This is a genomic window from Salipaludibacillus sp. CUR1 (genome assembly GCF_021028955.1).
Lineage (GTDB): Bacteria > Bacillota > Bacilli > Bacillales > Salisediminibacteriaceae > Salipaludibacillus.
The window spans coordinates 57,672-115,342 of the sequence record NZ_JAIWPE010000016.1; the positions used below are offsets into that span (position 1 = coordinate 57,672).

Annotated in this window: 51 protein-coding genes, 2 riboswitches and 1 other annotated feature (2 of these 54 cut by a window edge); of the genes, 14 read left to right on the top strand and 37 right to left on the bottom strand. The window is 42.9% G+C overall.

Features of this window, described 5'->3' with window-relative positions:
- From K8O68_RS03305 to wrbA, 4 genes are all read right to left on the bottom strand, one after another.
- Positions 1 to 206 carry the start of a pseudouridine synthase gene (locus K8O68_RS03305; protein WP_230895514.1) on the bottom strand. It extends 508 nt beyond the left edge of the window, so the window shows 206 of its 714 coding nt (coding positions 1-206); the start codon lies at positions 204 to 206; the stop codon falls past the left edge of the window.
- 19 nt (positions 207 to 225) lie between these two features.
- The gene (rodA, locus tag K8O68_RS03310) at positions 226 to 1,404 is read right to left on the bottom strand and encodes a rod shape-determining protein RodA (RefSeq protein WP_230895515.1); all 1,179 of its coding nucleotides are present in this window, start codon (positions 1,402 to 1,404) and stop codon (positions 226 to 228) included.
- A gap of 27 nt (positions 1,405 to 1,431) precedes the next feature.
- Entirely contained in the window at positions 1,432 to 2,631 is a 1,200-nt protein-coding gene (ftsW, locus tag K8O68_RS03315) for a putative lipid II flippase FtsW (RefSeq protein WP_230895516.1), read from the bottom strand.
- Positions 2,632 to 2,823: 192 nt separating this feature from the next.
- Positions 2,824 to 3,444 (bottom strand): NAD(P)H:quinone oxidoreductase, encoded by a 621-nt coding sequence (gene wrbA / locus K8O68_RS03320; protein WP_230895517.1) that lies wholly within the window; start codon positions 3,442 to 3,444, stop codon positions 2,824 to 2,826.
- A 223-nt stretch (positions 3,445 to 3,667) separates the two neighbouring features.
- On the opposite strand from wrbA, the gene K8O68_RS03325 reads away from it, so the two are divergent.
- A complete protein-coding gene (locus K8O68_RS03325) occupies positions 3,668 to 3,979 on the top strand; it encodes a winged helix-turn-helix transcriptional regulator (protein WP_230895518.1) in 312 nt (103 codons plus the stop codon).
- 52 nt (positions 3,980 to 4,031) lie between these two features.
- On the opposite strand, the gene K8O68_RS03330 is transcribed toward K8O68_RS03325, so the two are convergent.
- The 4 genes from K8O68_RS03330 to K8O68_RS03345 form a co-directional block, all read right to left on the bottom strand.
- Positions 4,032 to 5,648, bottom strand: a complete 1,617-nt coding sequence (locus tag K8O68_RS03330) for a putative polysaccharide biosynthesis protein (RefSeq protein WP_230895519.1) — start codon at positions 5,646 to 5,648, stop codon at positions 4,032 to 4,034.
- A 150-nt stretch (positions 5,649 to 5,798) separates the two neighbouring features.
- Complete coding sequence (locus tag K8O68_RS03335) at positions 5,799 to 6,200, bottom strand: secondary thiamine-phosphate synthase enzyme YjbQ (RefSeq protein WP_230895520.1); 402 nt, start codon at positions 6,198 to 6,200, stop codon at positions 5,799 to 5,801.
- Positions 6,201 to 6,218: 18 nt separating this feature from the next.
- Positions 6,219 to 7,022: a pyrroline-5-carboxylate reductase gene (proC, locus tag K8O68_RS03340; RefSeq protein WP_230895521.1), complete on the bottom strand. Its 804-nt coding sequence runs from the start codon at positions 7,020 to 7,022 to the stop codon at positions 6,219 to 6,221.
- 249 nt (positions 7,023 to 7,271) lie between these two features.
- On the bottom strand, positions 7,272 to 7,964 hold the full coding sequence (locus K8O68_RS03345) for a hypothetical protein (protein ID WP_230895522.1): 693 nt from the start codon (positions 7,962 to 7,964) through the stop codon (positions 7,272 to 7,274).
- A 282-nt stretch (positions 7,965 to 8,246) separates the two neighbouring features.
- Between K8O68_RS03345 and K8O68_RS03350 the strand changes: the two genes are divergently transcribed.
- Positions 8,247 to 9,515 carry a BaiN/RdsA family NAD(P)/FAD-dependent oxidoreductase gene (locus tag K8O68_RS03350; RefSeq protein ID WP_230895523.1) on the top strand — a complete coding sequence of 423 codons (1,269 nt, stop codon included), beginning with the start codon at positions 8,247 to 8,249 and terminating at the stop codon, positions 9,513 to 9,515.
- A gap of 79 nt (positions 9,516 to 9,594) precedes the next feature.
- Here K8O68_RS03350 and leuS read toward each other — a convergent pair whose 3' ends face one another.
- Together leuS and K8O68_RS03360 are read right to left on the bottom strand one after the other, a co-directional pair.
- Positions 9,595 to 12,012, bottom strand: coding sequence for a leucine--tRNA ligase (leuS, locus tag K8O68_RS03355; protein WP_230895524.1), 2,418 nt, complete (start codon positions 12,010 to 12,012; stop codon positions 9,595 to 9,597).
- An 89-nt stretch (positions 12,013 to 12,101) separates the two neighbouring features.
- Positions 12,102 to 12,332: a binding site (T-box leader), on the bottom strand.
- 144 nt (positions 12,333 to 12,476) lie between these two features.
- Positions 12,477 to 13,685, bottom strand: a complete 1,209-nt coding sequence (locus K8O68_RS03360) for an MDR family MFS transporter (RefSeq protein ID WP_230895525.1) — start codon at positions 13,683 to 13,685, stop codon at positions 12,477 to 12,479.
- A 155-nt stretch (positions 13,686 to 13,840) separates the two neighbouring features.
- Between K8O68_RS03360 and ltaE the strand changes: the two genes are divergently transcribed.
- The 3 genes from ltaE to mnmM are packed head-to-tail and all read left to right on the top strand — an operon-like array spanning position 13,841 to position 16,419.
- Positions 13,841 to 14,860 (top strand): low-specificity L-threonine aldolase, encoded by a 1,020-nt coding sequence (gene ltaE / locus K8O68_RS03365; protein WP_230895526.1) that lies wholly within the window; start codon positions 13,841 to 13,843, stop codon positions 14,858 to 14,860.
- An 18-nt stretch (positions 14,861 to 14,878) separates the two neighbouring features.
- Positions 14,879 to 15,850, top strand: a complete 972-nt coding sequence (gene mnmL / locus K8O68_RS03370; protein ID WP_230895527.1) for a tRNA modification radical SAM protein MnmL/YtqA — start codon at positions 14,879 to 14,881, stop codon at positions 15,848 to 15,850.
- A complete protein-coding gene (gene mnmM, locus K8O68_RS03375) occupies positions 15,847 to 16,419 on the top strand; it encodes a tRNA 5-(aminomethyl)-2-thiouridylate-methyltransferase MnmM (RefSeq protein ID WP_230895528.1) in 573 nt (190 codons plus the stop codon). The genes mnmL and mnmM overlap by 4 nt, the downstream gene beginning before the upstream one ends.
- 38 nt (positions 16,420 to 16,457) lie before the next feature.
- On the opposite strand, the gene K8O68_RS03380 is transcribed toward mnmM, so the two are convergent.
- Complete coding sequence (locus tag K8O68_RS03380) at positions 16,458 to 17,522, bottom strand: tetraprenyl-beta-curcumene synthase family protein (RefSeq protein ID WP_230895529.1); 1,065 nt, start codon at positions 17,520 to 17,522, stop codon at positions 16,458 to 16,460.
- A gap of 98 nt (positions 17,523 to 17,620) precedes the next feature.
- Positions 17,621 to 18,415, bottom strand: coding sequence for an alpha/beta hydrolase (locus K8O68_RS03385; RefSeq protein ID WP_230895530.1), 795 nt, complete (start codon positions 18,413 to 18,415; stop codon positions 17,621 to 17,623).
- Positions 18,416 to 18,563: 148 nt separating this feature from the next.
- On the opposite strand from K8O68_RS03385, the gene K8O68_RS03390 reads away from it, so the two are divergent.
- Positions 18,564 to 19,085, top strand: a complete 522-nt coding sequence (locus K8O68_RS03390; RefSeq protein WP_230895531.1) for a gamma carbonic anhydrase — start codon at positions 18,564 to 18,566, stop codon at positions 19,083 to 19,085.
- Positions 19,086 to 19,199: 114 nt separating this feature from the next.
- Here K8O68_RS03390 and metK read toward each other — a convergent pair whose 3' ends face one another.
- Positions 19,200 to 20,411: a methionine adenosyltransferase gene (gene metK / locus K8O68_RS03395; RefSeq protein ID WP_230895532.1), complete on the bottom strand. Its 1,212-nt coding sequence runs from the start codon at positions 20,409 to 20,411 to the stop codon at positions 19,200 to 19,202.
- 254 nt (positions 20,412 to 20,665) lie between these two features.
- A riboswitch (SAM riboswitch) is annotated at positions 20,666 to 20,787 on the bottom strand.
- A gap of 693 nt (positions 20,788 to 21,480) precedes the next feature.
- On the opposite strand from metK, the gene pckA reads away from it, so the two are divergent.
- The 4 genes from pckA (at position 21,481) to K8O68_RS03415 (ending at position 25,851) form a co-directional block, all read left to right on the top strand.
- The gene (gene pckA / locus K8O68_RS03400; protein WP_230895533.1) at positions 21,481 to 23,064 is read left to right on the top strand and encodes a phosphoenolpyruvate carboxykinase (ATP); all 1,584 of its coding nucleotides are present in this window, start codon (positions 21,481 to 21,483) and stop codon (positions 23,062 to 23,064) included.
- A 198-nt stretch (positions 23,065 to 23,262) separates the two neighbouring features.
- Complete coding sequence (locus tag K8O68_RS03405; protein WP_370640476.1) at positions 23,263 to 24,255, top strand: ABC transporter substrate-binding protein; 993 nt, start codon at positions 23,263 to 23,265, stop codon at positions 24,253 to 24,255.
- Positions 24,256 to 24,290: 35 nt separating this feature from the next.
- On the top strand, positions 24,291 to 25,064 hold the full coding sequence (locus tag K8O68_RS03410; RefSeq protein WP_230895534.1) for an ABC transporter ATP-binding protein: 774 nt from the start codon (positions 24,291 to 24,293) through the stop codon (positions 25,062 to 25,064).
- Between the two features lie 4 nt (positions 25,065 to 25,068).
- Entirely contained in the window at positions 25,069 to 25,851 is a 783-nt protein-coding gene (locus K8O68_RS03415; protein WP_230895573.1) for an ABC transporter permease, read from the top strand.
- Positions 25,852 to 25,939: 88 nt separating this feature from the next.
- On the opposite strand, the gene ytkD is transcribed toward K8O68_RS03415, so the two are convergent.
- From ytkD to fdhD, 10 genes are all read right to left on the bottom strand, one after another.
- Positions 25,940 to 26,446 (bottom strand): RNA deprotection pyrophosphohydrolase, encoded by a 507-nt coding sequence (gene ytkD / locus K8O68_RS03420; RefSeq protein ID WP_230895535.1) that lies wholly within the window; start codon positions 26,444 to 26,446, stop codon positions 25,940 to 25,942.
- 309 nt (positions 26,447 to 26,755) lie between these two features.
- Positions 26,756 to 26,968, bottom strand: a complete 213-nt coding sequence (gene tatA / locus K8O68_RS03425; RefSeq protein ID WP_093054836.1) for a twin-arginine translocase TatA/TatE family subunit — start codon at positions 26,966 to 26,968, stop codon at positions 26,756 to 26,758.
- Positions 26,969 to 26,985: 17 nt separating this feature from the next.
- On the bottom strand, positions 26,986 to 28,908 hold the full coding sequence (locus K8O68_RS03430) for a molybdopterin biosynthesis protein (protein WP_230895536.1): 1,923 nt from the start codon (positions 28,906 to 28,908) through the stop codon (positions 26,986 to 26,988).
- 68 nt (positions 28,909 to 28,976) lie between these two features.
- A complete protein-coding gene (locus K8O68_RS03435) occupies positions 28,977 to 30,212 on the bottom strand; it encodes a molybdopterin molybdotransferase MoeA (RefSeq protein WP_230895537.1) in 1,236 nt (411 codons plus the stop codon).
- A 23-nt stretch (positions 30,213 to 30,235) separates the two neighbouring features.
- Complete coding sequence (mobA, locus tag K8O68_RS03440; protein ID WP_230895538.1) at positions 30,236 to 30,847, bottom strand: molybdenum cofactor guanylyltransferase; 612 nt, start codon at positions 30,845 to 30,847, stop codon at positions 30,236 to 30,238.
- A gap of 14 nt (positions 30,848 to 30,861) precedes the next feature.
- Positions 30,862 to 31,653 (bottom strand): formate dehydrogenase accessory protein FdhE, encoded by a 792-nt coding sequence (locus K8O68_RS03445; RefSeq protein ID WP_230895539.1) that lies wholly within the window; start codon positions 31,651 to 31,653, stop codon positions 30,862 to 30,864.
- Between the two features lie 299 nt (positions 31,654 to 31,952).
- On the bottom strand, positions 31,953 to 32,645 hold the full coding sequence (locus K8O68_RS03450; protein WP_230895540.1) for a formate dehydrogenase subunit gamma: 693 nt from the start codon (positions 32,643 to 32,645) through the stop codon (positions 31,953 to 31,955).
- On the bottom strand, positions 32,626 to 33,456 hold the full coding sequence (locus K8O68_RS03455; protein ID WP_230895541.1) for a 4Fe-4S dicluster domain-containing protein: 831 nt from the start codon (positions 33,454 to 33,456) through the stop codon (positions 32,626 to 32,628). Before K8O68_RS03455 ends, K8O68_RS03450 begins: the two co-directional genes overlap by 20 nt.
- Positions 33,453 to 36,440 carry a formate dehydrogenase-N subunit alpha gene (gene fdnG, locus K8O68_RS03460; protein WP_230895542.1) on the bottom strand — a complete coding sequence of 996 codons (2,988 nt, stop codon included), beginning with the start codon at positions 36,438 to 36,440 and terminating at the stop codon, positions 33,453 to 33,455. Before fdnG ends, K8O68_RS03455 begins: the two co-directional genes overlap by 4 nt.
- A 53-nt stretch (positions 36,441 to 36,493) precedes the next feature.
- A complete protein-coding gene (fdhD, locus tag K8O68_RS03465) occupies positions 36,494 to 37,237 on the bottom strand; it encodes a formate dehydrogenase accessory sulfurtransferase FdhD (RefSeq protein ID WP_230895543.1) in 744 nt (247 codons plus the stop codon).
- Positions 37,238 to 37,371: 134 nt separating this feature from the next.
- Here fdhD and K8O68_RS03470 point away from each other — a divergent pair, with 134 nt between their 5' ends.
- Positions 37,372 to 38,256 (top strand): polysaccharide deacetylase family protein, encoded by an 885-nt coding sequence (locus K8O68_RS03470; RefSeq protein ID WP_230895544.1) that lies wholly within the window; start codon positions 37,372 to 37,374, stop codon positions 38,254 to 38,256.
- A 179-nt stretch (positions 38,257 to 38,435) separates the two neighbouring features.
- On the opposite strand, the gene K8O68_RS03475 is transcribed toward K8O68_RS03470, so the two are convergent.
- Positions 38,436 to 38,873: a universal stress protein gene (locus K8O68_RS03475; protein ID WP_230895545.1), complete on the bottom strand. Its 438-nt coding sequence runs from the start codon at positions 38,871 to 38,873 to the stop codon at positions 38,436 to 38,438.
- Positions 38,874 to 39,030: 157 nt separating this feature from the next.
- The gene (locus K8O68_RS03480; RefSeq protein ID WP_230895546.1) at positions 39,031 to 39,273 is read right to left on the bottom strand and encodes a YuzF family protein; all 243 of its coding nucleotides are present in this window, start codon (positions 39,271 to 39,273) and stop codon (positions 39,031 to 39,033) included.
- Positions 39,274 to 39,508: 235 nt separating this feature from the next.
- Between K8O68_RS03480 and K8O68_RS03485 the strand changes: the two genes are divergently transcribed.
- On the top strand, positions 39,509 to 40,279 hold the full coding sequence (locus tag K8O68_RS03485; RefSeq protein ID WP_230895547.1) for a hypothetical protein: 771 nt from the start codon (positions 39,509 to 39,511) through the stop codon (positions 40,277 to 40,279).
- Positions 40,280 to 40,365: 86 nt separating this feature from the next.
- Here K8O68_RS03485 and K8O68_RS03490 read toward each other — a convergent pair whose 3' ends face one another.
- On the bottom strand, positions 40,366 to 41,001 hold the full coding sequence (locus tag K8O68_RS03490; protein WP_230895548.1) for a hypothetical protein: 636 nt from the start codon (positions 40,999 to 41,001) through the stop codon (positions 40,366 to 40,368).
- A gap of 66 nt (positions 41,002 to 41,067) precedes the next feature.
- The gene (locus tag K8O68_RS03495; protein WP_230895549.1) at positions 41,068 to 42,711 is read right to left on the bottom strand and encodes an O-acetylhomoserine aminocarboxypropyltransferase/cysteine synthase family protein; all 1,644 of its coding nucleotides are present in this window, start codon (positions 42,709 to 42,711) and stop codon (positions 41,068 to 41,070) included.
- Positions 42,712 to 42,810: 99 nt separating this feature from the next.
- A riboswitch (SAM riboswitch) is annotated at positions 42,811 to 42,919 on the bottom strand.
- A gap of 263 nt (positions 42,920 to 43,182) precedes the next feature.
- Between K8O68_RS03495 and K8O68_RS03500 the strand changes: the two genes are divergently transcribed.
- Complete coding sequence (locus tag K8O68_RS03500; protein ID WP_230895550.1) at positions 43,183 to 44,070, top strand: YitT family protein; 888 nt, start codon at positions 43,183 to 43,185, stop codon at positions 44,068 to 44,070.
- A 182-nt stretch (positions 44,071 to 44,252) separates the two neighbouring features.
- Positions 44,253 to 45,029, top strand: a complete 777-nt coding sequence (locus K8O68_RS03505) for an HAD family hydrolase (protein ID WP_230895551.1) — start codon at positions 44,253 to 44,255, stop codon at positions 45,027 to 45,029.
- Between the two features lie 36 nt (positions 45,030 to 45,065).
- Here the strand turns inward: K8O68_RS03505 and K8O68_RS03510 are convergent, their stop codons facing one another.
- The 10 genes from K8O68_RS03510 to K8O68_RS03555 all read right to left on the bottom strand — a co-directional run.
- Complete coding sequence (locus tag K8O68_RS03510) at positions 45,066 to 46,928, bottom strand: PTS fructose transporter subunit IIABC (RefSeq protein WP_230895552.1); 1,863 nt, start codon at positions 46,926 to 46,928, stop codon at positions 45,066 to 45,068.
- A 15-nt stretch (positions 46,929 to 46,943) separates the two neighbouring features.
- On the bottom strand, positions 46,944 to 47,855 hold the full coding sequence (gene pfkB / locus K8O68_RS03515; protein ID WP_230895553.1) for a 1-phosphofructokinase: 912 nt from the start codon (positions 47,853 to 47,855) through the stop codon (positions 46,944 to 46,946).
- The gene (locus tag K8O68_RS03520) at positions 47,833 to 48,609 is read right to left on the bottom strand and encodes a DeoR/GlpR family DNA-binding transcription regulator (protein ID WP_230895554.1); all 777 of its coding nucleotides are present in this window, start codon (positions 48,607 to 48,609) and stop codon (positions 47,833 to 47,835) included. The genes pfkB and K8O68_RS03520 overlap by 23 nt, the downstream gene beginning before the upstream one ends.
- 180 nt (positions 48,610 to 48,789) lie before the next feature.
- Complete coding sequence (locus K8O68_RS03525) at positions 48,790 to 49,050, bottom strand: metal-sensitive transcriptional regulator (protein ID WP_230895555.1); 261 nt, start codon at positions 49,048 to 49,050, stop codon at positions 48,790 to 48,792.
- Positions 49,051 to 49,266: 216 nt separating this feature from the next.
- A complete protein-coding gene (locus K8O68_RS03530) occupies positions 49,267 to 49,755 on the bottom strand; it encodes a DsrE/DsrF/DrsH-like family protein (RefSeq protein ID WP_230895556.1) in 489 nt (162 codons plus the stop codon).
- Positions 49,756 to 49,977: 222 nt separating this feature from the next.
- Entirely contained in the window at positions 49,978 to 50,592 is a 615-nt protein-coding gene (locus K8O68_RS03535; RefSeq protein ID WP_230895557.1) for a DedA family protein, read from the bottom strand.
- A gap of 899 nt (positions 50,593 to 51,491) precedes the next feature.
- On the bottom strand, positions 51,492 to 53,768 hold the full coding sequence (locus K8O68_RS03540) for a glycoside hydrolase family 65 protein (RefSeq protein WP_230895558.1): 2,277 nt from the start codon (positions 53,766 to 53,768) through the stop codon (positions 51,492 to 51,494).
- 335 nt (positions 53,769 to 54,103) lie between these two features.
- The gene (locus K8O68_RS03545) at positions 54,104 to 55,303 is read right to left on the bottom strand and encodes a PQQ-dependent sugar dehydrogenase (protein ID WP_230895559.1); all 1,200 of its coding nucleotides are present in this window, start codon (positions 55,301 to 55,303) and stop codon (positions 54,104 to 54,106) included.
- A gap of 106 nt (positions 55,304 to 55,409) precedes the next feature.
- On the bottom strand, positions 55,410 to 56,993 hold the full coding sequence (locus K8O68_RS03550; protein WP_230895560.1) for a Mur ligase family protein: 1,584 nt from the start codon (positions 56,991 to 56,993) through the stop codon (positions 55,410 to 55,412).
- Positions 56,994 to 57,139: 146 nt separating this feature from the next.
- Positions 57,140 to 57,671, bottom strand: partial view of a Fic/DOC family protein gene (locus K8O68_RS03555; protein WP_230895561.1) — the 3' portion only. Its footprint extends 71 nt past the window's final position; only the last 532 of its 603 coding nucleotides appear in the window; its start codon lies beyond the right edge, outside the window — the gene reads right to left on this strand; its stop codon occupies positions 57,140 to 57,142.

Below are 57,671 nucleotides of genomic sequence, written 5' to 3' on the forward strand. Positions count from 1 at the left end.
TGAGGCTTATTCATCATTAAATAAATGAATTGTTTATATTCAAGTCTTTCTCCGAATACTTCAAGCATATCTTTATCAGGATCTACATGAACTTTCCCGTCTTTAACTGTTTCTCCATTTACAGAAAAACCGCCTTTTTTTAAAAGTTTCTTTACTTCTTTCCGCGAACCGTAGCCCATGTTGGCTAATATCTTGTCAGCACGCACCGAGAATCCCTCATTTCTTCTACTCTTCTTCTCCAAACATATAGTGCCTCGTTCTGATATTTACATTCAGAACAATCCCCACGGCCAGCATATTTGTTATTAACGCGCTCCCTCCATAACTGACAAACGGAAGAGCTAATCCTGTAATTGGCACAAGACCAATTGTCATCCCTATATTTTGAAAGATTTGAAAAACGAGTAACCCGATAACTCCGGCAACTAAATAGGTGCCAAAGCTGTTATTGCAAGTAAAGGCAATGATAACCATACGATACAATAACAGAAAGTAGACAACAATTAACACAGTCGCCCCAACAAAACCGAACTCTTCTGCAATCACTGTGAATATAAAGTCGGTATGCAATTCCGGAATTGCCCCGCTTTGTGATTTTACCCCGGCTCCAAATCCGCTTCCGTAAAGCTGTCCTGCCCCGATACCCTGTAAAGCATGATAAAGCTGGTACCCTTCCGCTCCTATATTTGCATTAGGGTCCAGCCAGGCATAAATTCTGCTTAACTGGTGAGGAGCTATAAGATAGTTGGAAAAAAACGCGAAATAGTTGTTATGAAGCCAAACGAGCAATGTTATAAAGCCAAGAGCAAGCGACATAATTAAACCAATCATCCTGAATGTAACCCCTGCCATCAGAATAGCAATAAAAATGATTGCTCCGATGACGAGCGCTGTGCCCAAGTCAGGCTGTATAAGAATAAGGCCAAAAGGCGGAAGTCCTACAGCAAGTATTTTTCCTACAACAATACAGTCAGTTGTAAATGACTTTTCTCTGGGGGTTCTCGTAATCTGATATATTAAATGCGCCAGAGAAATAATGACGAATATTTTTACAAACTCAGAAGGCTGAAAGCGAAATAATCCATCGATTCCGATCCAGCGCTGTGCTCCATTTATCTCTATCCCGAAAAAGTGAACCAGAAGCAAAAGAATCATTCCGAGGATATAAAAAGGAATAGATAAATTTTTAAAAAAATCATAATCAATAACCATGGCCCCCATCATAAGAACAGTACCGATGGCAAACCACAGAAGCTGACGCTGAATAAAATGGCCGGGGCCGACATTATACTGGTCAGCAGTTGCAGCACTGTATATAGCTAACAAACTGATACACATCAGTACGAATAAAAAGAACAGAAGTGTATAATCTAGCTGTTGAAAGGGACTTTTACGTTCTTGCATGTTTCCACCTACTAACACTCTCCTAATTTATCTTACATAAGAGGCAGATGTTTTACCCACATATCCTCTATTTTTTTCTGTTGTTCCCTCACCGTTTTCATAAAGCCGTTCCTGGCGTTCTTTTTCTGTTCTTCTGGATATATTAGCCAGGATGCCCATGGAGATAAAGGTGACCATTAAAGAAGATCCTCCGTAGCTTAGGAACGGAAATGGAATACCAGTAATAGGAAGGAACCCGTTTACTGCTCCGGCATTAAAGACCATCTGTATCCCCAGCTGAAAAACAATGCCAAACGCCAGCAAACTGCCAAAAGCATCCTTGCACCTGGCCCCAATAACTACTCCTCTTCCAATGATGACGAGCATTAACAGAAAGACAAAAGTAATACCTATTAAACCCAGTTCCTCACTGATAATGGCCAGTATAAAATCTGTATGGGCTTCAGGCAGATAAAATAATTTTTGAACGCTCTGGCCTAAGCCTGCCCCGGAAACGCCTCCGTGAGCAATCGCAATGTAAGACTGAACAAGCTGGAATCCTTCCGTCTGTTCCAGTTCAAACGGGTTCCTGTGCCCAAGAAGGCGGTTTAATCTGTAAGGGGCAGATTGGGCGTAATGGTACAGGGCCCATCCTGCCAGCGAGCCGAGCGAAATAATATGAAGAAGCCTTGCACCGGAACAAAAAGCAATCAGACCTGCAACTAAAACAATAGACGTGGCTGTTCCAAGGTCAGGCTGAAGCATAATCAGCACAAAGAAGATCAGTACAACAATCAAAGGCGGCATAACTCCGGTAAAGAATTTATTAATGTACGCCTGTTTCCTTGAATACACATAGGCTAAATAAATAATTGAACCCACTTTTACAAATTCTGACGGCTGAATTCTTAAACCGCCTATATTGATCCAGCGAGTGGCCCCGTTTACCTCGTGGCCGACTCCAGGAACTAAAATTAACAGAAGCAGAAATATAGAACCTAAAACGATCCATTTTGCCAGTTTACGAAAATGGCGGTATGGAAAGAACATAAAAAAAGTGAATAAAACAGCAGAAATCACCAGCCACTGAAGCTGACGATCGAAGAAGTAAGTTATATTATCGTGATGCTGATAACCTTGAACAAAACTCGCACTGTAAACCATCACAAGGCCAAAAAATGCAAGAAGGAGTAAACTTACTATAAGATACCAATCTATGTAAAGCTTTTTACCATTTTTCTCTTCCAAGGAGTTCACCTCCATAGGCCACCCGCAGGCAACCATGCACATATTAATTCTTACATTATAGCAGAAGGGATAGAGCTCTAAAAGAGACTTGTGAACTGACAGAGGAAATTATTTTCAATACATAATAAAAATCTGCTGTAACAATGGTCACAGCAGATTTTTCAGGCTTGTTCTATTTACTTTAATGAATTTTTACCCTCTTAATGCTTTAGCCACGGTGGCCACCCGTTTCCCTAAACGTTTAGCCATTATTAAATCTCTCTCATCAGGCTCGTTGCTTCCATCAGGGCCAGCTACTGTGGAAGCTGAATAAGGGGAACCGCCAACCCCCTCATCTGTCATCATTTCCGGATTTTCTCCATAAGGAAGGCCTACATAGATAAGTCCAAAGTGAAGCAATGGGACTATAGATGTAATCGCTGTTGTTTCCTGTCCGCCATGAATGGTATTAGTACTTGAGAAAATCCCTGTTGCTTTCCCTTCCAAGTCGCCGTTCATCCACAAGGCGCCTGCCGAATCAATAAATTGTTTCATTTGTGCAGGCATAGAGCCGTAACGGGTAGGAATTCCCCATACAATTCCATCGGCCCACTTTAAATCATCGTGGGTGGCAACAGGAATATCTTCCTGCGCTTTTTGTGCTTCTACATAGGCATCCTGTCCGGACATCGCTGCTTTAACTGCTTCAAATTCTTCTACCCGGACAATTTTAACTTCCGCACCTTCTATATCTAAGACACCTTCTGCGACTGTTTTCGCCATTTTATAAATATGGCCGTATGAACTGTAATATGGCACAAGAATTTTTGTCACTTTAACCCACTCCTATAATAATAGATTTAAATTGCTTGAAAAACCGCTTACCCGTAGATAGCATTCCTTGTACAGATAAATAATAAACCTCTTATTTTTTTAAACTTACAATATTTTATTACGTTACTCACTATTTGTAAGTATAATATCGCAGCTGCTTACTAAAGTCAAGTGATTATGGTACAATAATTCAAAGGGGTAACGTCTCCCAGGGAGTGATCATATGGTTAAAATGAACTTGTGCCCTAAATTTGAAACTGCTTTTCAGCTGCTTGGAAAACGGTGGAACGGGCTGATTATCCGTGTTTTGCTGAAGGGCCCTGTAAGGTTTCGTGATATTTCTGCAAATATTCCGGGTATGAGCGATAAAATGCTTGTAGACCGGCTTAAACAGCTTGAAGCGGCCGGGGTGGTCAGACGAAATGTATATCCGGAAACTCCCGTCCGCATCGAATATCAGCTGACTGATAAAGGAAAAGCGCTCGAACCCGCCTTAGATGAAATACAGGCATGGGCCGAACAGTGGATGGATTAAAAAGGTGCTTCGCAATTATAGCGAAGCACCTTTTGTTTGTTTTCATGAGTCATTATTTTTTATTAAGGAAATCAAACCTGTGGCCCAGAATTTGACCGGCCAGCCCGGAACGTACACTGATATTTAAGTAAACTGCTATTCCCGCGACCACGGAGACAGTTAATATGAGTAAAGCGTCCCAACGGCTATTTACGGGGATAATCTGCTGGAAACCGTAATTCAGGAAAGCGACAACAGCCGCCATCCCTGCAGTAAATATGCAAATAAGTAAAAACCGCTTTAACACAAAGGTAAAGTTATATTCAGCAAACTTATGAACAGCCCATAGGTTAACGGCAATTGCAATAAGATAGCCGGTTCCAGTTGCAATAATGGCGCCATGTGCCGCGAACCAGGATATAAGCAGGCTGTTTCCTGATACTTTAAAAGCCAGGCCTGCTAATAAAGCAATAACGGCATATTTTTGTTTATTGATGCCCTGAAGCAGAGCAGATGTCACCGCAAAGATCGAAAAAGCTATAGCGACGGGTGCATAGAACCTTAGAACATCACTTCCTATAGCCACTTCTTCTAAACCAAACAGTGCTCCGTAAGCAGGTTCTGCCAGAACCATTAAACCGGTTGCTGCCGGGACAGTTAAAAACAATATAATTTGAAAAGTCTGTGTAATCGTCCGCTGAAGTCTGTCTTTTTCATCATTAATAAAGGCATTCGTTACAGTAGGAATGATTGTTAGTGACATCGCTGTTGCTAAGGCTACAGGTATAAGAATGAGCTTGTGGGAAGCCTGCGTAAAAGACGCATAATATGTTTCCGTGACAGCTTGACTGATGCCTGTGGCCATCATAGCCGGGTTAAAAGTTATTAAATCTACTGTTTGATATAGAGGAATTGATAACCCTACAAAAGAAATAGGCAGGGCATACGCAAACAGTTCTTTGTACATTTTCGGAAGCGGAATCTGATGATCCACAGTGCTTTCATCAATCTGCTTCTGCAACCCGTCCCATCTTCTTCTCCAGTAGAAGAGCAACACTGCCAAACCGGCAACCGCACCGACAAATGCTCCAAATGTCGCAAAACCTACTGCAATGCCTAATTCTCCGCCAAAGACATTGATAATTAAATACGTTAATAAAAGTATAAAAATAATTCTGATTAACTGTTCCACTACTTGTGAGACAGCCGTGGGGCCCATTGACTGGTGTCCTTGAAAATACCCCCGGATAAGCGCCATGACCGGTACCACGAGCAGTGCCACGCTCACCATACGAATGGTGAAAATGGTGTCAGCCACTGTGTTCCCTTCCATGTTTTCCGGATCAAGCACCTGATGGGCAATCGGACCGGCTAGAAAAAATAAAACTAAAAAAGCAATAAATCCTGTAATCGACATAACAACTAAGCCTGATTTTAAAAGCCGCTGTCCTGTCCTGTAATCGCCCAATGCATTATATTTTGAGACAAACTTTGAAACAGCCAGAGGGACACCAAGCGTAGCAAGGCTCAGCAGGACTGTGTACGGTGTGTATCCGTATGTGTAAAGCGCGAGCCCTTTATGGCCGACAATTGCTGTAAATGGAAAAACATAAATCAAACCGAGCATTTTAGAGAGAAAAATGCTGGCGGTTAATATCATTGTTCCCCGGATTAATTGTTGTTCAGACATTTAGCTTACTCCTACATCATTTTTTTCGCATACTGATAGCATTTTATCACATTTTGTTTCGAGGAGGCTGATTTTAACAGAGAAAAGTAAATGACACAGGAAAAAAGGCTCAGCTTGCCGCTGAACCTGTTTTATCCAATGTCAGAACTGTCAGCCTTCTATTACTTTAATATATACATTCCTTTGTCTTGGACCATCAAACTCACAGAAGTAAATCCCTTGCCATGTTCCAAGGATAAGTTTTCCGTTATCAATAATGACTGCCTGTGAAGCACCGACGGTACTTGCTTTTAAATGAGAGGCAGTGTTTCCTTCTGCATGGCGGTACTGCTCATGATGCCATGGATATACTTCGTCCCAGCGCATAATCATATCCCGCTTAACATCCGGATCGGCATTCTCATTAATTGTGATGCCTCCAGTGGTGTGTGCACAATAAACATACACTACTCCGCTGTTTACACCGCTCTCATCTAAAACTCGCTGCACCTCGTTCGTGATATCCTGCATTTCGTCACGTGAACCGGTCGATAAGGACAATTTTTTCAGCATGCAAATACCTCCAGTTATTTAATCTTTTCCGCCACGGGCATGGTCATTAGTTGCCTTTACAGCCTTTTTAACAAGAGAACCGAAATTTTCTTTTTCAAGAACTTTCAGCCCTTCTGCTGTAGAGCCCCCCGGAGAGGCTACTTGCTGCATTAACGTTTGCGGTGACTCACCTCTTTCAAGCATGGATGCTGATCCTTTAAGCATATGAGTCACCAGCTTCCTTGCCTGGTCAGGGCTGACGTCATAAGATACGGCCGCTTCTTCCAGTGCTTCTGCGAAAGCATACAAAAATGCGGGCGCACTCCCTGTAATTGCTGTTAAATCATGAACTTGTTCTTCGGGCAATTCTTCTGCTTCGCCAATGGCTGATAAAATCTTGTAAAGTATTTTCCTATGATTCTCTTCCACGTAATTACCGCACGCAAACGTAGACATTGACTGGCCGAGCTGAGCGCCGGTATTAGGCATAATCCACGCTGCAGGTGTTCTGTCCGGAAGGCGTACTTCCATATATGAAGGGTCTATTCCGGCCGCCACAGTGATAATAAACTGACCCTCTATCATGCCGGAAAGCTGCCTGAGCAGCTCATTATGCGTATGCGGAGGTGAAGCAAGCAGAATAACATCATGTTTGTTTACTTCTGTTTTCCAATCGCTGCTCACTTCCACGCCGTATGTGTGTTTTAATCTCTCGAGTTTTTCTTTATCAGCCTTATTTGAAACTGTCACTCTGGTAAATCCGTTATTTTCATCCTCTGTCAGGCCGGAAATAATAGCTTCAGCCATCCGTCCAGCACCAATAAAAAGCAATTTAGTCACCATTATTCATCCCCTTTAATCATGTTATTTAACATATCATGTTTAAAGGGGAAAGACAAAGAAAGGGAGGGAGCGGGAGTATGGTTGGTGCTACCCGTGTTGCACTCTTTACCTGCGACGAGCAAGCCTCTGGCGGCGCAGGGCACCCGGCTTTCCGCCCCTCTTCTTTAAGAGGCGTTCCCTAACAATTTAATAAATATAAAAACCGGCTGAAAGTTTACCTTTCAGCCGGCCGGTGATTCTAATATAGGATTAACTGATATCTCTTAATTTGCGCTCAAGTTTTTTCAACTTGAACTCATGTTTGTTAGCTTTTTCGTATTGCTTCAATTTACGCTTAAGACGGCCTTTAGTCCAGATGTAATCAGCTATACCTTTATAGTTTAGATATGAAGCAAAAAAGTCTACATTACCGCTTTCATATTTAAAATCATCTTCTACTACATCAAAGTAACGGTCAAAAGCTTCAAACAGCGAGGCGTTATCCGGTACAAAGTCCCCGTAGACATCGAGGCATAGCCGGTAGTTGTTTTCACGGAGTTTTGCAAGGAATGAAGTCAAGAATAACTCTTCCTTCCCTTCCATCTTAAATCCTTTTCGTTCCAGTAAATCGATAAACACTTTTAATTCATTATGATAAAACGAATAGGCTTTCCGCATTTCTTTGGTCATGCTCAGATTTATGCTAACCGTTCCTTCAGAGCGAGCATGCAGCATGTTTAAAAGTGCCTGGTTGACTTCAGGTTTTAAAAGAAACGTCGGATGAACCGTCCTCAGGTATTTCTCAACCTCCGTATTTAATAATGTTTGCAGTTTTTCTTTTCTTTTCATTTCCATTAATGAAGACTTTCTTTCAAGCTCGGCATATTCGTTAATACGCTGTTGAGTTTGCTCTGCCCAGACGGCACGTTTTGCTTCAAACTTTTCTTTTAAGTTATGAAACATGTGCATCTCCTCCTTTCACGATTTTCTAATAGAATATTTTTTTCCCACATGAAGTGTACCACATTAGATTAGGAAATAAAATAGAGTTTTATTAAAAATATTGAACTATTTGTTACCTTATTAGCTCTCAGTTAGCCTGAAGCTTATAAATGGTTGAAAATGAGTCTATATCGTGATATTTTCTGAAAATTCAACCCGAATTGCCTCCCCTGTTTGGACAAGCAGGCAAAATCCAAGTAAAATTAATAAGAAGTCTTTTCTATAATGAAATGAGGTTATTCCATGACAGACGTAATTGTAATCGGCGGCGGACCAGCAGGGCTTATGGCCTCGGTTGCAGCAGCTGAACACGGCGCAAAAGTGACGCTTATAGATAAAGGTAATAAACTGGGACGTAAACTGGCAATTTCCGGAGGCGGCAGGTGCAATGTAACTAACCGGGCTGACACAGAAACACTGATTAAACATATCCCAGGCAATGGGCGTTTTATGTACAGCCCTTTTGCAGTTTTTAACAATGAAGATATTATCACTTTCTTTGAAGGGCTGGGAATCCAGTTGAAAGAAGAAGATAATGGCAGAATGTTTCCTGTGAATGATAAAGCTGTAGAAGTTGTCCGGGCGCTCTTAAATAGGATCAGAGCTTTAAGAGTTGATATACGGACCAAAACAGAAGTTAAAGATCTTATATTTAATGATAAAGATAAAGAAGTAAAGGGAGTGGAGCTGGCCTCAGGTGAAGTTTTACATGCTGGAAAAGTGATTGTAGCTGCCGGCGGGATGTCCGTCCCTCATACCGGTTCAACTGGCGACGGCTATACATGGGCTGAAAAAGCAGGACACACAATCACGGAGCTTTACCCGACTGAAGTCCCAATCACATGCAGCGACAGTTTTATAAAAAAGAAAGATCTTCAGGGGCTCTCCTTAAGAAACGTCCGGCTGTCTGTAATCGATCCAAAAAAGAGAAAAGTAATAAAAGAGCATGAGGGAGATATGATTTTTACTCATTTTGGCATTTCAGGCCCGATTGGATTGAGGTGCAGCCAATATGTGATTAAAGCAAAAAAGAAACACAGAGTAAACAGTATCCCTCTTAAAATTGACCTCTTCCCTGAAGAAAATGAAGAGCAGCTGTTTCAACGACTGACTAAAATGCTTAAAGAGCAGCAAAAAAAAGCAGTCAAAAATGCCGTGTCCGGCTTTTTGCCTGACAGGCTTATTCCTCTCATGCTCAAATCAGCAGATATAGATCCGCTAACTGTTTACAGTCAAATTTCCGCTGAAAAACTTCGGGCTCTGACTGCTCTTATGAAAGCTTTTCCTGTCACGGCTACAGGCACGTTATCTATAGAAAAAGCGTTTGTAACAGGCGGCGGGGTGAGTGTGAAAGAAATACAGCCAAAACGGATGGAATCAAAACTGATAAAAGGATTGTTTTTTTGCGGAGAAGTGCTGGATCTTCACGGATACACTGGAGGCTATAATATTACTGTTGCCTTTTCAACAGGCTACACAGCGGGCAGGGCTGCCGTCGTTGAAGAAGAATAGATTCTTTTATAACCGGCAGACTGCTCGTAAACCCAAAAAAACGGCTGAAAGAGTATGAACTCTTCAGCCGTTTTTAGCGTCAGGTAGCTACAATATTAACTAATTTTCCAGGAACGGCAATCACTTTTCGCACAGTCTTTCCTTCTATTTCTTCTTTAATTTTATCATTGGCCAATGCTTGCTCTTCCATATCTTCACGGCTTGCATCTTTAGCCGTCATCAGCTTAGTACGCACTTTACCGTTTACCTGTACTGCAATTTCAACTTCGTTCTCTACTAACCATGCCTCGTCATAAACAGGCCACGTGCTGTAAGCAAGAGTATCTCCATGGCCCAGGCGGCTCCATAGCTCTTCACTGAGATGAGGCGCCACCGGTGAAAGCAGCTTCACAAAACCTTCCAGGTGGCTTCGTGACAATTTATTCTGTTTATAAGCTTCATTGACGAAGACCATCATTTGTGAAATACCTGTATTAAATCGCAAATCAGTAAAATCATCGGTTACTTTTTTAACTGTCTGGTGATAGACGCGTGTCATCTCGTCGCTTCCCTGAGCGTCCTCAATTACAGGACTTAATTTCCCTTCATCTGTTATAATTAACCGCCAGACCCGATCAAGGAACCTGCGGGCACCGTCAAGTCCGTTCTCGCTCCAGGCTACGGAAGCATCAAGCGGCCCCATAAACATTTCATATAATCTTAAAGTGTCCGCTCCATGAGAATCAATAATGTCATCCGGGTTGACGACATTGCCTTTTGATTTACTCATTTTTTCATTGTTTTCCCCTAGGATCATCCCCTGGTTATACAGCTTCTGGAAAGGTTCTTTAGTTGGAACTACTCCGATATCATAGAGCACTTTATGCCAGAATCGCGCATATAACAAGTGGAGAACCGCATGCTCAGCCCCTCCGATATAAATATCTACAGGTAGCCATTGGTCTAACTTCTGCGGGTCTGCCAGCTGGTCATTATTTTCAGGATCTATATACCGTAAATAATACCAGCAGCTTCCTGCCCACTGCGGCATGGTATTCGTCTCACGGCGGCCTTTCCTGCCAGTCTCGGGATCTGTGACATAAAGCCAGTCAGTATTATTTGCTAACGGAGACTCTCCAGTTCCTGATGGTTTAAACTCGTCCATTTCAGGAAGAGTCAGGGGCAACTCTTCTTCCGGGACAGGTTCCATCGTTCCGTCTTCCCAATGAATCATTGGAATCGGCTCTCCCCAGTAACGCTGGCGGCTGAACAACCAGTCACGCAGCCTGTAAGTGATTTGACGCTTCCCTTTTTCATTAGCCTCAAGCCACTCACACATTTTTGAAATCGCTTCGTCATTTTCCAGCCCGTTTAAAAAGTCAGAATTAACATGCGCCCCGTCTCCGGTATACGCTTCTTTCGACAGGTCACCGCCTGACACCACTTCCACAATTGGCAGGTCAAACGCTTTTGCGAATTCATAGTCCCGCTCATCGTGCCCCGGCACCGCCATAATGGCTCCCGTTCCATAATTTACAAGGACATAGTCTGCAATCCAGACTGGAACTTTTTCATCAGTGACGGGGTGGACGGCATAGCCTCCAGTAAACACACCTGTTTTTTCTTTTGCAAGTTCAGTTCTTTCCAAATCGCTCTTCGTTCCGACTTTTTCCTGATAGGCTTTGACCTCGTCTGATTTTTCGCTGGACGTCACCACCTCAACAAGAGGGTGCTCAGGAGCCAGTACGAGATAAGTAGATCCAAAAAGAGTGTCCGGCCGCGTTGTAAAAACGGTGATCTGTTCATCTGAGTCCGCAAGTTTAAAATGGACATCAGCCCCTTCTGACCGTCCAATCCAGTTACGCTGCATGTCTTTAATGCTCTCAGGCCAGTCCAGTTCTTCCAGATCTTCAAGAAGGCGGTCAGCATAAGCTGTAATTTTCAGCATCCACTGCTTCATCGGACGGCGTTCCACAGGGTGCCCTCCGCGTTCACTTTTTCCGTCAATCACTTCTTCATTTGCAAGGACGGTGCCGAGTGCCGGACACCAGTTGACCGCTACTTCGTCGACGTAAGCAAGACCTTCTTTATAAAGCTGGAGGAAAATCCATTGCGTCCATTTATAATAGTCTTCATCAGTCGTGTTCACTTCCCTGTCCCAGTCATAAGAAAAACCGAGCGCTTTAATCTGGCGGCGGAAATTATTAATATTCTGTTCAGTAAATTCCCTCGGATGTTTTCCCGTATCTAGTGCATACTGCTCTGCAGGCAGACCGAATGCATCCCACCCCATAGGATGGAGCACATTATACCCCTGCATCCGTTTCATACGCGATACGATATCCGTGGCAGTATAGCCTTCAGGATGCCCGACATGAAGCCCTGCTCCAGATGGATAAGGAAACATATCCAGTGCATAAAATTTCTTTTTTGAAGGATCTTCAGTTGTTTTAAATGTTTTATTATCCTCCCAGAACTGCTGCCATTTCTTTTCGATTTGTTGATGGTTAAAAGCCAATTCAACAACCTCCCTCATAGTTTCTCTATCTGATATTTTTACCACAGTAACGCCTGAAAGCAGAAAAGCCCCTCATCACTAGTTTTATCACTAGGGACGAGAGGCTGATAAACATCCTTCCCGCGGTACCACCCACGTTTAGTGCGCTGAAAAGCTGCACTCACTCAAGGCCGTTAACGCCGGCAATACGGCAAAAGGTACGATCACACTCCCAATTGCAACTCCAAGGCGAGTTCATAAGGCACCGCTGTTAACTCCCACCAGACGTTAACTCTCTGAAAAACGGACTCCTTACTACTAGTCCTTTTCTGCATTTTTAAGAAAATACAATTTTATTAGGCATTATTAGCTATTGTATGCATGCTGATCCGTACTGTCAAGAACGGTTGTCTTCATCATCTCCAAAATAAATGAGTTATATACCGCTCTATACGGGAAAGCCTTTCGATTTGCCGCCGGTTATATTAAGAGACTGACTTTTCTTTAGCCGTCCGCGTGAATTGCAAATGAGGCACCCCCCGGTCGAAAATTTTTGTCATTATAAATGAGATGGAGAACATGGCGGCCAGCACATAAAACAGGACAGCCATACCGAACACATCGGCCATTAGTCCGCCAAAGAACGGGCCTATAAGTCTCCCTCCGGTACCGATGCTGTTTACAATCCCCTGGTAAAAGCCTGCTTTTCCCTGTGGCGCGAGCTGATGGGCTATTGTAGGGACCGCCGGCCACACAAACATTTCCCCGATAGTGAGGATAATCATAGCAGCTACAAATGCAGTGAACACTTCAGCTTGAGCGAGTATAAGATAAGAGACCATAAATATACTTAATCCCACGTAAATCTGGGATTTAAGCGAGTGAACCCAGCGTTGGATAAAAAATTTGATAACCGGCTGAAAAAAGATAATCATACTGCCGTTAATGGTCCACAGCAGACTGTAATAACTTAATGGGATACCGAGATTTTGTGTATGAACCGAGATAGTAGATGCCCACTGAGTATAGGCAATCCAGCAGACTAAGAAACCTGCGCATAAAAGAAGAAGGGCCTGAAAGCGTTTTTGATTTTCAATTTTCTGAGTCTGTTCAAATATATTGGAAGTTGACGCACGGTTACCCTCAGCCTGCAAGTTTTTAAAGAAAAAGAACGCGAGAATGAAAAAGCTTAAATACATCAAGCCATTTCCTAAAAAAACAAGATCAAAGCGGACACTCGCCAAAAGGCCGCCTATGGCTGCCCCGGCGGCTACACCGACATTCTGGGCCACGTACATGGCATTAAATGGCCTTCTGCCGCCTTCCGGCCAGACGGCTCCTGCGAAAGCGTACATACAGGGAACCATCATACCTGCACCAAATCCGAGGCCGATTAAAAGCACTACGTAAGCTGTAAATGAATGGTGAAGAGCGGCTAATGAAAAGGCGCTGGCCATCGTAATAGACACACCTGTTATGATCGTTTTGTACCCTCCGATCCGGTCGAATAATTTACCGCCGATCAAATTGCCGGTTATACCTGCAGCCGCATTTACCATAAGCACACTGCCCGCCACAGTCAGAGACTGTCCCAGTTCCTGGCTTATATATATCGTATTTAACGGCCACAGAAAGGAAGCTCCGGTGACATTTATAGTCATTCCAATGACTAAGATCCATATTGCTTTTGGCATTCCGATCCCCCTCAGTATTTCGTTACTCTAAGTAAATAGTAGTAGATTACTTCAAAATTAGCAATTAACTTTCAATAATTATTCTATGGACTGATTTTTCACGTTTTCCACATGTGATAGGATATAGAAAGCAGAACAACGAGGGGGATTAATAAATGATCGATTTGCGGAGCGATACCGTCACTAAGCCGAGCCAGTTAATGAGAGATATGATGGCAAAAGCTGAAGTTGGCGATGATGTATATAGAGAAGACCCGACAGTCAATGAGCTGGAAAAATATGCGGCTGACCTTACAGGCAAGGAATCAGCCCTGTTTGTCACAAGCGGAACTCAAGGAAACCAGGCGGCTCTTCTTACCCACACCAGGCCGGGGCAGGAAGTCATTATGGACGAAGATGCCCATGTGTTTGTTTATGAAGGTGCTGCTATCTCGGCCTTTGCCGGGCTCCAGTCAAGAATTCTGCCCCATGAGCTTGGCCGGATTTCATTAGAAGTGATGGAAGAAGCCATCAGGCCTGATGATGTGCATTATCCGGAAACAGGACTCATCTGGCTTGAAAATACCCATAACCGAAGCGGTGGAGCTGTGCTGCCATTATCTTATTTAAAATCTGTCAAAGAATTGGCAAATAAACACAAAATCCCTGTCCATATGGATGGTGCCCGTCTTTTCAATGCTTCAGAAGCAAGCGGAGTTTCTGTCAAAGAGATCTCCCAATATACTGATTCTATTCAGTTTTGTTTATCTAAAGGCCTCGGTGCACCTGTGGGTTCCATTCTCGCAGGCAGTCAGGCATTCATTGACATTGCCCGCAAAAAACGTAAAATGCTTGGTGGCGGACTCCGTCAGGCGGGCGTACTTGCTGCGCCGGGACTCTTCGCGCTTAAATCGAATAAACAGCGGCTGAGCGAGGATCATAAGCATGCAAAACGTCTGGCTGATGCAATTAACCGCTTCACGGACTTATCAGTAAACCACAAAGTGGAAACAAATATTATTATCGCGGAAACTTCTATGTCTTCAAGAAGCGCCAGTGAATGGGTACACCTTCTGCATGAAAAAGGGGTGGCGGTCATCCAGTATAAACCGCAGGCTCTGCGCTTTACAACTAATCTTGATGTGTCTTCTGATAATATAGAGAAAGTTATAGACATTTTAAAAGAATGCCAGTGAAAGGTTGATGAACTCATCATGACGAAAGAAAACCCTCTTCTTTTTGGAGAGAAAAGGTATCATACGTGGAATTACCATTTAAAAAACCATTTCGGTGAAAAAATATTTAAAGTTCCGCTGGATGGCGGTTTTGACTGTCCGAACAGGGACGGAAAAGCGGCAAGCGGCGGCTGCACATTTTGCAGCGAACGCGGGTCAGGTGACTTTGCGGGCGACAGACGGGAAGACCTCGTCACCCAGTTTCACACCATTAAAGAAAAGCTGCACCGGAAATGGAAAACCGGCAAGTACATTGGCTATTTCCAGGCATATACTAACACTTATGCGCCAGTAGAGGAATTAAGAGATATGTTTGAATGCATCCTGGAACAGGAGGATGTGGTCGGGCTGGCTATTGCTACACGCCCTGATTGTCTTCCGGAAGATGTGGTAGAGTATCTGGCCGAATTAAACGAGCGGACTTACTTATGGGTGGAACTCGGCTTGCAAAGCGCCCATGACCGGACAGGAGATCTTATAAACAGAGCACACGATTTCCAATGTTATGTCGATGGCGTTAATCGTCTGAGAAAGCACAACATCCGGATCTGCAGCCATATTATAAACGGATTACCGCTGGAAACACCGGAAATGATGCTTGAAACAGCTAAAGAAGTCGCCAAACTGGATGTACAGGGCATAAAAATACATCTTCTCCATCTTCTTAAACGGACACCGATGGTGAAGCAGTACGAAAAAGGACTGGTTGACCTGATGGAAAAAGACACCTATATTAAACTTGTCTGCGATCAGCTCGAAGTCATACCGCCATCCATGATTGTCCACCGGCTCACAGGAGACGGTCCAGCTGAATTAATGATTGGTCCGATGTGGAGCCTGAATAAATGGGAAGTATTAAATGGCATTGATAAAGAAATGAAAGAACGAAACAGCTGGCAGGGAAAATACTATCAGCCGTCAGGGAAACATGAGGAGGTTTCAGCTCCATGAACTTAACAGGCATCCTCCCTTTCGCAAGAGAACTTTTAAAAAAGTCAGTCCCCCTTAACGGGGTGGCAGTGGATGCGACAGCTGGAAACGGCCACGACACCGTTTTCCTTGCAAAGCTTGTAGGAGAAAAAGGAACGGTTTACAGCTTTGATGTTCAAAAAAATGCTGTAGCCGCTACAGAGAACCGGGTAAAAGCCGAACAGGCAGACTGCCAGGTTCAGCTCATCCACAATGGACACGAAAAACTGGAAACGTATTTATCTGACATTCACAGAGGGAACATCGACGGAGCGGTATTTAACCTCGGTTACCTCCCGGGAAGCGACAAAACCGTTGTCACAGCCCCTGATACAACCATCAGTGCTGTCGAGCAGCTTACTAAGCACCTGAAGCCTGGCGGTATAATTGTTTTAGTCGTTTATTACGGACACGAAGAAGGCAAGGTTGAAAAAGACAAACTGCTTCCTTTTGTGCGATCCTTACCCCAGGAGGACTTCCATGTGCTTGAGTACCGCTTTACCAACCAGAGAAATTCTCCGCCTTTTGTTATTGCGGTTGAGAAAAGGTAATTACTTCTGAAAGCCTGGAGCGGCTTTCAGAAGTTTTTTCATGTCCCGCTTCTTCGCCGGTATATCCAGCCGTTCAAATAGAAAAACAGTGTCGGTGCACCACCGCTTCTTATAAGCCGTTTGCCTTTATTCTTCAACTCCCTGTCATTTTTAACCTTGTCGTCGGCCAAATAAATGGCTATAAGACCATTGTTAATAAGCCTGTGAAAACGGTGGTCCGGCAGCTTCCGTAAGCTGCTTTCCGCTTGTTTAAAAAAATGCTCCATCCGTTTAAGCATTTCTTCTTCATTTTTATAATAAAAACAGAAATTCAGATCCCCGCCTTCCCGGTCTTCTTCCTGATCGATAAAATAGTCCATTAAGATATGAAGTCCCTGAACCCACGGAAAATACCCGTTTTTAATCAAGGCAGCCTTTTCAGGTTTCAGGGCTGAATGTGAAGCAGAATAGGCAGTCAGGCAGAATATACCGAGAGTTGAACCTGCACTTGCTGAAAACTCGTACCATGCCATTGGCGGGAGGTCCCGTTTATGTTTTTCAAACCAGCTCGTCAGCCTGGGCATCCGGTCTTCTTTTTTCACATGTTTATGTACCTGGAGGTCACAGTAAAGCCCGGCTAATAAAAGGTTCTCCTCCTGAACAGCTGAATAAGACCGAAAACTCTTAACGCAGTCCTGGCATGTCTGCACAAGTGCCGCCAGATACCCGCCATCGTCCTGGTCGTTTCTAAGTTCGTAGTAATTTTTCCACGAAGCCCCCGGCGTTAAAGCATCCAGCATAGACTGATGAAGCGTTCTGAAATCCTCAGGGTCAAGAGATGTACTGCGGTCGCATAAATTATCCAAATAATCACTGATTGTCTGGTAAGCCACTATAAACCTGACAGCTGTGCGGAAATGACTGCCGGCCAGTAGAGCATATATCGCGCCGCCTTCACAATGGAACGCCTTCGATTCGATACTCATAATCGCCTGTGTCCTTAATTCACTGTTAGGAATCGTTTCTGCTCTTTTTCTCCATTCATCTAAAAATTCATGAACAGCTGGGATAACTTGTTTATAAACGTTGTACATTAATGTCCAGGATGTTTTCGGGATTTTCACAGTAAATTCCTCCGGTTGATTCATTGAGTTCAAGTATGTCAGTTTCTATATCCAAGTGAAAACCTGCCGGGAGACTGCTCCATGGGCAGGCGTTTTTTTTAATTATCAAGATGCATAAATACAAACCCGAGCATGTGCGCTAATACGCGGTTTTTCTCAGGCTCGTTAAGAACTTCATGGTAAAGTCCTTCCCATTCTTTATAATATTTATCACTTAATTTAACTTTGTCAAACCATTCTTTCACGTGATATTTATCTACAATTCTGTCATCGCCTCCCTGCATAAGCAGAAGAGGAACGTCGGGGAACTCTTCTGAACGCTCGCGGGCAATAGCCATCGCCTTTTCCAGTTCGCGGTACCAGCGGATACTGACGTGTTTGACAAGTAAATTGTCGGATTCATCCCGTTTACGCATATAAGGATCCCGGGTCCCTGAGCCCGGTTCAAGGCCGGAAGGAAATTTCAGCCCGGGAGTGACCTTATTCAGCAAATAAGACACCGCTTTTTTGGCTAAAGGCGGAGTAGTAAATAAACCAAAACAAGGTGAAGACAGGATAACCATATCCGGGAGAGATTGTTCTTTCATTTCCATCAGTGCTCTCGTCGTAATCAGTCCTCCCATACTGTGTCCGAGAAGAATGACCGGCAGATTGTAAGACTCCGCTTCCTTAATCCAAGCTGATATTTCAGTTATGTAATTTTCAAATTTAGTAATGTGGCCTCTTGGTCCTTCACTCGTTCCTTGTCCCGGTAAATCTCCGAGAATGACGTGAAAGTTAAAGCTGTTCAGCTTTTCTGCCACCCACTTGTAACGCACATGGTATTCACCTGCGCCATGGATGATTACAAACACTCCTCTTGCCGTATTCTTATCTGCTTCCCGCTTCCACACAGCCAGCACCTCCATTTTTAACTGTATTTTCCTTAATCTTCTCTTTCGTACTCTTTTTCGTCAAGTAATTATAAGTATAAGACTTCCCACGGGAACTGCAAGATTTGGTACACTGAAATTATCATCTGCCAGAATAGGAGTGTCTGCATTGAAAATATATCCGTACAAAGGCCAATGGCCGTCTATTGACTCATCTGCCTACATAGCTGACGGTGCTATAGTCACCGGGGATGTATCTATTCACGAAAAAGCAAGTATCTGGTTTAATACGGTTATTCGCGGAGACGTGGCTCCCACAATTATAGAAAAAGGAGTAAATGTTCAAGATAACAGCACGCTTCACCAAAGCCCTGACCTGCCTTTGCATTTAAAAGAAGGAGTGACGATTGGCCACCAATGTATTCTGCACAGCTGCATCATCCATCAGAATGCCCTGGTCGGAATGGGATCAACCATTCTGGATGGGGCTGAAGTGGGGGAAGAAGCATTTATAGGAGCTGGAAGTCTTGTCCCGCCGGGCAAGAAGATCCCTCCGCGTTCCCTTGCAATGGGCAGACCTGCAAAAGTAGTCAGAGAACTGACAGAAAAAGATATAGCTGAAATGGACCGAATTCGTAAAAGCTATATGGAAAAAGGGCAATACTATAAAAAGATGGCAGAAGAGAATTAGTCTGCAGGCTATCCGTTCAGACACTCAGGCATACAACGAGTGCAGCGGAAACCTAAGTTAATCTGTATAAGAAAAAGCGGGGGAACCTGATGGCTCCCCCTCTTTTTTATTAAATTATTGCCCTGCCAGTTCCAGTGCTTCTCCTTTAAGCGAACCAGCCTTATCTGTCGCTTCCCAAGGAAGATCAATATCTGTGCGTCCGAAATGCCCGTAAGCAGCAGTCTGCTTATAAATCGGACGGCGCAGGTCAAGCATTTTAATGATGCCTGCAGGACGAAGATCAAAGTTTTTACGTACCACCTGGACGAGTACGTCTTCTGAAACTTTTCCTGTGCCGAACGTATCAATAGCTATAGATACAGGCTGGGCTACGCCAATGGCATAAGCCAGCTGCACTTCACACCTCTCAGCCAGTCCTGCCGCTACGATGTTTTTAGCTACATACCTTGCCGCATAAGCTGCTGACCGGTCTACTTTTGTCGCATCCTTACCTGAGAATGCCCCGCCGCCGTGGCGCGCATATCCGCCGTAAGTATCTACAATTATTTTACGTCCGGTTAACCCGGCATCTCCCTGAGGGCCTCCTATTACAAAACGGCCAGTAGGATTGATAAAATATTTAGTATTATCATCTAACAAGTCTGCAGAAACCACCGGCTTAATGACTTTCTCTAAAAGATCCTCTTTAATTTGTTTCGTATCCACATCAGGGTGATGCTGGGTAGAAATAACAATGGTATCAATTCTTACAGGTTGCTGATTCTCATCATATTCTACAGTGACCTGCACTTTACCATCAGGGCGTAAATAGTCAATCGTTTGATCTTTACGCACTTCAGTCAGACGGCGTGCCAATTTGTGTGATAATGAGATCGGCAAAGGCATCAGCTCAGGTGTCTGGTTATCCGCATAACCGAACATCAGCCCCTGATCGCCAGCCCCAATGGCTTCAATTTCTTCCTCCGTCATTTGCCCTTCTCTCGCTTCAAGGGCCTTGTCCACTCCCTGGGCAATATCGGCAGACTGTTCATCAATAGATGTCAGTACTGCACACGTTTCATAGTCAAAACCGTACTTAGCTCTGACATATCCAATGTCTTTTAACGTTTCACGAACCACTTTCGGAATATCTACGTAGGTAGAAGTCGTAATCTCTCCCGCCACGAGCACTAAACCTGTATTTACAGATGTCTCGCAAGCCACACGGGCATTCGGGTCATTTTTAATAATCTCATCCAAAATTGAATCTGATATCTGGTCACAAATTTTATCCGGATGACCTTCTGTGACTGATTCTGAAGTAAATAATCGTGTTCTTCCTGCCACTTTACGTACCTCCTCGGAATTTTACACTTTAAGATGTAAGTGCTGCTAGATTAGACGGTACTCGTTCTCCCGGCAGAATGGTCAAATCTTAATTTTGAACAAACAGGTCAAGAAAATAGCCAGCCTCTGCGCGCTTCTGTTTGAGCTGCCAATTCTCCTGCACTTATTTTTAAGTTCCAGCAGGGAAACCCTTACTGAAATAATAAAAACCTTTTCCTGCTAGAGGAAAAGGTTAAGTTCCATTCGCCTTTCACCTCTTATCGGCCAAGACATAATCATTCGTACGCCTTGCAGGTTAGCACCGTTCACCTTGTAAGGTATGGTGATGGTTGCTGGGCTTCGTCGGGCCTGTCCCTCCGCCTACTCGGGATAAGAGTATCCGTTCTCAGAAAGGATAACTGATTTTCAATTCCTTGTCAACCAGAGATGCTTTTGCTGTTTAGATTGCTCACTATTTCACACATATGACAATCTGATGACGGTTTATGAAAACGCTACCTTAAAAAGGATTAATCTATTAAAATATAAGTAAGAAATATTCATTTTTCCTGTATACATCTTCTAATTGCTGCAACTTTACCCTTCTCTTTACTTACATCAGCTTCAGCTTGCCTTTTTATACGATTTGTTAATCGCCTCCCTCAGATTCTGCTTCAAATCAGCTTAGATCCCACTGTCATTCATACTTGTAAAAACAGTCACATAAAATCCTAATAAGTATAGACTATTTAAATAAATATGTTATACTAATTATCATTAAATCCCATTTAATGCTTCTTTGATTTTATTAATTAATTTCAGGGATAATTTTATAAAACCGCTATTTTCCCGTGGCAGAACGAGCCAGATGAGGCCCCACAGGGCGTGTTTCCCAAGGAGGCCCGCGGCTCTTGCGCAGGACAGGGCGGCTATTATTAAATTAATCAGCCTGTAATTGCAGAACTATAAAGTAAGCGGAACATCACCATTACCAGTTTCTCTCCTTATAAAGGAGTTTGCCGCTGAAGTTCATTTAAGGTATAACCTTATATTTTACATTTTTATTTAAGAAAAGAAAGGGTGGTTGATCATGAGCATGATTCATTTCGAAGCTGAACTGAGCCGTGTGTTACAAGGTGAGAATGTTAATAAGGATTTATCAGTCCCCCATCTGGTTGAAAAAGCCCTTGAACGCGGAGAAGGAATCCTTACATCCACAGGAGCATTCAGGGCAACAACCGGAAATTACACAGGCCGCTCTCCTAAAGACAAATTTATAGTTGAAGAACCGTCGACAGTGGATAAAATTGCCTGGGGTCCGGTTAATAAACCTATCTCTTCGGATATTTTCGAGCGTTTATACGAAAAAGTGTTACACTATTTATCGAATAAAGATGAATTATTTGTCCGTCACGGCCTTGCAGGCGCGGATAAAAATTACCAGCTGCCTATCCGCATCGTAAATGAGTTTGCATGGCATAACCTGTTTGTCCGACAGCTGTTTATTCGTCCTACTGAACAGGAATTACAAGGTCTTTTACCTGAGTTTACGATTGTCTCAGCACCAGGTTTTAAAGCAGATCCTGCCATTGACGGCACGAATTCCGAAGCCTTTGTGATTGTGTCATTTGAGAAACGTACGGTCTTAATCGGAGGCACAGAGTATGCCGGAGAAATGAAAAAATCCATTTTTTCAATTATGAATTATCTGCTTCCCGAGCAGCATATACTGCCTATGCACTGTTCGGCTAATGTAGGCCATGAAGGGGATGTAGCTTTATTTTTCGGCCTGTCGGGCACCGGAAAAACGACACTTTCAGCCGATCCTCACCGGGCTCTCATCGGCGACGACGAACATGCCTGGTCTCCTAATGGCATCTTTAACATTGAAGGCGGGTGCTACGCCAAGTGCATTAACTTAACTGAAGAAAAGGAACCTGAAATTTTCCGTGCCATCCGTTTTGGCTCTGTGCTGGAAAACGTGGTAGTCAATGAGCTGACAAGAGATGCTGATTATGATGCCAACGATTATACTGAAAATACACGGGCTGCTTATCCGCTAAATGCTATCCCTTCAAGTATGGAGCCGAGCATTGCAGGCCACCCGGACACGATTATTTTTCTGACAGCAGATGCTTTCGGTGTGCTGCCGCCAATCAGTAAATTAACTCCTGAACAAGCGATGTACCACTTCTTATCAGGATACACAAGTAAGCTGGCTGGAACTGAAAGAGGAGTCACTTCTCCTCAGGAAGCATTCTCAACCTGCTTCGGTGAGCCGTTCCTTCCGCTGCCTGCTACCGCTTATGCAGAAATGCTTGGTGACAAAATGCTGGAGCATAACACAAATGTGTATTTAGTGAATACCGGCTGGTCCGGAGGCCCTTACGGAGTTGGCAAACGAATGAGCCTGCCATATACCCGTGCCATGGTCAGGGCAGCATTACAAGGAGACTTAAACGCAGCTGAAACCACTGTCGATCCAATTTTCGGTTTGCACATTCCTCTTCACTGCCCAGGTGTTCCTGATGAAATTCTGCAGCCTAAGCATACATGGGCAGACCCTGAAGCATACGACCGGAAATCTAAAGAACTTGCTTATAAATTCAAAGAAAACTTTAAGAAATTCAAAGATATGCCGCGCCATATAAGAGAAGGTGGCCCTACAGTTTAACTGGTAATTGTGCTGATAGTGCTGGTGAGGCTTGATCAAACCCTGAGTGAAGTTCACTCAGGGTTTTTGTGTGGAAAAAAGTCCCCAGTCCTCCCTATTATTTTAAGTTTTTCATCCCTGGCACACATTACCTCTTTTTTTCATAAGTTATCAGAGACATACATCAACTGATACCTAAATGAAAAAGGAGGGACCGCCATGAGACTTAAAGGGCTCTTGCTAATCATGCTTTCCATTCCCCTATTACTGGTTACGGCCTGTAACCAGGGAGATGAGATGACTGAAGTCAAGCTTGCTGAAGTCACCCGGTCAATTTTTTATGCGCCTCAGTATGTGGCTCTGGCAGAAGGTTTTTTTGAAGAAGAAGGACTGGAGGTCGAATTAACGACCACGTGGGGCGGAGATACAACGATGACCGCTCTCCTTTCCGGCGGCGCTGACATCGCCCTTGTCGGAGCTGAGACATCTATTTATGTCTATGCCCAGGGGGCGAATGACCCGGCGATCAACTTTGCTCAACTGACACAGACAGACGGGACATTTCTTGTCTCCCGTGAACCGGTTGAAAACTTTGACTGGGAGGACCTGAAAGGCACCACTTTCCTGGGCCAGCGTAAGGGCGGTATGCCGCAGATGGTGGGAGAGTTTGTGTTAAAACAGCAAGGCATCGAGCCACATGAAGACTTAGAGTTAATTCAAAATATTGATTTTGGAAATATTGCTTCTGCCTTCGCGTCAGGAACTGGCGATTTTGTTCAGTTGTTTGAACCTCAAGCGACACTTTTTGAGCAGGAGGGGATCGGCTATATTATTGATTCCTTTGGCACCCAATCAGGAGAGGTTCCGTATACTGTGTATATGACAAAACAAAGTTTCCTTGAAAATGATGAAGAAACTGTCGAAAAGTTCACAAGGGCTCTGTACCGTGCGCAGCAATGGGTGTTGAACGAAGAACCTGCCGCAGTAGCCGAATCTATCGCCCCATTTTTTGACGATACGCCTGAAGATGTTATTGAGCAGGTCTTTATCCGCTACCGTGACCAGGGGTCATATGCGGAAACACCGCTATTAAAAGAAGAGGCGTGGTACCACCTTCAGGCCATAATGGATGAAGCGGGAGAACTGCCGGCTGAAACTGATTACGAGGACCTCGTTAACAGAACGATAGCCGATCGTATTATAGATGAATAACCTTATTTAGAGTATTCGAAAGGTAGGAACATGACATGGCCTTTCTTCAGCTGAAAGAAGTTGAAAAGACATTCTTCACTTATGATTCTGTTACAACCGCTGTAGAAAAAATTAATTTAACTATAAACAAGGGAGAGTTCATTTCTATTATTGGACCGAGCGGCTGCGGAAAAACAACTCTCCTTTCCCTTATTTCCGGTTTGCTGCATCCGACAGAAGGGCAGATTTTATTAGATGGAAAACAAATTGAGAAACCAACTCCGGAAACAGGTTATATGCTCCAGCAGGATTATTTATTTCCCTGGCTTACTATCGAACAGAATATCACTTTAGGGCTGAAAACGATGGGTAAAACAAAAAGTGAGGAAAAAGAGCTTGCATATGAACTCCTGGATACATTAGGGCTGTCTGATAAGACAAAACACTATCCATCCCAGTTATCAGGAGGTATGAGGCAGCGGGTCGCTTTAGTAAGAATGCTCTCTACCGATCCTAAACTTCTTCTTCTCGATGAACCCTTTTCAGCTCTCGATTACCAGACGAAATTAAAACTGGAAAACCTTGTTTTTTCTACCATTCGGACACATGGAAAAACAGCGATACTCGTGACTCATGATATCGGAGAAGCACTTGCTATGAGTGACCGCGTCATTTTACTCACCCACAGACCGGGGAGCATTCAGCAAGAATTTTCGGTGGCACATCATCTTGCAGAGGAGCTTCCTTTTAATGTGCGTCTCGATTCCCAATTTACTCCCTTGTTCCAGGAAGTATGGAAGGAGATGGAGTCCCTTGAAAAGCAAACATGAGGAGATGCATCGTCAATTTAAAAAACAGACTAAAACCCGGACTCTGCAAATTCGTGCCGTACAGATTTTAATTTTATTAAGTTTTTTTATTGGATGGGAAACCGCTGCTTCTGCAAGGTGGATTGACCCGCTGCTATTCAGCTCTCCTTCAAGAGTGTGGGACCTGTTTCTTGTACGGGTGCAGGATGGAAGTCTGATTATGCATACCTCTGTCACTTTATTTGAAACAATCTTAGGGTTTTTACTTGGCACATTTCTTGGAACTTTTCTGGCAGCGATATTATGGTGGTCGCCTTTTCTTTCCAGAGTATTAGATCCTTATATCGTTATACTGAATTCCATGCCTAAAGTGGCCCTCGGGCCCATTCTGATTGTCGGGCTTGGCCCTGGCTTTACTTCTATTATCGCTATGGGAGCTTTGATCTCTTTAGTCATCACGACAATGGTGGTCTATAATGCTTTCAGGGAAGTAGACGACAATTACGTAAAGGTTATGAAAAGTTTTGGCGCAACAAAAAGGCAGTCATTCTTTGGAGCTATTTTTCCAGCCTCCTACCCAACGATGATTTCCACTCTTAAAGTGAACGTGGGACTTGCGTGGGTAGGGGTCATTGTAGGAGAATTTCTAGTTTCTAAACAGGGATTAGGCTACATGATTATCTACGGTTTTCAGGTTTTCAATTTTACGTTAGTGATGCTTTCACTCGTCATTATTGCCATCCTTGCCACCTGCATGTACCAGACTGTGGAATTAGTTGAAAAAAAGCTCATACGTCATAGGACATGACGCATGAGCTTTTTCCGGTTGATCCTTTACATGAATGTCTGGCCTGATTGGTAGACATGGTTCCAGTCAAAACCGCCCCGCCCTCAAGTTAACCCTCACATTTTTTTATCTCCTGTTCCAAAAAACGTCTCTGAACCTCTTCTAAGCTTAGTGTCAGAACCTCGTCCTTCATGATAAAACTGTACTCATGGTTTGACGGTATATTGTCAGGGAGAGTTTTAAGCAGTTTCGGCCCCTTCGTTTCAAAATAATTTTTCTTTGAGACCAGCTCTTGAATGACCGCATAATAAACATTTTTTATTACTGTTTCACTTTTGCCAAACACCCGGTATTGGCCGATATAGTTAAGCTGATCTGTTACTCCTCCGGTTTCCTCAAAAACTTCCCGTCTGGCTGCCTCTTCGGCACTCTCTCCTTTTTCCACTTTTCCGCCTGGGAATTCTATCCCTCTTGACGGATGCACGGTTAACAGCCAGTTTCCTTTATACCTTGCTATTACCCATACATGTCTGGGGTTATTTGAATAAGGGTGGTCATCTGTCGAAAAATTTACTTCATTTTGGTAATAATCCTTAAAAGATTGTTGGTCTGTCATATGTAAATAACCTCCAAAAGTATCGAGGATGAAATAAGAGTGAATGCCGTGATCTAAAAAAATAAAAAAGCTATCGTCACCTAACTGTTCGTTATCGTACCAGCTTTTATGGTCGTTGCAAAGCTGGCTCTCTGCTAATCCGGAACTTCGTTAGTCTCAGCCTTCCCTTCTTTTCCTCCAATAAAACCCCGGGGGAAAAGGTTTTAGGAGACGAAACGATGTACGCAGTACCTGAAAGGCCCCAATTAACTCGTCACTGATAATAGAAACGGTCAACCGGCTGTCACACCTGTTGACCGTTTAAAAGAATTACTTAATATCATCTGTAAATTTTTTCGTTTCTTTTTTTACATCTTCAATCGGATCTGTCACGTCACTTGTCAGTTCTTTTGTGGATTTCTTGAATTCACGTAACGTTTGGCCGGCTGCCCGACCGATCTCAGGAAGTTTTTTAGGTCCGAAAATAATTAACGCCAAGACAAGAATAAGCACCAATCCCGGAATTCCGATATTAGCTAACATACCAGTGGCCCCCTTTTCTAGGTTTTAATATACCTTGCTTCTAAATTATCGTTCACTGTGTATCCGCCCAGCTGCTCGACACTCTCTTTAAATTGCCTGCTTTTAAGAGTGTGAAATAAAAGCCTGCCCTGCTTGCTTTCAAAAAACTCCTGTGTCATTAGTAAATCATACGATTCTTCTTCTACAGGAATAAAATCCAGCTCCATCGCTTGTGCTGCAGAATAGATTCCCATTCCTGCAGCCCGTTCTTCCATTTTCACCTCGGCCGCTACACTTAAATGAGTAAACATTTCCCTGTTGTAGCCCGTAATATCTTCAGGCTTTAATCCATTTTCCTTTAATATATGATCAAATAACATTCTTGTCCCGGCCCCTTTTTGCCTGTTTACATACCGGGCTTCTTTCTCCGCAATATGTGATACATTTTGAATCGAATAAGGGTTTCCTTTTGGCACCATCAGCCCTTGCTGCCTTTGTAAAAATGGAAGAAGGATAAGTTTCATATTTCTTAAAAATTTCTTAATGTAAGGAAGGTTATAAGTACCGGTGGCAGGGTCAAAGAGATGGAGCCCTGCCAAATGGGCTTCTCCCCGTTTAATTGCCATGAGACCGGCCATACTTCCCGTGTGGCTGGCAATGATCCTTGTCAGGCCGTCTTCCTTTTTCAAATGTGATGACAGTATATCGACTGATAAATCATGGCTTCCTGAAAATAAAACCGACGATTGTATTTCGGTACGGGGTTTGGTTAAAACAGCTGTCATCTTTTCTCCTTGCTCTACTCCCAGCTGGTCAGCCGGAAGTGTCACAATTCCATCCGCTTTGACAAGAGACATAGTCACGCTGGCAGAACGGGTCAGCGGGTTGGCGACAAACCTGCCGTTTACATAACCAATATTCACCCTTATAAAATCTTCGGATCCCATACTCGAAACAATCCTTCTGCCGGCATGGACTGTCAGTTTATCTTTTTCAGGGACTCGGACATTCAAAAAGCGGCAGATAAGAGGTTCTACAAACCACTCCATCACGAAGTAAGCAGAAACAGGGTAACCAGGGATACCTATCACAATTGTGCCGTTAACTTTTCCTATGACAACAGGTTTACCCGGTCTGGTTGCAATACCGTGGGTAATTACTTCTCCCATTTCCTCAATAACACCGGCGGTATAATCTTTTGAGCCTGCAGAGGAACCAGCGTTAATGAGCACAATATCCGCAGCTTCCACACCTTCAGAAAGCGCAGCCCGGATTGCCTCCGGGTCGTCTTTCACGATAGGCATCAGCTCAGGTTCGCCTCCCCACTCTTTAACCATCTCTGAAAAAATGGTCCCATTAAACTCGATTAGCTTACCAGGTTTTAAAGGTTCATGCGGAGAAACTAATTCACTTCCCGAGGGATAAATGCGGACTGCAGGCTTTCTTATCACCTTTACTTCTTTCACACTGGCAGCAAGAAGCGCTCCGGCATCTACGGGTCTTATTTTATGCCCCTGTGACAGGAGCATTTCTCCATAGGTGATATCTTCCCCAATTGGGCGAATACGCTGCCAGGGAACTGCAGGAGCAATGATTTCAAGCTCTCCGTCAGTCACTTCGTTCACATCTTCTATCATGATGACAGCATCAAACCCGTGAGGAATTGGATTTCCCGTATCTACATACTCAAAATCCGCCTCTTCTTTGAGCCTTAATGGGTTGCTTTCATGGGCTGTTTCTGTATCTTTTGCTCTGACTGCGATGCCATCCATTGCAGAGGCATGGAAATGAGGATTTGATGAACAGGCATATACTGGTTCAGCCGTGATCCTCCCTACAGCGTTCTGCACCTCAACATCTTCTGTTATATCCGTTAATTCCATTAAGTTTAAACAACGCTCGAGTGCATCCTGTCTCGGAGTGTCTTCTAAATATATGGTCCGTTCCTGCTTTGTCTTCATAGGTCCTCCCTCCAAATGCTGCTGTTCGGCTGCTTACAGTAAGTGCTTTCCCTGACAGAATGACAGGGTTACATAAAGTAATGCACGGTTACCGTTTCCCCTTGTTTTACTCCTTCTTTTGGTGCTTCAATTTCCAGAAGGGCGTCACTGTTTACCAGGGTTTTTATCAACCCGGATTTTCCAAGGACAGGGGTCGCTTTTGGGAAGGGATTCCCTTCTTCAAGAGTAACACGAATAAAGTCTGTACGCCCGGGTGAGGAGGGAATATTTTGTGACACTGAAGCTTTCCCGGTTAGAGGAAAAACTTCTCCTTGGCCAGTTAAGTGCGATATAATTCGTTTTCCAAATAACTGGAATATAATCATCGCAGAGGCAGGGTGGCCCGGAAGGCCTACCACTGGTTTTTGTGAAGAAACAGAAAGAATAGTTGGTTTCCCAGGTTTGACAGACACCCCATGTACAAGAATTCCCGGATCTCCATTTCCTAAAGATTCGATCACTTCAGTTGTATAATCTTTTGCTCCGACCGAACTTCCCCCTGATATAAACAGAGCGTCGCATTCGTGAAATAAGCGCTCGGCTTTATCTCTGAAGTCAGAATAATCATCATTGGCTATGTCACTGATGTGAACCTCTGCTCCCCATTGTTCTGCCAGTGCTGGAATAGAAACACCATTAACATCTCTGATTTTTCCAGGCGGGAGATCTTTCGTACTAAATGGAACAATTTCATCACCTGAAGATAAGTAGCCTATAATAACTTTTTTGACAACAGGGACGGTATCGATGCCAAGGGATGCAAGAGCCCCCAGTTCCTGCGGCCGCAGCTTTGTCCCTTTTTTAATCAGAACTTCATCCGCCTTAACATCTTCCCCTTTTAAAATGACGTTTTCATTCATGGCTACTGAGCGGGAGACATTGACGATGTCTTCCACCTGCTCGCAATCTTCAATCATCACAACAGCATTGGAGCCTTTCGGAAGCATTCCGCCGGTCGGAACATACACAGCTTGTCCCTGTTGCACCTCATGCTCAGAAAGCCGGCCCATTTCCACTTCTCCAATTACGGTGAGAAAGCCCGGCATCATTTCACTAACCCCATATGTATCGTTTGATTTAACTGCGAACCCATCAACAGTTGAACGGGAAAAAGATGGCACATCTTTCCTGGCGTAAATATTTTCAGCCACTATTCGCCCCGACGCTTCCGCCAGCGAGACAACTTCTGTTTTGCTGACAGGCTGTACATACTCTTCAATCAGCTCAATCACTTTATTTACTGGCTGAACTCTGAAAAAATCCATTGGTTCCCCCTCACACGACTATATTAGAATTGGGCATTCTGTTTCCTGGCCCAACGATAATCTTCTGGTCTATTCATGTTAAAAAAAGCCGTTTTAATTTCCTCATTAGTCATACCGTTTTTTCTTAATTCACTTTCCTCAACTCTCGCCACATTCAGGCCTGCCAGTAAATCCCGGATGCGCCTTTTATTGTTTTCCAGGCAGTACCTGACATACGGCAGAGAGGACTGATGATATAAGGCATACAACGGGTGTTCCCTGTTTTCTGACACCGGCACGACTGCCTGAACCCCAGGCGAACTTTTGGCTGTCTTCACTAATACTTCAACAACCTTAGTGGTAAAAAACGGCAAGTCACACGCAACGAAAAGGTTCCAGTGTGAATTTGAATGAGTTAAACCCGCTTCAATTCCGGCAAGAGGTCCTTGTCCTTTTTCTTTATCCTGTACGACTGGTACCTTGAGAAAGTGATAGTTATCCGGGTCATTCGTTACTAAAAGAAGTTCTTTTGCCACCGGCTCCAGCTTTTCTTTCAGTCTGATAATGTTTTCCTTTCCGTCTATCTGCAAAAGTGCTTTATTAGTTCCCATCCGGCTTGATTTGCCGCCAGCAAGCAGAATTCCTGTCAGTTCCATACCCGTTGTCTCCTTTACTGTCCCTCTCCATACCCTTCTTCCTGAGCAACAAAATCCAGATGGATTGTCTCTAAATCAAGCAGGGCAGCTGTTTTTTTCTCAAGGAGCTTTTTCGTTTCCACTAACTTTAAATAGTTATTGCACGTTTCACAAACTTCAAGCTTTGCTGTTTCATCTTCTTTAATAGTAATATAAAACAAATGTTCATGGCGGTCATCCCCACAGTGTACACATTGGAGCCGCCTCTGTTTCCATTCTGTCTCACACCTTGGACAATAAAGGAATTTACGGCCTTTGTTTTCTATTTTTGCCAGCCGGTGAGGTTCCCCGCAGCACGGGCAGGTACCCATCACTTCAAACTCATTTATAAACGGCCGGCACGCCTGTGCAAGTAAATGCATAAATGGCCTTAATGCCTGTTCAGCGAGAAAATGAGGAAGCCAGGCCGAAAGCTCATTTTTCTCAGCAAAAGTTTGAAAATAGGCCGTGTTATAGGTGACAGATTCTTTTATCCATTTTAAAATATCTTCATCTGTTAAGTTCGCTGTTAACCTTGATAACTCCTCCCCAAGCTCTGGCTGATGCTCCGAAAGAACGCTTTCAATTTCTTTAATGCTTTTCCTGTATAACTCTCCCGGGACCGGACTTCCTTTTAATTGAGGCAACACTGGAATTTCCTCGTTTAACTCATCTTTAGATAAGTGCAAATTGAGCTCAGCCTGAAAACGCTCACGTAAAACGTCGTGTTTATTAATAATTGCTTTTTGCAAATTCAAATACTCTTCAGACACCACATTCGGATTCATAAAAATCCCCCTTATTTGATGTGCTTTCCCTTATTATATAGGCGTTAAGGAAAGGCTGTCCACAAGGGACAGCCTGAGGCTGTTGAGAAAGTATTCTCATCAGCCTTTTTTAAAAGAAAAGTAAGATATCTCACGATTTCATCACTACCGGCGGACGCTTTCCGTGGGGCTTGTCTTCAACTAATTCTGACTCAGCGAAGCATCGTCAGAATGGATTTTCAGACTGTGCTGATCCCATCGGAGTCGCCGCCTTTCGTTCTTCAATCAACCGAGGCTGTCCACAAGGGACAGCCTTAAGTTTAAGCTCCTTCTGATTTATCTTCCTTTATTTCTCCTTTTTCTACAAGTTCGTCATACCACTGGCCGTGGTGGTCTTTGGCATAAGTGATATTTACATCCCCTTTTATCATCCCCCGCATTGACGCTTTAGAATTAGGATGGCCCAGACTTAAAAAGATATGGCCGGCCACTACAGCCACAGACAGACCAAACGCAATGTTATGGACTGGATAGGCCCAGAGTATAATTCCTGAGGTAAAGTATTGCGGGAACCACATGACGATGCCAGAGAGAACAAGCAATCCTGCACAAACGATCGTTAATACTGAATTAAGTTTCTCTCCAGCGTTGAAAAACCCTTGTTTAGAAATATTGGCTTTCCCTCCAAAAAATTCTTTTGGAAAAGCTATAAAAAATTTCAGGTCTTCTTTTTTCCACGTAAATGAAGATTTTACCCAATGAAACAGGCTGGCTCTGTCAAAGATCAACACGAGAACCGGCGGAAGAATGAACATTACTGCGAAAAACCTGTGAAGAAGCCTGGCCATTTCCGGTCCGCCAAGTAAGGGATAAAGCCAGTTGAAAAAGTCAGAGTAAAGAGGCAGAGCAGTCAAATAAAGAGCAAAAAATGCGAAAGCGTTCATCCAATGAGCATAAATAACCCATTTAGAAAATCGTTTGACTGTCCTGGTATTATTCTTTGTCTGTTTCATCGGTCTGCCCCCCTTCTTCCGCATGCCCTTCTTTATTAAAAAGCTTATTAGTAATGTAACCCGTCATCACAGCCATCGTCGTGACACCAAGCAAGGCTTTCCCCATCGGCTGGGCATAATCCTTCCATACTACAGCCGATACAGGAACCTTTGGATTTTCCGGCAAGTCGTATACGGCGGGATCTTCAGCCAGCAAATAGAAAGTATGGGTCCCATCCACCCCTGCCGGGTCATAAATTTGAGCATTTGGATAGCGGTCTTTTACTTCATTTAACCTCGCTTCCGCCAGTTTCTTCATTTCTTCTTTTTTGCCGAAAACAATAGCATCCATTCCGCAAATGTCTGCGCACGCAGGCTGCAGGCCTGCTTGAATCCGCCCATCACACATAGTACATTTCTGGGCCCGCTCCACTGTTTCTCCGTCCTCTGTCACATACTCAGCCAGTTCAACTACGTCAAACGGACAGTTTTGTGTACAGTAACTGCATCCAACGCACTTCTCCTGGTCAATGACAACATTTCCTAAAGATGTCGTTGAGATCGCACTCTCCGGACACACTTTCTCACAGGCTGCTTCTTCGCAATGCATGCAAGCTTGATGGCGGAATAGCCATTCAAATCCGCCGCTGCTCGTTTCATACTCTTTCATTTGCAAAACATTCCACGTCTTACCATCGCATTTTGTATGCGATTGGTATGTTCCCCCATACGCCTGGCTATCAGAAGGCAGGTCGTTCCAGTTTTTACAGGCGACCATACACGCCCGGCACGCTGTACATTTTGTTACATCCACCAGTTTGGCATAACTCATGTTTCCACCCTCCTTACATCACAAAGAAAGGCTTTATACTCCGGAATCATTGTGTTGGCGTCTCCAATATGCGGAGTCAGATAATTAGCTATGGAACCTGTCGCAATTCCTTCGTATCCGTAATGCCAGGGCATGCCGATATGATGAATTTTTTTCCCTCTGATTTTGTAAGGTTTAAAACGCTTGGTAATCATCGCCAGTGCCTCAATTTCTCCTCTGGCAGACGTTATTTTAACTTTATCTTTAGAGTTAATTCCTTTTTCTTTCGCCAAGTCTTCACTTATCTCAATAAACATGTGAGGCATTAATTCTGACGGCCATTCAAGGTTTCTCGTCATGGAACCAGACTGCCAATGCTCTGTGAGCCTGTAGGTAGTGGCCACAATTGGAAAATCAGCAAATTTGCCCCTTCTGTTGTGAGCTCCTTTCCATATATGAACCGCCGGATTTAATTCCATACTGGAAAACACATTAGGAATAGGGCTTTCATAAGGTTCGTAATGTTCAGGGAATGGGCCGTCAGCAGGCCCTGTTGCAAACAATCCTCCTGTTCCATCCGGGAGCATTATAAACGGATTTTTTCCCCCTTCTCCAGCAGGGTCCGTAGTTACTCCGAAGTCCGGCACATCGTGGCCTGTCCAAGCCTCTCCGTTCCACCAGATGCCTTCTTTAGCCTCACTCCACGGCTTCCCGGCAGGATCAGCCGAACAGCGGTTATATAAATTGCGGCGGTTAACAGGCCACGAAAAAGACCAGTTTAAGTAGTTTTCCATCCCTGTATCCCTGTCATCTCTCCTTTTAGACAGGTTGTTGTCTTCTCCAGGCTCAGCATCCGGATAAAAACCGCTGTAAATCCAATTGCCGCACGAAGTCGTCCCATCATCCTTTAAATGGGTAAAGTTAGTAATTGTTTTCCCTGTTATAAGGTCATAACCATTTATTTCCCTGCAGATAAGGTCCACATCCGGGTACTCGCCTTCTCCGAATTCCCAGGCTAAAGCATTAAATGGTTTAGCTGCTTCACTAGTTTCCTGACTGTACAGTTCCTTCAATTTTCTGTATAAATTGTGAGCAAACCATGCATCTGATTTGGAATCGTGTTTAGGTTCGAGAGCTTTCCAGCGGTATTGCATCCAGCGGCCGCTATTTGACACTGATCCCTCTTTTTCGTAAGGGCCGCAGGCGGGGAGCATAAATACTTCTGTGTTAATAGAAGCTGGCTGCTGGCCGGCTTTTTCTTTCCAGAAGGAAGCGGTTTCTGTCTCCCACAAGTCAAGGCAGACAAGCCAGTCAAGTTTCTTCATAGCTTCTTTTTCCATCGTTGCATTCGGCCCCCCTACCATTGGATTCTGCCCCCAGGTAATCAGGCCTTTAATGTCCCCTTCATACATGGATTCAAAAAGGGAAATGTGCGAATAATTTTTTCTTCCTTTTGGGAAATAGTCATATAAATAGTTATTTTCTTTTGTGGCATTATCACCATAATAAGCCTTCAAAAGGCTTGCAAGAAATTTAGGTTTATTACTCCAAAACCCTGAAGCAGGAGTCTCATTTTCATTATAAGCTGATAGAGTTTTATGCTTCTCGCTTACTGTCGGCGCCCCGATGTACCCTGGCATTAGATGAAACAGCAGGGCGAAATCAGTGGAGCCCTGTACATTACACTCTCCGCGCATCGCATTAACGCCTCCGCCCGGGCGGCCGACATTCCCAAGAAGAAGCTGGATGATCGCATAGCTCCTTACATTTTGAGATCCGACAGTATGCTGAGTGGTTCCCATAGCGTACATGATCGTACCGGTTTTATCCGGCGTTCCTGTACTGCAGAAGGCTTCTGCTACTTGTGTAAAGTCTTCTTCAGAAGCGCCTGTCATCGCACTGACAGTTTTTATATCATACCTGTCATAATGTGATTTCATTAATTGGAAAACTGAGCGTGGATGCTCCATCTCATCATCTTTTAAAATATTGCCGTCATCGTCACGCTGGAAGGTCCAAGTATTTTTATCATAACTTCGCGACTCCTCATCATAGCCGCTGAAAATCCCGTCGTTAAACTCGTAATCTTCACTTACAAGATAAGTCGCATTTGTATAATGTTTAACATACTCTTTATGATACTTATTGTTATTTATCGCATAATGGATTAAACCACCCATAAAGGCAATATCTGTACCGGAGCGAAGCGGCGAATAATAATCAGCCATCTGTGACGTCCGTGTAAACCTCGGGTCCACTGAAATCAGTTTTGCACCCTTTGCTTTTGCTTTTTGAACATATTTCATACTGATCGGATGATTCTCCGCAGGGTTAGCTCCTATGACCATCATACAATCACTGTGTTGAATATCGTTCCAGTGGTTTGTCATCGCGCCACGCCCGAAACTTGGTGCCAGACCGGCAACCGTAGAGGAATGTCATATTCTGGCCTGATGTTCTATAAACGTTACCCCGAGGCCGCGCATTAGTTTTTGAATTAAATAACATTCTTCATTTTCAAGAGCTGCACCGCCCAGACTGGCGATTGCCTCTGTTCGGTTGACCGGCATTCCGTCCTCTGCCGCTTTAAAACTAAGATCCCTTGTATATTTTACTTTTTCAGCTATTTTTTCAAGTGTCCAGGTCCAGGCTTTTTCTTCCCACTGGTCACTCCCTGGTGCTCTGTACAACGGTTTCTTGACCCTGCGATCGGAAGTGAAAAGCTGCCGGATAGAACTCCCCTTGCTGCACAGCGATCCCCTGTTAATTGGATGATCCGGATCCCCCTCTGTATAAATAACATCATTATTTTTTACATGAACCAATATTCCACAGCCAACCGAGCAGTATGGACAGATGGTCGGTGTGATCTCTGATTTTTCAATTTTTAATTTCTGAGACTGGGCTTTTGCACGGTGTGGGTCGAACCCCAGTTCTGTCACAGCCAATGTGGCAGCTGTGGCCCCGGACAACATTAAAAATTGTCTGCGTGATACTTCTAACATAATTAACTCCCCCTCAAAGTAGCTGTAATCATGCGGCCCCTTTCGGTAAACCCTTACTGGTAAGAAACAGCCTCCAAATCATTAAAAACTTTACCGTGACTGGTATAGACGAAAGACATTTTTCCTCTGATGTAACCAACCACTTCCACCCCCAGGAAATTGGCCAGTTGAACAGCCTGTTTAGTAGCTGCTGTTCTGCTTCCGACCACTCCGAAACCGAACCTTGCCGATTTAGAAAGCATTTCATACGAAATTCTTCCAGTCGTCAAAAGAATAAGTTCCTTAGCATCAAGCCGATTCAACAAAGCGTGGCCGATCATTTTATCTACGGCATTATGACGGCCAATATCTTCTCTGACAATTATTCGCCCATCAGGAAACACGATACAAGCCCCGTGCATTCCCCCTGTTTCGTTATACATAGGGGAAGCTTTGGCGAACTCGTGGCGTTTTTTCAGAAGATATGTTAAAGACAACCGGTGTGTGGTTTCTACTTTTGGAAAGCTTTTCACATCAGCCATGGAGAAAAATGTCACACCATTACCGCAGCCGGCTGTCATTCTTTTTTTTCGGAGCTTCATTTTTTCGTAGTCTACCGATGGTGTGAGAGTAATCGCAACTTTTCCTTCTGAAAGGCGGACTTCCTTTACGTCCTCTGCCTTTTCGATAATTCCCTCGGTAAAAAGATGGCCATAAGCCCATTCCATTATATTTTCCTTAGTCAGCTGGTAAACAGCCAGTTCTTCTCCATTAACAAACATCGCCACCGGATATTCCTCTGGACAAAACTTTCTCATAAAGTGGCCCCCCCTCTAAATTCCCCGCACTTGCCAAGCTAATTAAAATTGGTACAATTTACATTGTAAGTGGATTATATTAGTAAATCTGTGACTGGTATCACATTTTATGTCAAAAGATGCAGGAGCTTCCTATGAAACTATCAAAAGTGGTTATTATACTAGTAATGCTGTCAGCAACAGGAGTGATGTACGTTACTATCAATAGTACCGATCATCAAAAAACAGCCCGGCCATCCCCAGTTTATAAGCATTTTCAAAAAGATCTCTCCGTTTCACAAAAATTCCCGGAGAACGGCGTTAATACAGAAAAGCAAGTCAGGCAGAAATGGGAAGGACACGCTGAAGAAGCTGACGAATGGGGGGAAAGGGTGTCAGGAGTTAAAAACAGAATAGAAACTGATGAAAAAGTGGTTGCTCTTACCTTTGATGCCTGTGGAGGGCCTTTCGGAGATGAATATGATGAAGAACTTATCGACTTTTTAAGAGAAGAAAGTATTCCCGCTACACTATTCTTTAACGCCAGGTGGATTAGTTCTAATGAACAGGTATTTAAAGATTTAGCTGATGATCCGCTCTTTTCGGTACAAAACCACGGCACAGAACATCTCCCCTTATCAGTTGCCGGAAAAACTGCCTGGGGAATTGAAGGTACGGGATCAGTTGAAGAAGTCATCGATGAAATCATGATTAACCAGTCTCTTATTGAAGAAATGACAGGGGAAAGGCCGGAATTTTTCAGATCCGGAACGGCTTATTACGACAATATCGCTGTAGAAGTTATAGAGGATCTTGGTCTGACAGCGGTCAATTATGATGTTCTCGGAGATGCAGGAGCCACTTATTCAGCTGAACAAGTAAAAGAATCTCTTCTGTCCGTTTCACCCGGCTCTATTCCTTTACTGCACATGAATCAGCCTTCAAGCGGAACAGCTGAAGGTGTAAAAAAAGCTATTCCTGAACTGAGGGCAGCAGGTTATTCATTTGTTCTGCTGGATGGACAGAAATTAACAGAATAAAGAATGAGACTAAACAAAAAAGAATGGCTCGTCTAATGCCATTCCTTTTTTGTATGGATTGTCTAAGCCTCTCATTTAAATGACCCTGCTAAATACGTTAAGGGAGGATTTAACGAGAATTTGAGATTAGCTCTGCGCCGGTCGTCCATCCCCTTCCTCCCTTATTGAAATGATTGTATTTATTTTATAACAAGGACATCTACAGAAGAATATCTGACAATGTTTTCAGAAGTGCTTCCCATTATCATCTGATCATATGAATCGATTCCGTTAGAACCGCAAATAACTATATCGGCTCCCACTTCATCTATCAGATCATACGTAATCACCGTTTTTGGATTGCCTTTTTCCACTCTGAGATGGTAATTTTCAAACCCGTATTCCTCTATTTTTTCCTTCATTTTCAGTTTCATCTCTTCAGCATGGTCATCTGCCAGCTCGTCAATTTTGCCCGGCTTGTTGGCAAAAATGTGGGGAGAGCGGACATCGACAACATAGGCGACAGTCAGTTTTGCTTTATTCCGTCTGGCAAGATTGACAGCCTTGAATAAAGCTTTTTCTGCGTCCACGGAGCCATCATACGCTAATAGTACGTGTTTATAATCCTCATCCAGCATCTATCATTTCCTCCTTAATTTTAAATTAGACCTGGTCTTCTTCATTATAACCTGACCAGGAGCAGAATTAAGGGGGTAAATGTGAGAAAACATCCAACTTTTCAGATATCAGGCTAAATAAGGATTACTATTCTTTTATCCCAGCCACGACATCATATTAAGTAGGCATAATCCAGATAATTTGCTGGATTCGAATAAAAAATGTGGAATCGTCCTGCTGAATCACTACGTGATCTGGTTTTACATCCGTAACTTTCCCTCTGACACTGCCTTGACACGTCTGAATTACCACATTTGCACCTGTAACCGATTGAAGGGTCTGGACAACAAATGGATCATATAAAACTGAATATTTAACGGTCTCCTCCTGCTGTTGATTACGCTCCTCTTCATAGTACATATGAGACATTCCTCCTTTATTTTCTTTAACCGTTCTCATCTTATGCCCAATAATTAAGAGGGTGTCTGTCTTCCTTAAGAAGCTTTAGGAATATTTAACAGCAAAAAGTCCTAAGTGGCAGCAGATAACTTTTTGCCTGTGTCTTATTAACCTGTTACTTAGAAGGAAAGTTACGTGGTATAATAAAAACACTTTTAAAAGCAACCTAAATTTTACATATCTATCGAGGTGACTCATGCAAAAAAATAAAGTTATTATACTTATTGCCGGTTTTGTTATTCTTCTGATTTTAAGTACCATTATGTTTATACTTGAACGTGACAACCAGGCGGGAAATACGACAGATCCCGAGGTTGGTGTAACGAATGAAAATCAATTAGGGGAGGAAGCCGAACCTGGAGATGAAGCTGTTACTCCGCAGAATGACGGCAGTCAGAGTAATGACGATGCAGCAGGTTTAAATGAAGAAGAGGATGAAGATTTGCGTGAAAATGCACAGGAAGCGATTAGTAAAAGCTCAGTAAACGAAAATGAGACTGATATGTCCAAGCAAACTTTATTTAACCATTCCGTGCTGTACAGGACTTATCAGATGTTTGATGAAGACAGTCTGATTGAAGAGGAAGATATTGAAGAGGACGCTGAATGGATTTCAGTGGAACTTATGGGCTGGCATGATCATGCATCCCAGGAGTACGGATTTGAATACTCCGATGATGACTTTGTTAACTATGTAGAAGAAGAGAATTTTCTTGAAGAAGATACTCATACCAGCATTCTTTTAGAAGAATTAGCTGAAACAAACAAAAACCTTTATAAAAGGCAACTGGAAATTCATTTTATTAAACAGTTTATCTGGGAAACTATTAAAGAAGATGTAGCTGAGGAAGCCGGAGAAGAAACAGACCTTTCCGATGAAAACTACCAGCAATTATTTTATAGTTTTGAACAAGAAGTAATAGAAAAGTTAATTGAGAATAACCCTTCCTTATTCGATGAAAATTAAAAACAGCCTTCAGAGCTTTTGCAGCTTCTGAAGGCTGTTTTTTTACAGCTTTATTGGCGACCTGATTTATTCCCCTCCTGCTTCTCTTACGGCTGATAGTCATAAAAATCTATTTTGAAAATCTGGTACGCCTCCTCGTTTACTCTGTCCATAACATAAACATAAGCAGGCTCGGTCATATCCAAGTCCATAATATTTAAATAAATTGTTTCCACAGCTCCTGAGCCGTTTGTTTCTGTCTTAAAAGGTATCACCTCTTCATCCTGTTGTATAATTTTGACGTCGTGGACAAATCCTTTATTCTGATAAAACCTGATATGGACAGGGAGAAAAGAATCCGTCAGCTTTTCTCTAATTTCTCCTCCGGGTGGCTGCCGGCCTTCCAGATCAAAAGATTTTCTTGCTTCATTGATCACTGTTAAGTAGGGAGTTTCAATATAAGCAAACGCCACTTGACCGCCGTCTGTTGTATCCTCAATCGTTTCCAGAAGAAAGTTCTCTAATGAATCTGTGGAAGAAACAGCTTTCTTAATCGCATCGTTTATTTGGTCATCAGTTAAATAATACAGGTAATTTTCATTTTCAAATGTATTTGGTATACTTCCCGGCGATTCTTCAGGTAAAGCAAACGTCAATCCGGTTACCTGGCTGAGGTAAACAAGAATGCCTGCCATAATGATAACCGTCATTGAGACCATACTGTACAGCATTTTTTTCAACATATACATCCCGTCCTCTTTGACGTTTATTATACAAAAGAACACGGGATGGTGAAATGAGAAAAATCACTATATTGAAATAACCGTTTCCTCTTTGAGTATCTCCTTAACAGCCTCTTCTGTCTGTTTATCAACTGTTAATACGGCAGATGGCTTATTTTTTTCTGCGAGGGTTTTCAATTTGGTGCTGTCCACTTCAGCTGAAGTGACAAACAGATAGTCTATATTTATATCCGGCTCAGTTTCTAAATCAGAGGAAACAATACGGTAACCTAACCGTGACCATGGTTTTAAGCACTCATCGTCATCCCCTGCCACCATTATCACTTTTCTGCGCGGCCCTTCTTCAGCATGTTCAATAGCTGATGCTCTGGCTTCTGACAGAATCTCTTCTCTATTGTAGCTATTCGCTGTTTCCTGCTTGCCGGTTGCCTTTTCAAGAGCCTGCTCTAAGTCGGCATAAATGTCTTCAAGATTTTCCAGCCCGACAGAGAGTCTTACAAGATCATCTGTCACCCCGCTTGTTAGCTGGTCTTCCTTGGAAAGCTGTAAATGGGTTGTACTGGCAGGATGAATAATTAAACTTTTAGCATCCCCCACATTTGCCACATGCGACCAGAGTTTAACGTTGCGGATAAGCTCTCTTCCAGCTTCAATTCCGCCATTAATACCGAAGTTGACTACAGCTCCAAACCCATTCTTTAAGTATTTTTTTCCTAGCTGATGAGCAGGGTGCTCTTCAAGGCCCGGGTAACTTACCCAGTCAACTGCCGGGTGAGCCTTCAGCTTTTCAGCTAACGCCATAGCATTTTCCTGATGTTTCTGCATTCTTAAAGAAAGAGTTTCCAGTCCTTGAAGCAGCTGAAAGGCGTTATATGGACTTAAGCAGGAACCAAGGTCTCTCATTAATTGGACGCGGAGTTTCATAATAAATGCCAGATCTCCGAGGTCTCTTGCGTACACGAGACCGTGATAACTGTCATCTGGTTTATGGAATTCAGGAAATTTCTCTTCCTGCCAGTCGAATCTTCCTCCGTCTATTACCACGCCTCCAATGGTTGTCCCGTGCCCTCCGATCCACTTAGTTGCAGAGTGTATAACAATATCAGCTCCATGCTGAAGCGGTTTGCAGTTTGCAGGGGAACCGAAAGTGTTATCAATAATAAGCGGAATGTGAGCTTCATGCGCTATGTCCGATATCGCTTCGAAATCCAGCACATTTAAGCTGGGATTACCTATAGTCTCGGCAAATACTGCTTTTGTACGGTCATTAATTGCCTTTCGTATCTCCTCTGGTTTAGAGGCATCGGCAAATGTTACTTTAATCCCGTATTTTGGCAAAGTAACAGCAAAGAGGTTATAGGTACCCCCATATAAGTTTGAGGCCGCCACAATTTCATCACCAGGGTGAGCTATATTAAGAATGGTCATTGTAATAGCTGCCATCCCTGAAGAAGTAGCTAAAGCGCCTACCCCGTCTTCCAGTACAGCCATTCTTTTTTCAAAAGCGTCAACGGTCGGATTCATAATCCGGCTGTAAATATTGCCCGGCTCCTGTAATGAAAACAGTCTTTCAGCATGTTCAGCATCGTCAAAGACATATGAAGTCGTTTGATAGATCGGAACCGCTCTGGCTCCTGTAGCAGGATCAGGTATTTGGCCCGCGTGGAGTAATTGTGTGTCTGTTCCTAACTGGTTTGCTTTTTTTGTCATAATTACTGCCTCCTTCAGTTGTTCAACCAATACTGTGTGAATAAAAAAACTCTCTGCAATAGACAGAGAGCTGGTTTTTTATATAAATAAAAAACATCTCTCTCATCTCCCAAAGCACTAACGCTTTGCAGGAATTGGCACCTTACTGCTGGAAACAGCTGGTTGCCGGGCTTCACAGGGCCAGTCCCTCCGCCACTCTGGATAAGAGGTATAAGAAATCAAGGGTGAGGTTGTCAGTACCATCAACTAGTGAAAATACTAGATTGATAATTATTTGAATATTAACACTTTTTATAGATAACGTCAATGCTTTTATTATTCAGTCAACAAAAGTATATTTTCCAGTTTGAAAACGGTTCCGATATTCTGAATATATAAACTTTATTATTGCGGTCATTTCCCTGTTGGGTAGGCGATAATGCTGTGTTATACTTCGTCTGACTTAAACATCATTAAAGGAGGTTGAGGGATTTGACTCGACTATTTCAAGGCATTCGTTTACAGCCAATATTAGTTATCTTAATTGGAACGTTGATTTTTGGATTCGGCATTATTCATTTTAATTTACAAAACGGTTTAGCTCACGGCGGGTTTACAGGTATTACATTGCTGTTTTATTACTTGTTTACGATCGAGCCCTCCCTTTCCAACCTTTTATTAAATATTCCTTTGTTTTTAATCGGGTATAAATTATTCGGCAGGTTAATGCTCATATACAGTTTAATAGGCACGGTCTCTCTGTCCGCCTCTTTAAGAATTTTTGAACTGTACCCTGTCACAGAACTGCCGCTGCAGGATGATATGATTTTAGTCTCTATTTTTGCAGGGGTATTTGTAGGGGCCGGGCTTGGCATGATTTTCCGTGCAGGGGGCACAACCGGCGGAGCTGATATTCTGGCAAGACTGGCAAACAAATATTTCGGGATAAGCATTGGCAAGTTTATGTTTGCTTTCGATGCCGTAGTTATTACTATTTCTCTTGTTCATTTATCACTGACCCATGCCATGTATACACTGGTAACTGTGTTTGTTGCCGGACGGGTTATTGATTTTATTATTGAAGGAGCAAGCGCTGCTAAATCTGCTATGATTATTTCCTCAAGAACAGATGAACTCTCTAAAGCTATTATAGAACGAATGAGCCGCGGCTCTACCGTTCTGACAGGTAAAGGGAGTTTTACCGCCGACGAACGGCGTGTGCTTTATTGTGTTGTGAACCGCAATGAACTGATCCAGCTCAAAAACCTGATTGAAGAAGTAGACCCTTACGCCTTTTTCTCAGTCAACGATGTGAAAGAAGTGTCAGGCGAAGGATTTACATTTGATAATCAGCGGCGCCCGCTGAAACCTTCCGCATAACCAGATACTGGGGGGGCTGTCCCCCCATATTTTTCCTGAGCCCTTCCGGCTCAGGTTTTTTGTTTTTCAAAGATTCCCTGTTTACAGTTTCACATTTTTTCTATAGGCTAGTCATTAATACATAGAGCTTTTAATAAAAGGCCTGCCATTAAATTAAATATTTTATACAGGAGGAAACAGTAATGAAGGCTATCTTTTTTGATTTGGATGATACGTTGTTATGGGATGAGAAAAGTGTCAAAAAAGCTTTTGAGGAAACATGCAAATATGCTGCCTCATTTTATGATTTTCACCATGATGATTTAGAGGAAGCAGTAAGGGAAGAAGCGAGAAACTTGTACAGCGGGTATAAAACCTATGATTTCACAAAAATGATCGGCATTAACCCGTTTGAAGGGCTTTGGGGAAACTTTGGCGATCCCGGCAAGGAATTTGAGGAGATGAAAAAAATTGTCCCTCAATACAGACAGGACGCCTGGACAAATGGTTTAAAAAAGTTGGGAATTGATGACCCGGAATTAGGCAAAGAATTAGCCGAACGGTTTCCTGAGGAACGCAAAAATTATCCATTTCTGTTTGAAGACGCTCTTCCCGTCCTGGACCGCTTAAAAGGCAGTTATTCACTTGTCCTGCTGACTAACGGTTCTCCGGAATTGCAGAACATTAAGTTAACTCTAACGCCTGAGCTTTCCCCTTATTTTGACGAAATAATTATTTCAGGTGACCATGGAAGAGGCAAACCAGATGTAAGCATATTTGAACATGCACTTGAAAGAATAAATGCCGCGCGGAGCGAGGTCCTTATGGTCGGGGATAATCTTATGACTGATATCCTGGGAGCTAAAGAAGCAGGCATTAAATCAGTCTGGCTGAACCGGTTTGACAAAAAACCCGTGTACGTAACTCCTGATTATCAAATCTCCAGTTTACACGAGCTGTTTGACCTTTTGGAGAAATAACAAAAACTGGGGGGACAGCCCCCCAGTTTTTGTCAGTTATGCCACTTTCTTTTTCCATATTCCCAGCAGTGTTGCCGTTACTGCGGCACCTGCCAGAATAGCGACAATATACATCGGCCAGTTGTTCACAAGAAGAATGACGAAAGCTCCTCCGTGAGGCGCTTCAGTAGCGGCTCCAAACAACATGGAGAGACCGCCTGCCACTGCCGAACCAGCGATAATGGATGGAATCACCCTGCCGGGATCCGAAGCAGCGAACGGGATCGCTCCTTCTGTAATAAAGGAAGCTCCCAGGACATAATTGGTTTTCCCTGCGTCTTTTTCCTGCTTTGTAAACTTGTTTTTAAAGAATGTTGTTGCTAACGCAATTCCAAGAGGAGGAACCATTCCGCCAGCCATAATGGCTGCATGGGGTTCCAGCGTACCAGCATCAATCATAGCAATACCAAATGTAAAAGCCGCCTTATTAATAGGACCGCCCATATCTACTGCCATCATTGCTCCAAGCAGAATACCGAGCAGTACGATATTACCGGTTCCGAGCCCGGAGAGCCAGTTAACCAGGCCGGACTGTACAGCAGCCAGTGGTGTAACAAGAAAGTACATAATGAACCCGGTTGTAAAAATACCAAACAACGGCAGAACTAAAATGGTTTTAATACCATCAAGAGACTGTGGGATAAAAGAAAATAAGTGCCTTAATCCAATAACAAGATAACCTGCCATAAAACCTGCGATAATACCACCAAGGAAACCAGCGTCTCCTGTATGGGCCATTAAACCGCCAACCATACCCGCTGCAAAACCGGGGCGATCAGCAATACTTCTGGCAATAAAGGCTGCCAGCACAGGGACCATCAAGAAGAAAGCATTAGCTCCGCCAATTGTTGACAGAATTTCCCCAAATGGTGAAATCTCTCCTCCAACCGGGTCTTCAAAGAAGAATGAGAGGGCAATGAGAATTCCTCCACCGACAACAAACGGAAGCATATTTGAAACCCCGTTCATAAGATGGCGGTAAAAAGCTGATTTACCTTTCTCTTCTTTAGCCTCTCCTCCGGACGTATTGCCGCCTTCATACACAGGGATATCTCCTGCGGCCGCCTGCTCAAGAAGCTCCTTTGGTTTGCGAATCCCTGCAGTAACTGGTGCATTAATTAATTTCTTTCCTGAAAAACGATCTTTCTCTACTGCTGTATCTGCCGCAATAATGACCGCATCAGCTCGTTTAATATCTTCTGCTGTAAGCCTGTTTCTGACTCCGTCTGAGCCGTTTGTTTCAACTTTTATATCATATCCGAGTTCTTTAGCCTTATCTTTCAGCCCGTCAGCTGCCATATAGGTGTGCGCAATGCCTGTCGGACAGCCGGTCACAGCAACAAAATAAGGACGGCGTCCCTCTTCTGCCTCAGAACTGCTTTCGCTTTGATCAGCTTCCATTTTTTCTTTTTCCTTTTTATCGACAGCATTTAAAATATCCTGTTCTGAACGCGCTTCCAATAAAGTCTGGCGAAAAGACTCGTCCATCAGAAGCGTCGATAATCTGGAAAGAGCCTGCAGATGCATTTCATTTGCCCCGTCACTTGCTGCAATCATAAAAAACAAGTGACTTTTCTCTCCATCTAACGCTTCGTAATCAATGCCATCTTTTGAGCGGCCAAAAACAATGGCAGGATCTTTAACTGCTGCACTCTTGGCATGGGGGATAGCGACCCCTTCTCCAATCCCTGTAGAGCTCTGTTCTTCCCGCTCATGGATTTCTTTAATGAACCTTTTTTTATCACTCAGTTTTCCGGCTGCATCAAGCTTCTCTGCTAATTCTTCAATTACTTCGTTTTTTGAAGAAGACGTTAAATCCAGCAAAATGGTCTCTTTTCTTAATAATTCAGTAATGTTCATTCTTCCCACCCTTTCTTAAATTTTTTCAATTAAGACTTCCGGGAGTAATTTTTCAACATTTTCTGCTGTACAAAATCCATTTGAAAATGCCGTAGCACTTCCTGCTGCCACACTGTATTTGAAAGCTTCTTCCAGGCTTCCCGACTGTGTCAGAATGTGGATGAATCCGGCCACCATTGAATCACCTGCCCCGACTGAATTTATTAATGTTCCTTTTGGGACAGTTGCCTTATAAGACTCATTTTTTGAAACTAACGCTGCCCCTTCGCCTCCCATAGAAACAAGCACATGACGGGCTCCATCTGCCACCGCTTTTCGTGCAAGTTTCACAGCATCATCCAGATTCTTAACGTTTTCTTTATATAACTGTTCCAACTCTGCCTGATTTGGTTTAATCATATATGGAGAGGCTTTCATAGCTTCTTTTAACGGTTCCCCGCTGGTATCAACACAGACATAAATGTTCTTTTCACTGAGCCTGTTAATTATCGTGTTATAAAGGTCAGCTGGCAAAGTTGACGGTAAGCTTCCGGACAATATAAGAAGATCTCCGCTTTTAAGCTCATCCAGCTGTATGAGTAATTTTTGAATATGCTCGTTTGTTATTTCCTGGGCTTTTCCATTAATTTCCGTTTCTGTATCTGTTTTCATTTTTACATTAATCCGGGTGTTCCCTTCTGTTTCTATAAAACTGGAAAATACTGATTCTTTCTCTAATTCGTCTTTTATAAATGCTCCTGTAAAACCGCCGATAAATCCCAGAGCTTCTGACCGGGTCCCAAGATTTTTTAATACACGCGAGACGTTAATGCCTTTTCCTCCAGGAACCATTTTTTGAGTGGAGGCCCGATTCGTCTTTCCTAAATAAAAATTTTCTACCTTCATCAGGCAATCAACTGAAGGATTAATTGTCACTGTGTAAATCATGTGTTTTCACCACCTCTACCTTTGCTGCCTGTTTAAGCTTTTTAACAAAGTCATCGTCATCCCCTTCTGTCGTTATAAGCCCGGCTTCTTCCAACTCAGCAAACTTGGCAAACGTCACGTCACCGAATTTTGAAGAATCTGCGAGTACATAAGCCAAATTTGATTGTTTAATTGCTAAATTCTTAATTTGGGCTTCTTCAGGATCCGGGGTAGAATAACCAAAATCCAAGTCAATACCGTTCGTACCAATAAAAGCTTTATCAAATCGGTATTCACTTATTGCCTGTACGGCGCCTTTTCCTATAAATGCTCGTGTTCCCGACTTAATATATCCACCAACCACATAAGTCCTGAAATTTTGTTTAAGGGATTCTTCAATAATATTAAGGCCGTTTGTGACAATCACCACATCTTTTGCCCCTATATAAGGAATCATCGCTTGAGTTGACGTGCCAGCATCGATATAGACACAGTCACCGTCTTGAATTAAACCGGCTGCTCTTTTTCCCATTTGCTTCTTCTCATTTGTAAATTGAGTCTGTTTTTCCGCCATTGACGGCTCTTCCACTTTTCTTTTAAGTAAAGAAGCCCCGCCGTGTATCCGCTTTAATTTTTGGTCGTTTTCAAGAAGGGTCAAATCTCTTCGAATGGTTGACTCGGAAGCACCTGTCTCTTCGACCAGTTCTGCGAGTTTAGCAACTTTTTGTTTTTCAAGTAAATTTAATATTTTCTCATGCCTTTCAAAAGTAAGCATGTGACTCACACCTTTTCTTTTGTTAATTTGATTATACAATCAACTTCAATCAAAATCAATCATAAATAATCATTTTAAAGCAATTTCAATCATTTACCAGTCAAATTCAATCATGAATAACCAAAATAAAAAGAAAACCAATTCATCTGATTGGTTTTCTTCCACTGTTCTTCATAACGTTTATCTGCTTTTAACGAGCATCTTAATTGCTTCTTCAATAACTTCTTCACGTTCTTCATCATTTTCTGCTTCCTTACGAAGACACGTTTCAAGGTTTCTGGCTACTACATAAGCTGTGGCACGGTCCATAGCTGTCCGAATCGCACTCATTTGAGTAATGATCTCCCTGCAATCTTTGCCTTCTTCCATCATTCTCAGAACCCCGCGGACTTGGCCTTCTACCCGCTTAAGCCTGTTTTTCATATCTTTAGAATATTCCATTGAATACACCGCCTTTACATTAATCATGCTTTATACTCTAACTATTTAAGGAGTTTAGCTTCTACAATCTTCTTATTGTGGTATTAATTTTACTATATATTTAATCATCTATCTATCATTAGCCACTGTTAAGCCCCAGTTTTTTTCACAAAGATTTCATTTTTATAAAAATGCCCGGACCTTTATCAGTCCGGACACTTGTATACATGTCTATTTTTAGATAAATAAGTTGACGTTCGCATCTTCTGCTTCTGCAAGATATGAAGCTACCCCGGCAAATTCTATGCCATCTATGAGTTCCTCTTGTTTAAGGCCCATAACATCCATTGTCATTGTACAGGCTACCATGTTTACTTCAAGCTCCTGGGCTAGCTCAACTAATTCAGGCAAAGTAGATACATTATGCTCTTTCATCATCTTTTTCATAAGATGTGAGCCGACTCCGCCATAATTCATTTTTGAAAGTTTAAGGTTCTTAGGCCCTCTAGGCATAAGTTTTGCAAACATTTTTTCAAGGAAATTCTTATCTTTAATATCTATATGTTCCTCTTTCCTTAACACATTTAACCCCCAGAAGGTGAAAAACATGGTTACCTTTTTACCCATTGCAGCAGCCCCGGTTGCTATAATGAAACTGGCAATGGCTTTGTCAAGATCTCCGTCAAATACAATCATTGTAGCCTGGTCTTTTTTTTCTTCACTCATTTATAATTCCTCCTCATTTATATACCCAATATGGTATTATTACTATATCCATAGTGTATACCCTGTCCGGTATAATGTCAAGAGAATGATTAAATTTTAATGAGAGAAGCCGATAAAGAATCATGTGAGTGCCGATGCCAGTACTTAAAATAAGGCATAAACAGTCAACAATCATACCCTCCTTGCTTCCCCTGATTGTCCTGCACTTAGCCATCGCAGGAATTAATCAGCAGAAGCCTGCCATGAAGAATTATCTTTCTGTTTGCCATTTTTATATTTTTTCCTTCTGTAAAACCGGAAACTGATATATGCAGCCAGGCCGATACCCAACACTGTATATATGGCCCATTGCACCTGCTGCAGACGGTCTACCATCACTTCAAGATTCCCCAGGTTGCCTAAATAAAACATAATGACTGAAAGCGGATAGAAACCAGCGAACGTGAGACCGGCAAATTTCCATATGTTCATCCGGCTCAATCCGGCTATATACGTTATATACCCCATGCCTATAAACCGGCCGACCGCTATCATCCATTCACCGTAACGGTCTATCCATTTCTGAGCAAAACGGACTTTATGTTTAGGAAGTTTTTTCCTTACCACGGACTCGTAACGAATGCTTACATAGTAGGGAACAAAACTTACCACCACATAAATCAACGACGTAATGATGGAAAATAAAAATATTTGCGTCCAGCTTGGATTTAATATATATCCGTAGGCCAATACAAATACTGCTGCCGGGAAAGGAATAGATAAAGCTTCTACGGCTACTCCTATCGCTAACCCGATCCATCCCAGCTCTTTGAGTATATTGAATATAAATTCAACCATTTTGGCGTTTCCTCCTTGACTATATAAAAGCTTAATTGCTTATTCCCTTATACGCGGTTTCCTAACCTGTTCACCTCTATAATTCGCAGACAAATAAAAAAACGACAATTATTTAAATAGCCCAGCTTTTTTTAATTGAAGGTCAGAAGGCGGTGACGCCACAGGGGTTAAGCGCAGTCAGAAGATCCAGTTTAACGGTCTGTAAAAAAATGCACCGCTAAATACATTGTTTTGAACGAAGACAAGCTCTCGGGTAAGAAAACGAAGCCACTGAAAAAGTTCATTCACCGACTTTTCAATGCTCCATAATTCAATTTATATTAAGAAAGTAGTTAATGAGACTGGAGCAAGCGAGACTGTCTCTTCCTCTGAAAGCTACGCTCTGGAGCAGCATCCGTCGAGACAAATCGGTGAATAGTCACTGAAGCAATGCTCTTTCCTGTGGTAAAGGAAGTCAGGCAAGACCCTGCAGAGCAAAGCTCGAAGCGGCTTGCCGACTTCTCCACGGAAAGCGAGTTTGCGCAGGACTCATTAACTCCTTTATACAGATAACTAATAAATATAAATCCGTTCTCCAAATATAAGCTCTTTTTCAGTGGATTCAAGAAAATATAGCGAACTTCCACACGGATGTGGTGACTTCGGCGTTTTCACAGGACGTGAAGGGGTTAGCCGAAGATCCCTGCGAAGATGTTGCACTTATGCCTGTGGTGTAAGCCTTCGCCGAGAGTGAACCCGCAGATTAAATAATTAGGGTACAAGCCCCTGGGCAAGCGTCCGCCTGGCGGACTGAAATCAATCCTTTTCTCAAAAAAGAAAAACCGAACAAAATTCGAAAATTTTTGTTCGGCTTCCTTTATGATTACTACTCTTTTGTCCCAGCCTCGTCCAGCGGGCTGTTAAGAATTTAATTCCACAGGCGCATCCTTGGATACTGTTACTTTTTCTCCTTTATGACTAATCACAAGTTCTTTTCCTTCGTTTAAAGTATAGACCGTCTTACCTTTATGAAGGCTGACTTGCAGAGTCCTTTCCATAAATTGAATAGTAAACTTCAACTTATCCCATTGTAATGGAAGACGAGGGTTAAACAAGAGGGAATCTTCTTTCACTCTGAGACCTGCAAACCCGTAAACAAGCGCTAGCCATGTCCCTCCCATATTTGCCATGTGCAGGCCGTCCTTCGTATTTTTATGAGTATTATCCAGATCCAGCCTGGCTGTTTCAATAAAGTAATTGTATGCTTTATCGTCATAGCCCAGCTTTGCTGCCATAATACTGAATACACAATAGGAAAGTGACGAATCGTGAGTGGTCACCTTTTCATAATAATTATAGGAACGCCGAATAGTTTCCAGATCAGCTTCGTCTTCCAACAGGAAATGCGCCAGGACCGTGTCTGCCTGCTTACACACTTGATAACGGTAAAGAGTTAATGGATGGTAATGGAGAAGAAGCGGAAATTTCTCCGCTGGCGTTTGTTCCAAGTTCCAGACTTGCTTATTTAAAAAAGTATCATCCTGCGCATGGATTCCTAAATTTTCATCATAAGGAAGATACATCTTTTCAGCAGCCTGCTCCCATTCACGAATTTCTGCTTCTGAAACATTTAGTTTACCGGCAAGTTTTTCGAACGCCTGTTGATCAGCTTCTTTAATAAGTTCCAGCGATTTAACAGCCCACTTCAGATTATTTTTTGCCATGACGTTTGTATAAAAGTTATTGTTCACAATACACGTGTATTCATCAGGCCCTGTGACATCATCTATAAGGAATTTGCCGTCTTTTTCATGTCCTGTATCGATCCATAACCTTGCCGTTTCAGCCAGAACCTCTGCTCCATAATCACGAAGAAACGACACGTCTTTTGTAACAAGATAATATTGGACAAAACTATAGGCAATGTCAGCACTTATATGGTATTGAGCAGTCCCTGCCGGAAAGAAACCTGAGCACTCCGACCCTGTAATCGTCCGCCATGGAAATAAGGCTCCTTGCCTGTGTCCAACTTCCATGGCTCGCGATTTAGCGTCGTCCAGGAGAGAAAATCGGTGCAAAAGCAGCTGTTTAGCTATTTCAGGCTGAGTCATCAGAAAGACTGGAAACATATAAATTTCTGTATCCCAGAAATAATGGCCTTCATACCCCTCTCCGGAGAGTCCTTTTGCTGAGATGTTACTGACGGAATCTTTGCCGGCTGACTGCAGGAGCTGGTACAAATTAAAACGGATCCCCTGCTGCAGGCTGTCATCCCCCTCAATCTCAATATCCGCTTTTGACCAGAAAGCGTTTAAATAGTCCGTTTGCTCGGTTATTAAATCCTCAAAGGTGGATGACTTTAATTCATTTTGGACATGCCATGCGGCCTGCTTCAGGTCTTCTCCATGCCGGTAAGTATCCGTAAAAACATTAAACCTCGTAAAACTCACAGAGGATGCCGGTGTGAAACGGAAAATTTCTTCTATGGAAGATCCGTTTTCAACCACATTGTAATTATAATCTCCGGAATTTATAACCGAGTTGGAGGCACAGCAGACTCTAAGTTTCGTTTCGTAAGTTTCGTTTAATACGGTTGGCCCTGTTTCTCCTGCCTCTGCTTCTATTACGCGCAGTCTTTTCGCATGCCCTGATGCTACGCGGGGATCTGAAGGATCAACAAAATTTGAAATATCTCCGTTAACAACCGAAGTAATAACTATTTCATTTATTTGGGAAACAGGCTCTATAGTAACTTTCTGTGTAAATAATTCTTTTCGGGAAAAGGAAACGAGCCTTTGAAAACGGAATTTCACTTCTTTTCCAGAAGGCGATTTCCAATGTATTTCCCGTTCAGAATAGCCTTTATTCAGATGGAGGGTGCGGGTATAAGAAAGAATATCCCCTTCAAACATGGTGAACCTTTCGCCGTCAACATCTATGTATATGGTTTGACTGTCAATGATATTGACCAGTTTTTGCTGCGTGTCCGGAAAGCCATGCAATTTTTCCCCGTATTCCATTGCTGTTTCATCATGATAAGCATTAATATAAGTCCCTCTTATAGAAGTCATGTCTTCAGTGTAACCTTCTTCAAAGTTTCCCCGAACGCCTAAAAAGCCGTTTCCCAGAGCAAACAGACTTTCATTAACTAGAAGCTGTTCCTGATCCACATGGTTATCTTGAATTTTCCAGCTCATGATCCCACTCCCTTTAATAAATCTATCTAATAACTGCCTAAAGCATAAAAGCCGCTTATGAAAACCTTTTCATATTTAGAGTTTATCAAAAGTCCAATTATTTATCTACGATATTCTATTTTTTGCTTTAATACTTATATTCCCTGATTTTTTTTAAAATTCAACTCTATTTCCTGACATAACACATGTGTATAAAAAGGGTTGTTTATGATATCGTTTTCATATAATTTTTAAAAAAGATAGAGCGGCAATAGGCCGCGCCTTCCCTTTTCCGCTCCTCTATATAACTTTTTGTAAGTATGGCCAGCTCTCACACATCTTTCTGCCCTGTTCTTTCAATCTGCATTCAGAGTCAGTTTCAGTAAACGGTCATCATTTTCCTCTGGTGAACCTCTTCCGTCCGTATTGTTTGTAATTAAGTAAATAGCTCCATCTTTATATTTCACGTCCCGAAGACGTCCTTCTCCTTCAAATACTTTAGTCATTTCCTGATTATCTTCATCAAAATAATAAAGGCTTTCTCCTCTCAAACCTGTCACAAGCAGGTCATCTTCCCGGAAAGTGACGCCTGACGGGGCCCATGTATCTTCACCAGAGTGAATCAGCGGCTCTTCCATTCCTTCATTTGATTCATCCCCCTCTATGACTGGCCATCCGTAATTATTGCCCGGCTCAATTAAGTTAATTTCATCATGTCCTACCGGCCCATGCTCAGAGCTGTAAAATGCTTCATTTTCATCCCAGGCCAGCCCCTGAGGATTTCGGTGGCCATAGCTGAAAACGTATGAATCTTCAAAAGGATTATCTTCCGGAATATCACCCTCTGCAGTCATTCTTAATATACTCCCTGCCAAGTTGTCTTCATCCTGCGATAAATCAGGATCATCTGCATCACCGGTTGTCGCGTAGAGCATGTCGTCCGGTCCAATGGCAAGACGGCCGCCATTATGGATTTGAGCCCCCGGAATATCGTCTATAAAAATATCTGTTTCTGCCCACCCATCATTATTTTCCTTTTTAACTTTAACTACCCGGTTCATAAGGGAGCCATTTTCTCCTTCAAATGTATAATAAACATAGGCTTCTCCGGAGTCGGCGAAATCGTCAGCAAGCTTAAAACCTAATAATCCGCCTTCCCCTTCATGCGCTACAGGAGTAGAGGTCTGTAATTCTGTTTGTTCAGTTTCCCCATTTTCTATTTCCAGAATCCTACCGTGCCTGTCAGTCATGTATACAGTTTCTTCATGGATATTTAAAGACCAGGGAATCTCAAGATTTTCAGCCAGGACTTTAACATCCCAGTCCTCAGTTGTTACATTATTCATATGTATACCCTCTTCTGCTGTTCCAGACTCGTTTTCCTCCATAGGATCTTCCGGACTGTTATCAGCTCCCTCCTGTTCATTATGCTCCTGGGTGTCAGGTTCGTTTTCCTGCATTGTATTATCCGTTTGGCATCCCGCCAAAAAACCTGCCCCCATTATAACTGAAGTCAAACAGCCTCTCCGGCGTGCAGCTGCTGTGTTAAAAACCATAAAAAAACCTCCTTTAAAAGGGACTATACCCAAATAAAGGAGGGATTAATATAGCATTTACATAAAGTAAATTTCTGTTCTAAAGTAAGCAGCTCGAGCTAATGATTCAGTCAGTTTCCGGATAGTTATTCTCCAGCAGCACAATCGAGTCATCCGGGGCCATTTTATTCATGTGCTGCATTGCATCCTGGAGGTTTTCAGCCACGTACAGTTTTTGATCCGGATAACCGGCCTCTTTCAAACCATCCTGTAAGGGCTCTGTCTGTTTTTTACCGACTAAAATAATATAATCACATTTGTCCGCTGAATAGCGCGCCCATTCTTTATTAATCTCATAGTCGTTTCCTCCCGTTTCAATGATTCCAGGAGTAATAAGCATACGGTAACCGTCCATATGTCCAAGTACATCAATGGCTGCCTTGGAACCGAGCGGATTTGAATTATAACTGTCATCAATTATAGTGATGTTGCCTGAGGAACGTTTTAACTCCAGGTTGTGCGGAACAGCAGCCATTTTCTTTACAGCTCCCGCCATCTGTTTAAGAGACAATCCCATTTCAAGCCCGACTGCTGCCGCAGCAAGTATGTTATAAATATTATGTCTGCCCAGAAGTTTTGTAATGAAAGTTTCTTTTTTCCCATCAGCTGTTGTGACCGTAAAAGACATGCCTTTACCACTAAATTTAATATTAGACGCTCTGAGGTCTGCATCCTTTCTGTCTATCCCGTAATATATTTTCCTGCAGGAATTTTTCGGCTCCCAGGACATTATATTTTCATCATCCATATTTAAAAAAGCCGCTCCCTCCTGCTCAGGAAGTGTTTCCACTATTTGATACTTTGTTTTTTTCATGTTTTCAAGTGTGTCAGGATCCTGTGCATAAATATCTGACAATATACCGTACTTCTGAGTCACCAGGTCACAAATCTCCCTGATATCTCCTTCTTGCTCCGCACTCATCTCAGCAATAAAAATGTCGTGGTAAGATTTTAACTGTTCATTAATTGTGCGGGCAATTCCAAATTTTGAAGTATGGTGTTCCGGGGTCATCAAAACGTTATATTTTGAAGATAATATTGTTTGAACAAAGTGTTTAACATTTGCTCCGGCAAAGCTTCCTGTTATTCCGATCACTGTCAGGCCGGGTGAGGCTTTAAGAAGCCTTTCGGCATCATTAATAAACCTCCGACTGATCCTTGACTCAATCGGGCGGTTAATCGTATTGGCAATAAGGACAATATAATAAGGGAAAACAGCCGCTAAAATGAGAATAAACAGGGCCGCAAAAATACTGAAAAACGCTGCAACACTAATAGAGACAGAAGCCGTCAGCCCGTAAATAATATAAGTCGCCCCCAGTAGACGCTGAACCCGCGGGGTATAGACCAAACTCTTCTTTTCTTCTGGTTTGTTGCTTAAATTATTAAAAAATAAGAGAACGAATACCGCAATAGCCGCTCCCAGACTAACTGTTACTGAATCAGTGACAACATGTAAAACAAGGGGCAGCGCATAAAGGACTTCCAGCCTCAAAAACACTTTTGAGCGATGACTGCCCATCCACTTTGTATACTGCTCGTTCCTGTAGGAATTCACCTGAAGCATATGTACACTTCCCTTTGTTTTAACCGTAACCGGTAAAATCCAGGCGATAAGTGTAAATATGAATAATACCATTGTAACTATCATAGCTGTGAACTCCTTCCTTATTTTAAAAATACTGCCTTTTTCTACTAAGCATACCCTTTTGGTTAGTTCTTTAACACCTTTTTCCCCTAACTTCAGTCTGCTGTTTCATATTATTCTGAAACACTAAAAAAGGTGCCGGCAACATGCTAAGGGCTGCCTGACACCTCCTGATAAATCAGCTGATTCATGACTTTTTTCAAAGGGCCTAACCGTGTCGTTGACGCGATCGATGCTTTTAATATCGTTTTTTCATCTGCTCTTGCCCAGTCAAGCACAAATCCTCCGTCCAGAGCCAAAGTCCGGATAAATTCCCTGCAGGAACGGCCGTTTCCGTCTCGAAAGGGGTGCAGTACATTAATCTCCGCCAGATAAAAAGCAAGAAGAGCCGCCATATCTTCATGATTACGATTCTGCCATACGTCGTTTTGAATTCTTGTAAAAAGATTTTTTGCACTTTCTTCCAGATGAAGGGCAGGAGCAAATGTAAACCCTCCCTTAGAGATATTTTCCACTCTCAGTTTTCCTGCAAAAGGATAAATGTCCTGAAATATGTAATAATGAATAGCTTTTAAATGCTCCAGGTTAAAACCCCCGGTTACAGGCTGAAGCTCTAATTCGGTCAGTCTTTTTGAAGTTATCACCGCATCCATTTGCCTCAGCTGTCTTTCTTCCCTAATA

Bases quoted from the DNA above. Each gene is read 5' to 3' on its own strand.
- rodA (WP_230895515.1), bottom strand. From the start codon at position 1,404: ATGCAAGAACGTAAAAGTCCCTTTCAACAGCTAGATTATACACTTCTG.
- K8O68_RS03325 (WP_230895518.1), top strand. From the start codon at position 3,668: ATGGTTAAAATGAACTTGTGCCCTAAATTTGAAACTGCTTTTCAGCTG.
- K8O68_RS03330 (WP_230895519.1), bottom strand. From the start codon at position 5,648: ATGTCTGAACAACAATTAATCCGGGGAACAATGATATTAACCGCCAGC.
- K8O68_RS03335 (WP_230895520.1), bottom strand. From the start codon at position 6,200: ATGCTGAAAAAATTGTCCTTATCGACCGGTTCACGTGACGAAATGCAG.
- proC (WP_230895521.1), bottom strand. From the start codon at position 7,022: ATGGTGACTAAATTGCTTTTTATTGGTGCTGGACGGATGGCTGAAGCT.
- K8O68_RS03345 (WP_230895522.1), bottom strand. From the start codon at position 7,964: ATGTTTCATAACTTAAAAGAAAAGTTTGAAGCAAAACGTGCCGTCTGG.
- K8O68_RS03350 (WP_230895523.1), top strand. From the start codon at position 8,247: ATGACAGACGTAATTGTAATCGGCGGCGGACCAGCAGGGCTTATGGCC.
- K8O68_RS03360 (WP_230895525.1), bottom strand. From the start codon at position 13,685: ATGCCAAAAGCAATATGGATCTTAGTCATTGGAATGACTATAAATGTC.
- ltaE (WP_230895526.1), top strand. From the start codon at position 13,841: ATGATCGATTTGCGGAGCGATACCGTCACTAAGCCGAGCCAGTTAATG.
- mnmL (WP_230895527.1), top strand. From the start codon at position 14,879: ATGACGAAAGAAAACCCTCTTCTTTTTGGAGAGAAAAGGTATCATACG.
- mnmM (WP_230895528.1), top strand. From the start codon at position 15,847: ATGAACTTAACAGGCATCCTCCCTTTCGCAAGAGAACTTTTAAAAAAG.
- pckA (WP_230895533.1), top strand. From the start codon at position 21,481: ATGAGCATGATTCATTTCGAAGCTGAACTGAGCCGTGTGTTACAAGGT.
- K8O68_RS03405 (WP_370640476.1), top strand. From the start codon at position 23,263: ATGAGACTTAAAGGGCTCTTGCTAATCATGCTTTCCATTCCCCTATTA.
- K8O68_RS03410 (WP_230895534.1), top strand. From the start codon at position 24,291: ATGGCCTTTCTTCAGCTGAAAGAAGTTGAAAAGACATTCTTCACTTAT.
- K8O68_RS03415 (WP_230895573.1), top strand. From the start codon at position 25,069: ATGCATCGTCAATTTAAAAAACAGACTAAAACCCGGACTCTGCAAATT.
- ytkD (WP_230895535.1), bottom strand. From the start codon at position 26,446: ATGACAGACCAACAATCTTTTAAGGATTATTACCAAAATGAAGTAAAT.
- tatA (WP_093054836.1), bottom strand. From the start codon at position 26,968: ATGTTAGCTAATATCGGAATTCCGGGATTGGTGCTTATTCTTGTCTTG.
- K8O68_RS03430 (WP_230895536.1), bottom strand. From the start codon at position 28,908: ATGAAGACAAAGCAGGAACGGACCATATATTTAGAAGACACTCCGAGA.
- K8O68_RS03435 (WP_230895537.1), bottom strand. From the start codon at position 30,212: ATGGATTTTTTCAGAGTTCAGCCAGTAAATAAAGTGATTGAGCTGATT.
- mobA (WP_230895538.1), bottom strand. From the start codon at position 30,847: ATGGAACTGACAGGAATTCTGCTTGCTGGCGGCAAATCAAGCCGGATG.
- K8O68_RS03445 (WP_230895539.1), bottom strand. From the start codon at position 31,653: ATGAATCCGAATGTGGTGTCTGAAGAGTATTTGAATTTGCAAAAAGCA.
- K8O68_RS03450 (WP_230895540.1), bottom strand. From the start codon at position 32,645: ATGAAACAGACAAAGAATAATACCAGGACAGTCAAACGATTTTCTAAA.
- K8O68_RS03455 (WP_230895541.1), bottom strand. From the start codon at position 33,456: ATGAGTTATGCCAAACTGGTGGATGTAACAAAATGTACAGCGTGCCGG.
- fdhD (WP_230895543.1), bottom strand. From the start codon at position 37,237: ATGAGAAAGTTTTGTCCAGAGGAATATCCGGTGGCGATGTTTGTTAAT.
- K8O68_RS03470 (WP_230895544.1), top strand. From the start codon at position 37,372: ATGAAACTATCAAAAGTGGTTATTATACTAGTAATGCTGTCAGCAACA.
- K8O68_RS03475 (WP_230895545.1), bottom strand. From the start codon at position 38,873: ATGCTGGATGAGGATTATAAACACGTACTATTAGCGTATGATGGCTCC.
- K8O68_RS03480 (WP_230895546.1), bottom strand. From the start codon at position 39,273: ATGTACTATGAAGAGGAGCGTAATCAACAGCAGGAGGAGACCGTTAAA.
- K8O68_RS03485 (WP_230895547.1), top strand. From the start codon at position 39,509: ATGCAAAAAAATAAAGTTATTATACTTATTGCCGGTTTTGTTATTCTT.
- K8O68_RS03490 (WP_230895548.1), bottom strand. From the start codon at position 41,001: ATGTTGAAAAAAATGCTGTACAGTATGGTCTCAATGACGGTTATCATT.
- K8O68_RS03495 (WP_230895549.1), bottom strand. From the start codon at position 42,711: ATGACAAAAAAAGCAAACCAGTTAGGAACAGACACACAATTACTCCAC.
- K8O68_RS03505 (WP_230895551.1), top strand. From the start codon at position 44,253: ATGAAGGCTATCTTTTTTGATTTGGATGATACGTTGTTATGGGATGAG.
- K8O68_RS03510 (WP_230895552.1), bottom strand. From the start codon at position 46,928: ATGAACATTACTGAATTATTAAGAAAAGAGACCATTTTGCTGGATTTA.
- pfkB (WP_230895553.1), bottom strand. From the start codon at position 47,855: ATGATTTACACAGTGACAATTAATCCTTCAGTTGATTGCCTGATGAAG.
- K8O68_RS03520 (WP_230895554.1), bottom strand. From the start codon at position 48,609: ATGCTTACTTTTGAAAGGCATGAGAAAATATTAAATTTACTTGAAAAA.
- K8O68_RS03525 (WP_230895555.1), bottom strand. From the start codon at position 49,050: ATGGAATATTCTAAAGATATGAAAAACAGGCTTAAGCGGGTAGAAGGC.
- K8O68_RS03530 (WP_230895556.1), bottom strand. From the start codon at position 49,755: ATGAGTGAAGAAAAAAAAGACCAGGCTACAATGATTGTATTTGACGGA.
- K8O68_RS03535 (WP_230895557.1), bottom strand. From the start codon at position 50,592: ATGGTTGAATTTATATTCAATATACTCAAAGAGCTGGGATGGATCGGG.
- K8O68_RS03540 (WP_230895558.1), bottom strand. From the start codon at position 53,768: ATGAGCTGGAAAATTCAAGATAACCATGTGGATCAGGAACAGCTTCTA.
- K8O68_RS03545 (WP_230895559.1), bottom strand. From the start codon at position 55,303: ATGGTTTTTAACACAGCAGCTGCACGCCGGAGAGGCTGTTTGACTTCA.
- K8O68_RS03550 (WP_230895560.1), bottom strand. From the start codon at position 56,993: ATGATAGTTACAATGGTATTATTCATATTTACACTTATCGCCTGGATT.